This is a genomic window from Mycoplasma anseris ATCC 49234, from assembly GCF_000702805.1.
GTDB classification, from domain to species: domain Bacteria; phylum Bacillota_I; class Bacilli_A; order Mycoplasmatales; family Metamycoplasmataceae; genus Metamycoplasma; species Metamycoplasma anseris.
The window spans coordinates 1-57,671 of sequence record NZ_JNJX01000004.1; the positions used below are offsets into that span (position 1 = coordinate 1).

53 protein-coding genes, 12 tRNA genes and 1 rRNA gene are annotated in these 57,671 nt (G+C 27.0%); 20 read left to right on the forward strand and 46 right to left on the reverse strand.

Annotated elements, in window-relative coordinates:
• Positions 1 to 97, reverse strand: a 5S ribosomal RNA gene (gene rrf / locus T401_RS0101100); the annotation flags it as partial.
• A 107-nt stretch (positions 98 to 204) separates the two neighbouring features.
• Here rrf and T401_RS0101105 point away from each other — a divergent pair.
• Positions 205 to 1,506: an aldehyde dehydrogenase family protein gene (locus tag T401_RS0101105; protein ID WP_033178664.1), complete on the forward strand. Its 1,302-nt coding sequence runs from the start codon at positions 205 to 207 to the stop codon at positions 1,504 to 1,506.
• A 28-nt stretch (positions 1,507 to 1,534) separates the two neighbouring features.
• Here T401_RS0101105 and T401_RS0101110 read toward each other — a convergent pair whose 3' ends face one another.
• The 4 genes from T401_RS0101110 to T401_RS0101125 form a co-directional block, all read right to left on the reverse strand.
• Positions 1,535 to 1,885, reverse strand: a complete 351-nt coding sequence (locus tag T401_RS0101110; RefSeq protein WP_033178665.1) for a hypothetical protein — start codon at positions 1,883 to 1,885, stop codon at positions 1,535 to 1,537.
• Positions 1,886 to 1,994: 109 nt separating this feature from the next.
• Positions 1,995 to 2,070, reverse strand: a tRNA-Val gene (locus T401_RS0101115).
• Between the two features lie 2 nt (positions 2,071 to 2,072).
• Positions 2,073 to 2,148 (reverse strand) — tRNA-Glu (locus T401_RS0101120).
• Positions 2,149 to 2,152: 4 nt separating this feature from the next.
• Positions 2,153 to 2,227 (reverse strand) — tRNA-Asn (locus T401_RS0101125).
• 270 nt (positions 2,228 to 2,497) lie between these two features.
• Here T401_RS0101125 and T401_RS06585 point away from each other — a divergent pair.
• The 3 genes from T401_RS06585 to T401_RS0101140 all read left to right on the forward strand — a co-directional run bounded on the left by T401_RS06585 (position 2,498) and on the right by T401_RS0101140 (position 4,176).
• Positions 2,498 to 2,857, forward strand: coding sequence for a hypothetical protein (locus tag T401_RS06585; protein ID WP_033178666.1), 360 nt, complete (start codon positions 2,498 to 2,500; stop codon positions 2,855 to 2,857).
• Between the two features lie 173 nt (positions 2,858 to 3,030).
• The gene (locus T401_RS06590; protein ID WP_033178667.1) at positions 3,031 to 3,513 is read left to right on the forward strand and encodes a hypothetical protein; all 483 of its coding nucleotides are present in this window, start codon (positions 3,031 to 3,033) and stop codon (positions 3,511 to 3,513) included.
• Positions 3,514 to 3,684: 171 nt separating this feature from the next.
• Positions 3,685 to 4,176 (forward strand): hypothetical protein, encoded by a 492-nt coding sequence (locus T401_RS0101140; RefSeq protein WP_145960546.1) that lies wholly within the window; start codon positions 3,685 to 3,687, stop codon positions 4,174 to 4,176.
• 54 nt (positions 4,177 to 4,230) lie between these two features.
• On the opposite strand, the gene rpmA is transcribed toward T401_RS0101140, so the two are convergent.
• The 4 genes from rpmA to T401_RS0101160 all read right to left on the reverse strand — a co-directional run bounded on the left by rpmA (position 4,231) and on the right by T401_RS0101160 (position 6,748).
• The gene (gene rpmA, locus T401_RS0101145) at positions 4,231 to 4,494 is read right to left on the reverse strand and encodes a 50S ribosomal protein L27 (RefSeq protein ID WP_033178669.1); all 264 of its coding nucleotides are present in this window, start codon (positions 4,492 to 4,494) and stop codon (positions 4,231 to 4,233) included.
• A gap of 3 nt (positions 4,495 to 4,497) precedes the next feature.
• Positions 4,498 to 4,800, reverse strand: a complete 303-nt coding sequence (rplU, locus tag T401_RS0101150; RefSeq protein WP_033178670.1) for a 50S ribosomal protein L21 — start codon at positions 4,798 to 4,800, stop codon at positions 4,498 to 4,500.
• A 284-nt stretch (positions 4,801 to 5,084) separates the two neighbouring features.
• Positions 5,085 to 5,888, reverse strand: a complete 804-nt coding sequence (locus T401_RS06595) for a YcsE-related riboflavin metabolism phosphatase (RefSeq protein ID WP_033178671.1) — start codon at positions 5,886 to 5,888, stop codon at positions 5,085 to 5,087.
• On the reverse strand, positions 5,867 to 6,748 hold the full coding sequence (locus T401_RS0101160) for a pseudouridine synthase family protein (RefSeq protein WP_033178672.1): 882 nt from the start codon (positions 6,746 to 6,748) through the stop codon (positions 5,867 to 5,869). The genes T401_RS06595 and T401_RS0101160 overlap by 22 nt, the downstream gene beginning before the upstream one ends.
• Positions 6,749 to 6,892: 144 nt before the next feature.
• On the opposite strand from T401_RS0101160, the gene T401_RS06600 reads away from it, so the two are divergent.
• Genes T401_RS06600 through T401_RS0101190 form a run of 6 tightly spaced genes read left to right on the forward strand, consistent with a single transcriptional unit; the run spans position 6,893 to position 11,566 of the window.
• Positions 6,893 to 7,864 (forward strand): hypothetical protein, encoded by a 972-nt coding sequence (locus tag T401_RS06600; protein WP_033178673.1) that lies wholly within the window; start codon positions 6,893 to 6,895, stop codon positions 7,862 to 7,864.
• A 39-nt stretch (positions 7,865 to 7,903) separates the two neighbouring features.
• A complete protein-coding gene (locus tag T401_RS06605) occupies positions 7,904 to 8,323 on the forward strand; it encodes a hypothetical protein (protein ID WP_033178674.1) in 420 nt (139 codons plus the stop codon).
• Complete coding sequence (cmk, locus tag T401_RS0101175; RefSeq protein WP_033178675.1) at positions 8,307 to 8,981, forward strand: (d)CMP kinase; 675 nt, start codon at positions 8,307 to 8,309, stop codon at positions 8,979 to 8,981. Before T401_RS06605 ends, cmk begins: the two co-directional genes overlap by 17 nt.
• Positions 8,981 to 10,282, forward strand: coding sequence for a ribosome biogenesis GTPase Der (gene der, locus T401_RS06610; RefSeq protein ID WP_033178676.1), 1,302 nt, complete (start codon positions 8,981 to 8,983; stop codon positions 10,280 to 10,282). The genes cmk and der overlap by 1 nt, the downstream gene beginning before the upstream one ends.
• A 2-nt stretch (positions 10,283 to 10,284) precedes the next feature.
• Complete coding sequence (locus tag T401_RS0101185; protein ID WP_033178677.1) at positions 10,285 to 11,271, forward strand: NAD(P)H-dependent glycerol-3-phosphate dehydrogenase; 987 nt, start codon at positions 10,285 to 10,287, stop codon at positions 11,269 to 11,271.
• A 19-nt stretch (positions 11,272 to 11,290) separates the two neighbouring features.
• Complete coding sequence (locus T401_RS0101190) at positions 11,291 to 11,566, forward strand: HU family DNA-binding protein (protein ID WP_033178678.1); 276 nt, start codon at positions 11,291 to 11,293, stop codon at positions 11,564 to 11,566.
• On the opposite strand, the gene recU is transcribed toward T401_RS0101190, so the two are convergent.
• The 4 genes from recU to T401_RS06620 form a co-directional block, all read right to left on the reverse strand.
• Positions 11,567 to 12,067 (reverse strand): Holliday junction resolvase RecU, encoded by a 501-nt coding sequence (gene recU / locus T401_RS0101195; protein ID WP_033178679.1) that lies wholly within the window; start codon positions 12,065 to 12,067, stop codon positions 11,567 to 11,569.
• A gap of 201 nt (positions 12,068 to 12,268) precedes the next feature.
• On the reverse strand, positions 12,269 to 14,296 hold the full coding sequence (locus tag T401_RS03335) for a UU173 family protein (RefSeq protein WP_052169643.1): 2,028 nt from the start codon (positions 14,294 to 14,296) through the stop codon (positions 12,269 to 12,271).
• Positions 14,289 to 15,125: an MAGa7180 family putative nuclease gene (locus T401_RS06615; RefSeq protein WP_033178680.1), complete on the reverse strand. Its 837-nt coding sequence runs from the start codon at positions 15,123 to 15,125 to the stop codon at positions 14,289 to 14,291. Before T401_RS06615 ends, T401_RS03335 begins: the two co-directional genes overlap by 8 nt.
• Positions 15,115 to 16,212, reverse strand: a complete 1,098-nt coding sequence (locus tag T401_RS06620; RefSeq protein WP_033178681.1) for a helix-turn-helix domain-containing protein — start codon at positions 16,210 to 16,212, stop codon at positions 15,115 to 15,117. Before T401_RS06620 ends, T401_RS06615 begins: the two co-directional genes overlap by 11 nt.
• Positions 16,213 to 16,550: 338 nt before the next feature.
• Here T401_RS06620 and T401_RS06625 point away from each other — a divergent pair, with 338 nt between their 5' ends.
• The 5 genes from T401_RS06625 to T401_RS06635 are packed head-to-tail and all read left to right on the forward strand — an operon-like array spanning position 16,551 to position 22,039.
• The gene (locus T401_RS06625; protein ID WP_033178682.1) at positions 16,551 to 18,368 is read left to right on the forward strand and encodes an ABC transporter permease; all 1,818 of its coding nucleotides are present in this window, start codon (positions 16,551 to 16,553) and stop codon (positions 18,366 to 18,368) included.
• Complete coding sequence (locus T401_RS0101220; RefSeq protein WP_033178683.1) at positions 18,368 to 19,072, forward strand: ABC transporter ATP-binding protein; 705 nt, start codon at positions 18,368 to 18,370, stop codon at positions 19,070 to 19,072. Before T401_RS06625 ends, T401_RS0101220 begins: the two co-directional genes overlap by 1 nt.
• Complete coding sequence (locus T401_RS0101225) at positions 19,050 to 20,039, forward strand: aromatic motif membrane protein (RefSeq protein WP_033178684.1); 990 nt, start codon at positions 19,050 to 19,052, stop codon at positions 20,037 to 20,039. Before T401_RS0101220 ends, T401_RS0101225 begins: the two co-directional genes overlap by 23 nt.
• A complete protein-coding gene (locus tag T401_RS06630; RefSeq protein WP_033178685.1) occupies positions 20,029 to 20,886 on the forward strand; it encodes an aromatic motif membrane protein in 858 nt (285 codons plus the stop codon). Before T401_RS0101225 ends, T401_RS06630 begins: the two co-directional genes overlap by 11 nt.
• Positions 20,879 to 22,039, forward strand: coding sequence for an aromatic motif membrane protein (locus T401_RS06635; protein WP_033178686.1), 1,161 nt, complete (start codon positions 20,879 to 20,881; stop codon positions 22,037 to 22,039). The genes T401_RS06630 and T401_RS06635 overlap by 8 nt, the downstream gene beginning before the upstream one ends.
• A gap of 6 nt (positions 22,040 to 22,045) precedes the next feature.
• On the opposite strand, the gene T401_RS0101240 is transcribed toward T401_RS06635, so the two are convergent.
• The 8 genes from T401_RS0101240 to T401_RS0101275 form a co-directional block, all read right to left on the reverse strand.
• Positions 22,046 to 22,909, reverse strand: a complete 864-nt coding sequence (locus T401_RS0101240) for an FAD synthase (RefSeq protein WP_033178687.1) — start codon at positions 22,907 to 22,909, stop codon at positions 22,046 to 22,048.
• An 81-nt stretch (positions 22,910 to 22,990) separates the two neighbouring features.
• Positions 22,991 to 25,714: a DUF885 family protein gene (locus tag T401_RS0101245; RefSeq protein ID WP_033178688.1), complete on the reverse strand. Its 2,724-nt coding sequence runs from the start codon at positions 25,712 to 25,714 to the stop codon at positions 22,991 to 22,993.
• Between the two features lie 213 nt (positions 25,715 to 25,927).
• Positions 25,928 to 28,036 (reverse strand): elongation factor G, encoded by a 2,109-nt coding sequence (fusA, locus tag T401_RS0101250; protein WP_033178689.1) that lies wholly within the window; start codon positions 28,034 to 28,036, stop codon positions 25,928 to 25,930.
• 18 nt (positions 28,037 to 28,054) lie between these two features.
• Positions 28,055 to 28,525, reverse strand: coding sequence for a 30S ribosomal protein S7 (gene rpsG, locus T401_RS0101255; protein ID WP_033178690.1), 471 nt, complete (start codon positions 28,523 to 28,525; stop codon positions 28,055 to 28,057).
• A gap of 24 nt (positions 28,526 to 28,549) precedes the next feature.
• Positions 28,550 to 28,963: a 30S ribosomal protein S12 gene (gene rpsL, locus T401_RS0101260; RefSeq protein WP_033178691.1), complete on the reverse strand. Its 414-nt coding sequence runs from the start codon at positions 28,961 to 28,963 to the stop codon at positions 28,550 to 28,552.
• 150 nt (positions 28,964 to 29,113) lie between these two features.
• Positions 29,114 to 30,256, reverse strand: coding sequence for a hypothetical protein (locus T401_RS0101265; RefSeq protein ID WP_052169644.1), 1,143 nt, complete (start codon positions 30,254 to 30,256; stop codon positions 29,114 to 29,116).
• 2 nt (positions 30,257 to 30,258) lie between these two features.
• On the reverse strand, positions 30,259 to 31,215 hold the full coding sequence (locus T401_RS06640) for a hypothetical protein (protein WP_033178692.1): 957 nt from the start codon (positions 31,213 to 31,215) through the stop codon (positions 30,259 to 30,261).
• Positions 31,216 to 31,255: 40 nt separating this feature from the next.
• Positions 31,256 to 32,152: an RluA family pseudouridine synthase gene (locus T401_RS0101275; RefSeq protein ID WP_033178693.1), complete on the reverse strand. Its 897-nt coding sequence runs from the start codon at positions 32,150 to 32,152 to the stop codon at positions 31,256 to 31,258.
• Between the two features lie 36 nt (positions 32,153 to 32,188).
• Here T401_RS0101275 and T401_RS0101280 point away from each other — a divergent pair, with 36 nt between their 5' ends.
• On the forward strand, positions 32,189 to 32,539 hold the full coding sequence (locus T401_RS0101280) for a YigZ family protein (RefSeq protein ID WP_084274541.1): 351 nt from the start codon (positions 32,189 to 32,191) through the stop codon (positions 32,537 to 32,539).
• A 33-nt stretch (positions 32,540 to 32,572) separates the two neighbouring features.
• On the opposite strand, the gene T401_RS0101285 is transcribed toward T401_RS0101280, so the two are convergent.
• From T401_RS0101285 to T401_RS0101340, 12 genes are all read right to left on the reverse strand, one after another.
• Positions 32,573 to 33,316 (reverse strand): PQ-loop domain-containing transporter, encoded by a 744-nt coding sequence (locus tag T401_RS0101285; protein WP_052169645.1) that lies wholly within the window; start codon positions 33,314 to 33,316, stop codon positions 32,573 to 32,575.
• Between the two features lie 114 nt (positions 33,317 to 33,430).
• Positions 33,431 to 33,506 (reverse strand) — tRNA-Phe (locus T401_RS0101290).
• Between the two features lie 5 nt (positions 33,507 to 33,511).
• A tRNA-Asp gene (locus T401_RS0101295) sits at positions 33,512 to 33,588 on the reverse strand.
• 1 nt (position 33,589) lies between these two features.
• Positions 33,590 to 33,665 (reverse strand) — tRNA-Met (locus tag T401_RS0101300).
• 3 nt (positions 33,666 to 33,668) lie between these two features.
• A tRNA-Ser gene (locus tag T401_RS0101305) sits at positions 33,669 to 33,759 on the reverse strand.
• Between the two features lie 2 nt (positions 33,760 to 33,761).
• Positions 33,762 to 33,837: transfer RNA gene (locus T401_RS0101310), tRNA-Ile, on the reverse strand.
• A gap of 24 nt (positions 33,838 to 33,861) precedes the next feature.
• Positions 33,862 to 33,938, reverse strand: a tRNA-Met gene (locus tag T401_RS0101315).
• A 4-nt stretch (positions 33,939 to 33,942) separates the two neighbouring features.
• A tRNA-Ala gene (locus T401_RS0101320) sits at positions 33,943 to 34,019 on the reverse strand.
• Positions 34,020 to 34,025: 6 nt separating this feature from the next.
• Positions 34,026 to 34,102: transfer RNA gene (locus tag T401_RS0101325), tRNA-Pro, on the reverse strand.
• A gap of 77 nt (positions 34,103 to 34,179) precedes the next feature.
• Entirely contained in the window at positions 34,180 to 35,445 is a 1,266-nt protein-coding gene (gene obgE, locus T401_RS0101330) for a GTPase ObgE (RefSeq protein WP_084274548.1), read from the reverse strand.
• 78 nt (positions 35,446 to 35,523) lie between these two features.
• Complete coding sequence (metG, locus tag T401_RS06645) at positions 35,524 to 37,074, reverse strand: methionine--tRNA ligase (RefSeq protein ID WP_033178695.1); 1,551 nt, start codon at positions 37,072 to 37,074, stop codon at positions 35,524 to 35,526.
• 2 nt (positions 37,075 to 37,076) lie between these two features.
• Positions 37,077 to 37,865 (reverse strand): tRNA1(Val) (adenine(37)-N6)-methyltransferase, encoded by a 789-nt coding sequence (locus T401_RS0101340; protein ID WP_033178696.1) that lies wholly within the window; start codon positions 37,863 to 37,865, stop codon positions 37,077 to 37,079.
• A gap of 104 nt (positions 37,866 to 37,969) precedes the next feature.
• Here T401_RS0101340 and T401_RS0101345 point away from each other — a divergent pair, with 104 nt between their 5' ends.
• Positions 37,970 to 38,467 carry a redoxin domain-containing protein gene (locus T401_RS0101345; RefSeq protein ID WP_033178697.1) on the forward strand — a complete coding sequence of 166 codons (498 nt, stop codon included), beginning with the start codon at positions 37,970 to 37,972 and terminating at the stop codon, positions 38,465 to 38,467.
• A gap of 50 nt (positions 38,468 to 38,517) precedes the next feature.
• Here the strand turns inward: T401_RS0101345 and rpoC are convergent, their stop codons facing one another.
• The 5 genes from rpoC to T401_RS0101370 form a co-directional block, all read right to left on the reverse strand.
• Positions 38,518 to 42,891 carry a DNA-directed RNA polymerase subunit beta' gene (gene rpoC, locus T401_RS0101350; RefSeq protein ID WP_033178698.1) on the reverse strand — a complete coding sequence of 1,458 codons (4,374 nt, stop codon included), beginning with the start codon at positions 42,889 to 42,891 and terminating at the stop codon, positions 38,518 to 38,520.
• Entirely contained in the window at positions 42,891 to 46,484 is a 3,594-nt protein-coding gene (gene rpoB, locus T401_RS0101355) for a DNA-directed RNA polymerase subunit beta (protein WP_033178699.1), read from the reverse strand. The genes rpoC and rpoB overlap by 1 nt, the downstream gene beginning before the upstream one ends.
• A 164-nt stretch (positions 46,485 to 46,648) precedes the next feature.
• Positions 46,649 to 47,017, reverse strand: a complete 369-nt coding sequence (rplL, locus tag T401_RS0101360; RefSeq protein WP_033178700.1) for a 50S ribosomal protein L7/L12 — start codon at positions 47,015 to 47,017, stop codon at positions 46,649 to 46,651.
• A 26-nt stretch (positions 47,018 to 47,043) separates the two neighbouring features.
• Positions 47,044 to 47,544, reverse strand: a complete 501-nt coding sequence (gene rplJ, locus T401_RS0101365) for a 50S ribosomal protein L10 (RefSeq protein ID WP_033178701.1) — start codon at positions 47,542 to 47,544, stop codon at positions 47,044 to 47,046.
• Between the two features lie 140 nt (positions 47,545 to 47,684).
• Positions 47,685 to 48,572, reverse strand: coding sequence for a DegV family protein (locus T401_RS0101370; RefSeq protein ID WP_033178702.1), 888 nt, complete (start codon positions 48,570 to 48,572; stop codon positions 47,685 to 47,687).
• Between the two features lie 83 nt (positions 48,573 to 48,655).
• On the opposite strand from T401_RS0101370, the gene tyrS reads away from it, so the two are divergent.
• The 3 genes from tyrS to T401_RS06655 all read left to right on the forward strand — a co-directional run bounded on the left by tyrS (position 48,656) and on the right by T401_RS06655 (position 52,089).
• Positions 48,656 to 49,888, forward strand: a complete 1,233-nt coding sequence (gene tyrS / locus T401_RS06650; RefSeq protein ID WP_033178703.1) for a tyrosine--tRNA ligase — start codon at positions 48,656 to 48,658, stop codon at positions 49,886 to 49,888.
• A 5-nt stretch (positions 49,889 to 49,893) separates the two neighbouring features.
• Positions 49,894 to 50,970, forward strand: a complete 1,077-nt coding sequence (locus T401_RS0101380) for an alanine/ornithine racemase family PLP-dependent enzyme (RefSeq protein WP_033178704.1) — start codon at positions 49,894 to 49,896, stop codon at positions 50,968 to 50,970.
• Between the two features lie 603 nt (positions 50,971 to 51,573).
• Positions 51,574 to 52,089 carry a leucine-rich repeat domain-containing protein gene (locus T401_RS06655; protein ID WP_277847026.1) on the forward strand — a complete coding sequence of 172 codons (516 nt, stop codon included), beginning with the start codon at positions 51,574 to 51,576 and terminating at the stop codon, positions 52,087 to 52,089.
• A 148-nt stretch (positions 52,090 to 52,237) separates the two neighbouring features.
• Here the strand turns inward: T401_RS06655 and T401_RS0101395 are convergent.
• The 8 genes from T401_RS0101395 to T401_RS0101430 all read right to left on the reverse strand — a co-directional run bounded on the left by T401_RS0101395 (position 52,238) and on the right by T401_RS0101430 (position 57,651).
• Positions 52,238 to 52,314 (reverse strand) — tRNA-Ile (locus tag T401_RS0101395).
• A gap of 42 nt (positions 52,315 to 52,356) precedes the next feature.
• On the reverse strand, positions 52,357 to 52,755 hold the full coding sequence (gene rpsI, locus T401_RS0101400; RefSeq protein ID WP_033178706.1) for a 30S ribosomal protein S9: 399 nt from the start codon (positions 52,753 to 52,755) through the stop codon (positions 52,357 to 52,359).
• Positions 52,755 to 53,189 carry a 50S ribosomal protein L13 gene (rplM, locus tag T401_RS0101405; RefSeq protein ID WP_033178707.1) on the reverse strand — a complete coding sequence of 145 codons (435 nt, stop codon included), beginning with the start codon at positions 53,187 to 53,189 and terminating at the stop codon, positions 52,755 to 52,757. The genes rpsI and rplM overlap by 1 nt, the downstream gene beginning before the upstream one ends.
• A 75-nt stretch (positions 53,190 to 53,264) precedes the next feature.
• A complete protein-coding gene (locus tag T401_RS0101410) occupies positions 53,265 to 53,930 on the reverse strand; it encodes a 16S rRNA (uracil(1498)-N(3))-methyltransferase (RefSeq protein WP_033178708.1) in 666 nt (221 codons plus the stop codon).
• A gap of 103 nt (positions 53,931 to 54,033) precedes the next feature.
• On the reverse strand, positions 54,034 to 55,188 hold the full coding sequence (gene ftsZ, locus T401_RS0101415; protein ID WP_033178709.1) for a cell division protein FtsZ: 1,155 nt from the start codon (positions 55,186 to 55,188) through the stop codon (positions 54,034 to 54,036).
• 11 nt (positions 55,189 to 55,199) lie between these two features.
• The gene (locus T401_RS0101420; protein ID WP_033178710.1) at positions 55,200 to 56,309 is read right to left on the reverse strand and encodes a hypothetical protein; all 1,110 of its coding nucleotides are present in this window, start codon (positions 56,307 to 56,309) and stop codon (positions 55,200 to 55,202) included.
• A 2-nt stretch (positions 56,310 to 56,311) separates the two neighbouring features.
• Complete coding sequence (gene rsmH / locus T401_RS0101425; protein ID WP_033178711.1) at positions 56,312 to 57,217, reverse strand: 16S rRNA (cytosine(1402)-N(4))-methyltransferase RsmH; 906 nt, start codon at positions 57,215 to 57,217, stop codon at positions 56,312 to 56,314.
• Positions 57,211 to 57,651, reverse strand: coding sequence for a division/cell wall cluster transcriptional repressor MraZ (locus tag T401_RS0101430; RefSeq protein WP_033178712.1), 441 nt, complete (start codon positions 57,649 to 57,651; stop codon positions 57,211 to 57,213). Before T401_RS0101430 ends, rsmH begins: the two co-directional genes overlap by 7 nt.
• Between the last annotated feature and the right edge of the window lie 20 nt (positions 57,652 to 57,671).

Consider the following 57,671-nt stretch of genomic DNA (forward strand, 5'->3'; position numbering starts at 1 on the left):
CGACCTATTTTCCCGTGAAGGTATCGTCGGCACTGAAGAGCTTAACTGCTGAGTTCGGAATGGAATCAGGTGGATCCTCTTCGTTATGGTTGCTATGGTTAATATTATATACATAATTTTTAATTTTTTAATTTTTTTTATTTTTTTAGTCATATAAATTATAAATTTAATAAAATTTTTTTATATATACATTAAAGGAAAATTATGGAAACAATTGACATTAAGACAAGAATTTTTTTCTTAAAAAAATTAAGAGACACAATCATTAAATATGAAGGTCAAATTATTAATGCCTTATTTTTAGATTTAAATAAAAATGAAACTGAAAGTCAAATTACTGAATTAAGATTAGTCATTAAAGAAATCAATTTATATCTAAAAAAAATCAAAAGCTGATCAAAAATTAAGAAGACCAAAAACCCCTTATTTCTATATAATCTAAAAAGTTTTTTAAAACCAACTGCTTTTGGAAAAGTTTTAATTATTAGTCCTTGAAATTACCCAATCAATTTAAGTTTGATCCCATTAATTGATGCTTTTGGAGCTGGTAATCAAGTACTTTTAAAACCTTCAGAATTTTCTATTAATTCAAGTTTGATTTTAAAACAAATTATTGAAGAAGTTTTTCCAAAAGAATTAGTTTCTATTCACTTAGGAGATAAAGAAATTGTATCTCAATTATTAAATCAGGATTTAGATTTTATTTTCTTTACCGGCAATAGTTTTGTTGGTCAAATTATTTATGAACAAGCGGCAAAAAAACTTATTCCTTGTGTTTTAGAATTAGGCGGCAAAAGCCCTGTAATCATTGATAAAGATAAAAAAAATCTAAAAAAAACTTGTCAAGAAATTATTTGAGCTAAATTAGTCAATTTAGGTCAAACTTGTGTTGCTCCTGATTATGTGTTTGTACATCAAGATCAACTAAATGAAGTTATTAAAACTTTAAAAGATGTTGCTAATTCAATGTATAAAGATAATAAAAATAACATTGCCAAAATTATTGACCAGCCTCATTTATTGAATATTGCTAAACTAGATAATGAAATTCAATATAATTTAGCAAAAAATAAGATTGAGTTATTAATTAAACCAGTTTTATTGAATGATAATTTAATGTCTAAGGAATTATTTGGCCCAATTTTACCGATTGTTAGTTATACTAATCTTCAAGAAGTTTTTAATTATATTCAAACAAATAAATGACCTTTATCGATTTATGTTTTTAGCGACGACAAAACCTTTGTAAACGAAATAATAAAAAATACCAATTCTGGTACATTGAGTGTTAATGAGATATTGTCTCAAGTTTCTAATCCTTATTTAGGATTTGGTGGAATAGGAAAAAGTGGGTTTGGCAAATATCATGGTAAAACAGGTTTTGATACTTTTAGCCATTATCGCCCAATTGTTTATAAAAAATCTCTTTTTAGTAATTCTTTAAAGTATAAAAGTTTAAAAAATGATCAAACTTTTTTAAAGTTTGTCAAAAAAATAATAAAATAACACCTAACTTTTTTATTTAGGTGTTATTTTATTTATCATTGTTTTCTTTAATTATCATTCCCAATCCAACTCATGCTAAAATTGGTAACACAAAAAGTCCAACAAGAGTTAGGATCATAGCAGTACTGTTTGTTGTTTTAACTGCTGCAATAATTGATATAACTAGTGAAGTAAAAGACAAAGCACTACCAACAAGAATTGCAACTAAAGTTCCAACTCCAGCTACTAATAATGAAAATCCAGCAACATTTGGATCATTAGTTGAATTAGCTATACCAATGCCAGCTAATATAAGAAAAATAAAACCTACTAAGGCAATAATGAATCCTAATGGGTTTAAAATCAATGCAACAATTGCTAATTTTTTTGATTTGCTCATAATTATTTAACCTCTTTGAAAATTTTACAAATAAAATTATTACAAAAAAAATTTTTATTTTTTTAAAAAAATAAAAATGCCTTTTTAGGCATTGGTATCTTTCGATAAATGGTGGAGAATGAGGGGCTCGAACCCACGACCCTTGCCTTGTAAGGGCAATGCTCTCCCAACTGAGCTAATTCTCCAATGGTGACCCTAGCGGGACTCGAACCCACGCATGTATGGATGAAAACCATATGTGTTAACCACTTCACCATAGGGCCATAATGGCGCCGACTATTGGGATTGAACCAACGACCAACTGGTTAACAGCCAGCTGCTCTACCGCTGAGCTAAGTCGGCACTCCTTTAAAATGCTTAATTATTATAACTAAAAAAAAATAAATATTTTTAAAAAAAATTAATTTTTATTTATTTTAATTACTTAGCTTTGTTCTTCCAATAATTACGCAAAATATTATAATCAAATTTTTTTATTTTTTTAAAATTTATTTATTTAAATTTAAAAGACTTTTAATTTATTTTTTAATTGAGATAAAGGTTTTTAAAAATTCAAATTCATACATAATTTTTAGATTTTTAGTTTATCATTTTGAATAATAAAGGAGAAAGATGAGTTTATCAAAAAAATTATCAATTGCTTCATTGGTTTTTTATAGTTTGTCATGTATTTTTCAAATTATTTTTATTTCATTAATAATTAAAATTACATTAGAACTAATAATTGAATCAAATTCATGACCAGAAGCTAAAGATGGATTATTAAATTCTTTTATTTTGTATTTATGATCTTTCATTTTTCTTTTTCCTTCAATATTATTTTGAATTGTATGTTTTGTTTTAAATATCATTATTTCTTTAAAAACCAAATCAAAAACTAGTGTTATCTTAATCTGAATTGGAACATTTTTATTCTTTATCCTTACTTTTATTGGTTTAGGTTTAGTTTGTAAAGAAAATAAAGATTGGTAAAGTTAAACAAATGATGTGATGAAAATTTCTTTATATTTTTTTGTATTAAAAATTTAACTCTAAAATTAATTTGTTTTTTAAAGCTAATTATGTTTAAAAAAACAAAAATAGCACTCCAAACTTATTTATAAAATGATAAGATTATTATATATGAATAATGAAAGGAGAAAAAGATGAGTAAATCAAAAAAGATGGCTATAATTGGAATTTCATTTTCCGCTATTACTGCTTTTTTTCAAATTATTTTAACTATTATTAAAATAATTAGACTTAATATTGTTCTTAAAGAATCTGATGCATCATCAATAACAAAAGTTCCACAAGTTATTACGATTTTATCAATTATAATTTGATTACTATTATTTGTTGTTTATGTAAATGCTATTATATTTAGTATTTTGGCTGCCATAAAATCTAATAATCAAACGTATATGATTATTACGCTTGTTGGAATATTTACTTTAATTGTTCTTGCAATAATTGGTTTAGGATTGATTATTAAGGAAAATAAAGATAAATGTAAAAGTACTTGTTTGTTAGAACAAACTGATAAACAACCAAATCTAACAACTAAAACAAATGAATTTATTGATCAACCAATTGTTGATGCAAATGAACAAAAAGAAATTAGTGATGATAATCCTGCAAATCTTTAAATTTTTAAAACTTCTTTTTTTACAAAAAAACAAAATTATAGGAAATATTTTCAAACAAAAACTCTTTATGAGTTTTTGTTTTTTATTGGTTTAAAAATGAATAAAAAAGACAAAAAAATGTGGCTTTTTTGTTAGAATGATTATGTAATATATTATAAGGAGTAAAAAAAATTGAAAAACGAAATGAGTTCTTCAAAGAAAATAGCAATTGCTGCTTTATTTTTTCTAATTTTTATCATTATTGCTTGAATTATTTTCTATGCTTTTATTTTTTATAATACTTTTAAAAATGCAAATAGAACAATGGTTGAAAATTATTACTCAATAACAAAATTTAATGACCTAAATATTTTTGTTTTTGGTGGTGTAATTGTATTTTTCAACATAATTGTCTCAATATTAAATATCATTGCGTCAGCTAAAACTAATTACAAAACAGCTAAAATTTTAACCATTCTTGGAACAACATTAATTTTTGTATTTCCAATTATTGCAATTTTAGCGATGGTTGGTTTAATTATGATAATTGTTCATAACAAAGATGTTGTTAAAAATGTGGCTAATGACCCATTTGCTAAACAAGCTAATCAATATGATAATCAACCTAAAATTGAACAACAAAACTTGTTTTTAAATAATGAAAATAATAATCAAGAAAATTAAACAAAAAAACTTCCCAATTTTTTAGGAAGTTTTTTATTATTGTTTTTTAGAAAATTATTTAACAGTTTTTTCAGGATAAACTGATGCAAATTTTCTATTGATTCTGTCTTCAAATTTTACATAACCATCGATTAATGCATATAATGTGTGATCTTTTCCAATTCCAACATTTTGACCTGGGAAAATTTTTGTTCCTCTTTGTCTATAGATAATGCTTCCTGCTAAAATAAATTCACCGTCTGTAGCTTTAACACCTAATCTTCTTCCAGCAGAATCCCTGCTGTTTCTGGTAGTTCCACCAGCTTTTGTATGTGCCATTGACTATTTTTCCTTGATTTCTAAGATTTTAACTCTTGTATATGGTTGGCGGTGTCCTAATTTACGTTTGTGAGTTGATTTTGCATTGTGTCTATAAACAACGATTTTAGCTTTTTTCCCTTGTTTTTCGATAGTTCCTGAAACAGAAGCATTTTTTACATAGGGAGTTCCAACAGTGTTTTCTAAAGCTAAAACTTTATCAAAAACAACTGTGTCTCCTTCATTGCCTTCAATCTTTTCAATAAAGATTGTATCGCCAGCTTTAACAAGAATTTGTTTTCCGCCTGTTTCGATAATAGCAAACATTCTTGCCTCCTTATATTTTGTCACATCCTTAAGGCACTTATTTAAGTATAAGTTTTGCGCTAAAGCCTTTTTAGTATGGTTACTCTATAAGTAACGCACTTATTATAGCAAAAAATCTTAAATAATTATTTGCTTTTATTTTTATTTTTTTTGTAATAACAAATAATGATTTTTGGCTATATTAATTCAATTTTAGAAAAAATAAGAGTTAATAAAATAATACTAATATTAAAATCTAAATATTTTTCTTAATAAAAGCAAATAAAAAAGCAAGAAAATCTTGCTTATTCATAAAATCCTTTATCTCTTAATTTAAAATAAGGTCCATCCTCAGTAACTGGCAAACAAATTTCTTTAGCCACATTTTTAGTTACATCTTCACCATTTCCCATAGCAATTCCTAATCCAACTGCTTCTAGCATTTCAACATCATTTTCACTGTCTCCAAAAGCAACCATTTCTTCTAAAGAATATCCCAATAAATCAGCTAAAATTTTTAATCCAACTGCTTTTGTAATGCCTTTCGCTGAGATAAAAACACCACCATCTCATTCAGCTAAAACTCAAACATTCATATTATTTTCTTCAAAGAATTTTGACAATTTAGCTCCTAAAACATGTGATTCTTTGCTACTTACAGTAATTAAATAATTCTTATCATTTTGTTTTTCAAATTCATCAATTGAAATAAATTTGTCCTTGTATGGTTTATAAAATCAATGATCAACGTTGAATAACTCATTGTAATAACCTCATTTATTTCCAACAAAAGAATAAGGTAGATTATTTTCTTTAGCATATTCTGCAAATTTTTTATAATCTTCATATTCAATTGTTTTTTCAAAAACATATTCATTAGTTTTTAAATCTAAAATGAATGTTCCATTAGCACCAACAAAATAATCAACATAAGGGTTATTAATTTGTTTTCCTACCGTAAAAATATCACGACCAGAACATAAAACATTAATATATCCATTTTGTTTTAATTTTTCAAACATTTCTTTCATTCTTGGTGTTAATTCATCAACCCCAAAAGGTAACAAAGTTCCATCTATATCAAAAACTAAGATTTTATATTTGGTCATAATCCCTCCTTTGGTAATTTATCTTCAATCCGCAAGAAAAAGATTTTAGAAAAAAATATTTTTCCAAATTTACTTTCTCCAAACCCAATAATTAAATTATCAAACATAAAAATAATTTGTCCATTATAATTGCTAAGTTCATTTATAAATAATGATCTATTTTTATAAACTTCTAGCAATTGCGGATTATTTAACATAAATAATTTTACATTAAAAAGTGAACTTAATTCTGTAATTTGTTCATTTTCAAATTCTTGATTTAAAAAAATATTACCAATTTTAGTTCTTTTTAATAAATTTACTAATGCATCAGTTTTTAGTTTAACTCCAATGTCATGAATTAAACTTCGAATATAAGTTCCTTTTGAAACATTGGCAACAATGCTGAAAATTTGATTTTCATAATCAAAATCAACTAATTCTAAGTTGTTAATTTTAATTTTTATAGGTTTTAGGGATATTTCTTTATTTTCTCTGGCTAATTTATAACTTCTTATGCCATTAATTTTTTTGGCTGAAAAAACTGGAGGAATTTGAGAAGTGGTTAATTTTATTTCATTTATTGCTGATAATAACATTTCTTTTGTTATTTTTGGGCGATCCAATTCAAATATTTCTTCACCTTCATCATAACTAGCGCTATATTTATGCAAAGTAGCTTTTACAAAATACTCTTTATTTTCATTTGCAATAAAACTTAGCATTTTAGTGTCATAATCAGTTGCAACAATTAATAAACCTTCAGCTAATGGATCTAATGTACCAGCATGACCAATTTTTTGAATTTGATGCTTTTTAGCAAATAATTTAATTGCTTGAAATGACGATATTCCTCTTTTTTTGTTAATCTTATAAAACATAAAGTCTCCTAAATAACCCGGTTAATATTATCATAAAGTTTTTAAATTGCGTTTAAAAGTATTAAAGTTATAATAAAAAAATAAATTTTTATTCATTTTTTACTTTTTATTATTAAATAATAAATTTTAAGTAAAATAATACATATGAAAAAACAAACTAATAATCTTATTAAAAAATCTAAAAAACAATATGCCTTGCAAATTTGTTTATGAACTTTTATTCCAATAGGAGTTGTAGCTAGTGTTGGGGGGGCTATTTATTTTTTACATAAAAATTCAAGGCCATTAGAAAAGAAGCATCTTTCTCCAGAAGAATTTATAAAATTATGTGAAAAAATTGAATTATCACCAGTTTTAGATATCACTCAAAATGCAAACACAATTTATGACAATTTTCAAAAAGCCAAATCATTTAAAACAATAAAACCTGAATCTAGAAATAATTCTGAATCAGATAATAAAGAAGATGATATTGATAAAAATGATATAAATGCTTTTGATCCACATCGTACTTTATCTATTTATGTTTCTAATAATTTAACTTTTGAAAACCAAAGACAATTAGTGGTGGAATATTTAGATTTAAAAAAAGTTGTTGAAGATGAAAATATGTTGGAAATATTTTTTACTGTTAAATTGAATTATGAATATACTAAAGGTGTTTTTGAATGAAAAAAATATCAAGGTACAGAAAAATCAAAATACTATTATAAAGGTTCACGAAAAATCAAATTTGTTTCATTAAGTGAAGATTGGGATTCTAATCCTGAATTTTTAAGATTGTTAAATGAACGAAGTGAAGAAATTGCTAAGATTATTAGACATCGAGATTCACCTGAAGATGGTACTGGAGAACAATGATTTAATTCAGAAGAATTTAGAAATCAAGTGTTTGAATGATTTAAAAAGTTAGTTTTGGATTCAAATGCTCAGCCAGATTTATATGATAAAGAATCATTTGACATTATTCCTTATTTAAAAAATGATAATTTTGTTGTTTGAATTCCAAATAAAGGATTAAATAATTTGCAAATTGATTATCAATATCGTTCTAAGCAAAATTCTGAAATTCTCTCAGAAGGGAGAAGAAAAATATTTACTATTCAAAATGTTTAGTAATTATTTTTATTTTTAATGCAAAAAGCATTTACAAGAATGAAATATTTTGAAAAATATCGTCAAGAAATGAAAAGCAAACAAAATATTTCCAAAACCATTTTAAAATCTAAAAAAGAGCATTTAAGAAAAATAGACAGAATAAAAAAATATTTTAAAACCGATATTAATGATTCATATTTAATTAGTAAGGAATTCGATGATTATTTTCAAAATGATTTTGAAGATTATTGATTAAATAAAAACCAATTACAAAAAAAATTAAAGAATCATGACCAAATTAATATCAAAAAAACCATTGAATATTTACAAAATTTAAAAAACGAATATTTAAAAAATTATGAGGATGAACTTTTTAAGAAAAATGATCCAGAAATGCAAAATTTTATAAAATTGTTAGAATTAGAAGAATCTAAATATGATGTTATTTTAGGAGGAGAATATGAAAAAGAGAATTAATATTGCTATTGATGGACCAAGTGGAGTTGGAAAAACTGTAATGGCAACCATGCTTGCTAAAAAATTAAATTACAAATTTTTAAGTAGCGGGAGTTTTTATCGCATTATAGCTTTTAATGCATTAAAACAAAATATTGATTTAGCAGATGAAAAAGCAGTAAATAATGCTTGAAATTTTGAGGATATTGAAATTTTTGAAGATGGAACATTATTATTTAAAAATGAAGATGTTACTAAATTAATTAGAGAAGACAAAGTTTCTCAAGGCGCTTCAATTATTGCTAAATATGCTTCAATTAGACATAAAGTCAATCAATTTATTCAATCATATTCTAAAATTAAAAAGGGAATTATAGTAGATGGTCGAGATGCAACTTATCGAATTTTGCCAAATGCTGAAGCAAAATTCTTTTTATGAGCTTCACCTGAAGAAAGAACTCATCGTAGAATGAAACAAAATCAGGAATTAGGGATTGATTCAAATGAAACTTTTGAGGAAATGCTAAATTCTATTAAGCAGCGTGATTATAATGATATGAATAGAGACATCGACCCTTTAAAAGTCAGTGAAGGAAGTATTGAAATTGATACTACCGGCATGAGTATTGAAGAAAATTTCGAAGCAATATATAAATATGTGAAGGAAAAATTAATATAATGAAAAATACTGTAGCCATTATAGGCAAGCCAAATGTTGGTAAATCAACTTTGTTTAACAAAATTATTAACAAAAGAAAATCGATTGTCTATGATACTCCTGGCGTTACTAGAGATCGTCTGTATGACAAAGGAAATTGAGCTGGTAAAGAATTTAATATTATTGATACTGGCGGAATTACTATTGAAAACGAAGCTTTTAAAGAACAAATCAAATTACAAGCCCAAATTGCTATTGAAGAAGCTGATGTAATTATCTTTTTAATTGATGGTAAAGAAAATTTAACTTCTGAAGATTATTATGTTAGTGATTTATTAAGAAAATCAAACAAACCAATTTTAGTTGGAATAAACAAATTGGAAGGAACATTAAACTTTGATCCTTCAATTTATAGCTTAGGGTTTAAACATATTTTTCCAATTAGTGCTATTCATGGTGATGGGATTGGGAATTTATTAGATGAATTATTAAATAATTTAGATTTTTCTAATAATCAAGCAAATCAAACTTTTAAATTAGCATTATTAGGAAAAACAAATGTTGGTAAAAGTACCTTATTGAATACTTTGTCAAATGAAACTCGTTCAATTGTTAGTGATGTAGCTGGAACAACAAGAGATTCAGTATCTTCAATAATCAAAATCAACCAAGAGGAATTTGAAATTGTTGATACAGCTGGCATTAAAAGAAAAAGTAAATTAATTGATAGTATTGAACATTATGCGTTAATGAGAGCTACTGAATCAATTGAAGAAGCGGATTTGTGTTTATTATTACTTGATGCTACTGATGAAGTTAGTCATTTCCATCAAAATATTATTGGTATTGCTTATGAATTGAAAAAACCAATGATTGTTGTTGTAAATAAATGAGATCTAATTGAAAAAGATTCATTGACTATGGATCATTTTAAAAAGAATCTAAAAAAGAAATTGAAATTTGTTGATTGAGCACCGATTGTGTTTATTTCAGCTAAAAACAATAATCGCATTCATAAACTAAAAGAAACCATAATCCAAGTTAAGGAAAACATTTCAAGAGATATAAAAACTAATGAATTAAATAATCTCATTATTTCGGCTCAATTAATGAAACCAGCTAGTTCAATTAATGGAAAAAGATTATCAATTAAATTTGCTAAACAAATTAAGGCAAATATTCCTAGTTTTGTTTTATTCGTTAATAACACAAATTTAGCGCATTTTACATATTTAAGATATATTGAAAATCAAATTCGAGAAAATTTTGATTTTAGTGGAACACCAATTGAATTAATATTAAAAAATAAAAATGGAGATTAATTATGAAAAAAATAACTGTTATTGGTAGCGGAGCAATGGGAACTGCTTGTGCAACTGTTTTAAAAGATAATAAACATAGCGTAATTATTTATGGTGTTGATCAAAATGAATTATGTGATTTGAAAACTGGATGTAATTTAAAATATTTTGAAAAAAATATTTGTATTCCATGTTTTGAAACCACTAATGATATGCAATTTGCTTTAAAAGATGTTGATTATGTGGTTTTAGCAGTGCCTACTAAATTTATTGATCCCGTGATGGAAGCAATATTGGAAGAAATTAATAAACCTGTTGTATTTATAAATGTAAGTAAAGGATTTTGACCATCTTCAACATTATCAATGCATGAAGGGTTAGAATTAAAAACTAAAAACAATCCATTAGTAAGAGGAATTGTTAGTTTAATTGGTCCTTCATTTGCCATTGAATTAGTGCAAAGAAAAATCACTTTAATTGATGCTGTTTCAAATCAATTGGAATTAGCAAAAGAAATCCAAGAACTATTTTCAAATGATTATATGCGGGTATATACCCAAATTGATGTAAAAGGAGCTGAAACTGGAGCAATTTTTAAAAATATGTTGGCAATTGGTTCTGGAATGCTTGAAGCATTGGGATATTCATTAAATACACAATGCGCTTTTTTAACAAGAGGTTTAAAAGAAATGGAAACTTATAATCAATTTGTAAATGGGAACAAGCAAACTTTATATGGTTTAACAGGACTTGGCGATTTAATGTTAACTGCTTTAAGTTCCAAATCAAGAAATTATTCTTTTGGTAAAGAATTTATTAAAAATCGAGACATTAATACAAATATCACAGTTGAAGGTTTAAATTCAGTTAAATTAATTTATGAAGAATTTATTAAAACTAAAAAATTAGATTTACCGATTATTGAAAATTTATATAATATTCTATATAATAAATGTAATATTCAAGAAGCGATTAAATCATTATTAAAAAGACCGCTTAAAAGCGAATAAATCTTTGGAGGTATCAAAAATGAACAAAAAACAATTAATTGCAAAAGCAAGTGAAAGAACAGGTCATTCTCAAGTTCTTATTGAAACTATTTATAACGAATTAGAAAACATTATTGTTGATGAATTATCAAATAAAGGTAAAGTTTCAATTTCTGGATTTGGAACTTTCTCAGTTATTGAAAAAGGTGAAAAAGAACGCTTAAATTACTTTACAAAACAAGCTATTATTGTGCCTGCTAAAATTGAACCTAAATTTAAATTTTCACATGTTTTTAAAGAGCAAGTGAATAAATAATTATTCTAAACAAGAAATATAATCTAAAATCCCTGGAAATTCTAAAATAAGTTCTTTTCCATAACTAAGAACTTCATTGAATTTTAAGGATTTTTTATTTTGACTAATTTTTTTAAAACTTAAATGATCAATAAAAATAAATTTGTTTTGCATTTTAAAATAAAGTATTCAAAAAGCCTTACCTTTAAAAAGTAAAACTAAGTCTAAATATTCAATTTGATGTTTTTTTACATTTTTTAAACTAAAATTACATTCTTCAGTACTTTTAGCTTCAAAAGCAAAATAATTCCCATTATAGATTCCATAATAATCGACAGTAGATTTAGAAATAATTTTTGCTCCATTAGTAATTAATTTATTTTCTTTGAACATAACTGATTTAAATTTAATGTCCAAATTCTTTTTATGAACTAAGGCTTTTTGTTGTTCTAAATAAAATAAATTAGTATGATTTATAATGCTTTCTAAAAGCATTCCACGATTTTTAGTTATTTTTTCCATATCTAAATTTAAACATAAAAATAAGGGTGTCTTTTCCCTTATTTTTCTTATTTTTTTGCATCCTTTATTATAAGGAATCATTATATTAGTTAAGAACTTTTTTTAAGTTATTTATACTTATATTTATAACATAATTAAAAAAAGGTCATATTCAATAAGGTGTGTTGATAAACACTTGTTTTTAAAAACAAGACTAACTTATTAAAAGTGTAAATCTTGTATTTTTGTTGCAAATTCTTGATCAAATTGTTCTTTGTTAGCTAAAATATATTTAACTAAATCAAATGCCATAATCATTGCTAAAACATCGTTGTGGCAATATTTTTTTAATTCTTTAGTTTTGGTTTCTCATTCTTGGTCTTTAATTGCATTAGCCGCTCTTGAAGTAGCCAATGCTAAAGCCATACTACCATTTTTCACTTCCAATTCATTATATGGTTTAATCATGTGTTCTAGTTTTAAATCATGTTTGGTAACATATTTTTCCACCAATTTGATTGAATATTTAGATTTTAATCAAGAAATATGAATGTAAGCTGAACCAACATTAGTTTCCATTGATTTGCTTAAAGGCTTAAAAAAGTCTGCTAAATCAACTATTTTTTGGTTTATTTCATTTCCTTTTTGTCTTGCTTCTGCTAGTTTTAGTGTATCGAATTGATTTCTTTGATTATAGATTTCTAAAATTTCAATGGCTTCATTAATTCTTGCTGATTCATAACCTTTATTAAAGACAATATAATGATCAGCATTTTCATCATAAATATCACAAATAATTTGATATAAAGTTTCTTGATTAAAACTAATTGGATCATAAATATAATCATTTGATTCATAAATTTGATTGCGATTAGTCTTAATAATTGAAGTTTGGCAAGGCAATTGAGTTCAAGGGGTATTAAAATCAATAATTGGATAAGGTAAAGAAACTCCTTCAAAATCAAATCAAACAAAATTTGAATGTTTTTCATCAAATAAAGCGTTTAAAGATTCACTAAAATTAGGATTTATCTTGATTAATTCATTTTCATAAAAAGTTTTATATTTTAAATTTATCTTGTTTTCAAATAATAAGTTTCTTCTTAAATCACTTGAAGCATAAACTAAATCTGGAGCTACTTTATTTAAAACCAAAGCAATAATATCTTTACCATCATCATAATTATTAGTTGATAAAACTGATTTTAATTCGTCTAAATTAGGTTCAAATTCAAAGAATTTTGGATAAGCTTCTAAATTATTAATATAACTAACAAATTGATTAAAAGAACAACTAAATTTAGAATCAGCAACATCAAAGAAATCTAATTCATTTTGATCAATTAATTGGATCATTTTCTTTGGATTTTTTTCTTTTCCATATATTCTATCTTGAATATATTCAGATTCCTTTGATTTTCCACAATTTTTTTTATAACTATAACCGTCTTTTGTGTTTTTTGCATAGGAACTAAAAATAAAATCAAGTTCGCCTTTTTTGTAATTTTTTCTATCCTTTAAACGCGGTAAAAAGATTTGCGCATCATCGATCTTTAAATTGTTTTTTCTTAATATATTTAAAACATAATAAACACTTAAAATGTTTTTTCTTCTTGTTCTTCACGAAAAATTTAAAATAGCAAAACTATTGTTGATTTTATCATACACAATTGGGCTGGCAATTGCCTTTTGATATTCAAAAACTGGGTTAATAATGACTTTAAAGCCTTTATTAATTGCTCTTGTGGTCTCATGGATTAAAAATTCAGTGCTTGCTTTTTTAGATAAAATACAAATTTCATCATTTTCTAATTTGTATGTATTTTTATAATATGTTATTAGAGCATCAATTGCTTTTTGTTGATAAGCATCTAATCCAGTTGCAAATATTTGCAATTCTTTATATTCAGAAATCAAACTTAAAAAATCATCTAATTGATGATTAGCTTTTAGTTGGTTTAAAATTTGTTCATTTTCATTGATATTTTCTTTTAAATATTCGATTTTTTCAATTGTTGTTCATTGTTTATTAACATTAAAATCAATTTCATATCCAGAAATAAAATGCTCAATTTGATTTTCAATATCACTCATTTTATAATTAAGTTCATTATAAACTTCTGATTGATCATCTTCATCTTCTAAAATTTCTTTAATTTCAGAAGTTAATTCATTATTTAGCATGAAATAAGGATGAGTTTTATTTAATTTAAAAAAATGATTAAAACTAAAATATTTAGGCTTATTCATGATTTGGCACAGCCTTTTTAATTGCTATTCAATGATTATATAATTGAGTTCATTCATCTTGATTTTTACATTTCAAATATTCAATTAAATCATTGTCAATCCCATTTTTTCATTTAGGACTTATTCCAGATTTTGTGTATTGATTGTATCATTCTTCACAAAATTTAATATCATCTAACACTTGAGCTTTATTTACTTTGAAATTAAAGTTCTTAATTTTTCTTTTCAAAATATCAACTTGGTTTGGGTCAGTATAGTCTTCATCTTTTAAAAAGATAGCGACAATTGAAAAAGAATCAACTCCCATTAAATAAGCATATAGTTGAGCTTGTTTTTGATAACCAATAGGAACCTCTTTATTTGTTCAAAAATCATAGTTTTTTTCATTAGTGGTTTTAATTTCAATAATGATTTGATTTTGTTTAGCAAAACCATCTGGAAGTCCACCAAATAGTTTGTTTTCTTTAAAATAGTCATATTGATATTCTTTCGCATCAAATCTTTGTAGTTCTTCGCCAATTGCTTGTTCAACTAAACTAAGAATTTTGGGTTCTAAAATAACGCCAGCTCTAATGTATTTTTCATCTAAAACTGGCATAGCTAAACCACATAATCTAGCAAAAGCTGCAAATTGTGATTTAAAATTATCCACTTCTAAAATATCACCTAAGGCAGTTCCAGTTAATTTTCTAAACCCATTAGGATTAGTATAAGGGAATGATAAAAGTCGTTTATGAAATTCAGGATTTAATTTAATTGTTTGAGTTTCTCAATTAATTTGATAATGTTCTTCATTATAAAATCTACGGTATGGCGCTTTATAGATCATTTTGTTTTTTTCCTCATTTATCAATAATATCATCATCAAAAGAAACGTGTGGATATTTATTTTGCATTAATTGTCAAATATAAGAAGTGTCTGTATTTGGGTTTTCTTTTTTTATTAAACTAGCTTGTTCATAAGATAAAATGGCATCATAAATTGCTTTATAAGTAGTATTAGTTTGTGATTCTCAATAACGATATTCTTCAAATACTTTTTGATCGATTTCAACTTCAGAACTTTCTGGGAAATAGCAATGAACAATTTCATGTAATAAAGCAAGGAAAATATAACTTTCAGTGTTATACATATCTGAAAGAAAGATATATCTTTTACCACCTTTTTTTAAAGTGATTCCTCTAATTAAAGATTTTTCAATGAATTGTTTAGTTACCAAAACAATTCCTTTAGTAATTAAATAAGCTTTAATTTCATCAATTTTTTTGTGGAAAGTTAGATCCTTATTACTCATAATGTTTAATAATTTCTTCATAATTGGTGAAAAAAGCCCTTTTCTAAATACACCAATTGGTTGATCATTGAATTTTACTGATAATTCGCAAAAACGAATTCAAGTATATGAATTGGGTTTGTCAAGATATTTAACTTGTTCTGCTAAAACATGTTCTTTTAAATAAGAAGTGTAGTCATTTAAAGAACTTACCCCATAAAATCTTTTTAAATTTAATAATTTTAAATGAGTGGGCATTTTATTAGTAATACAAATATTAAAAGGAAGTGATAATTCAGGATGTTCAATAATAAAATTAATTCCAAAATGTCTTAATTGTTCTTCAACATATCCATGAATCTTAGATGATTTTAAATTTGAATAAATGTGATAAATAGTAGTTAATGTACCAGTTTCCAATTGAAAAGCATATTCTAAACCTTCTAAAACAGAAACTGAGATATCACTAATAGCATCATTCAAAATGCTATTTACATGTTTTATACTTAAACCTAAACGCATTGACAACTCTTTTTGTGTCATTTGATATTTGTTTAGATAATACCTAATTTCTTTAGCAAATGAATCTCCGTGTAATTCTATGTCCTCAAGACTAATAGATTTTTTTAGATTTGAAATCATTTTTAACCCCTTAGTGCAAAAATTGTTATTTAAATTATACAAATAAAACCCATAAAAAAGGAAAAATTTGTGTAATAAAATCCTACATTTTTAACAATATTCTTTTTATAATAAATAAAAAAATTATAAATTACATAAATAATTAACCTATAAGTAAATAAAAAAAGTTGCTTTTTTTGTTTTTATTACACAAAATAAATAATTCAAGTTATATAAAAAAAGTTCCATTTTAGAAACTTAAATCCACTTTTTATATAACATTATGTTAAATTTTTTTGTATAAGTCTTCTAAAAGTAATATAATTTTAAAATGAAAATCTAAAGTAAGGAAGGTGAAAATGAAAAACCCAGTTATAAACTATTCTAATTTTCTTTTTAAGACAACTTTTAAAAAGAAAAACTCATTTATTATTCCAATAATTTTCATTTTAATTAATATTTGCTTAGTAATTAGCTTAAGTATTATTAAAATGGATGTTAAATATCATCCAATTGTTGTTTATAGTTTAATCTTTTTTGATTTACTTTTAACAATTGCTTATGCTAGCTTAAAAGCTTTAAATATTTTTAAAGATATTGAAGCAGAAGGTTTAGAAATTCTTATATTTTCTAAACCAATTACCCGAAAAAATATAATTAGCGCTAAAGTCTTGGCTTTTATTGAATTTGCCTTAATGTGATCAGCTATCACTTTTATATGTAATTTATTATTAGTTTTAATTACAAAAATACATAATTCCATTGTTTTATTTAGTTTCTTTAGTTTTGTAGCAATATTTTTTGCTTTTGTAATCTTTGGTTCAATCACCAGCATTATTGCTTTTAAATTAAATCAAAAAATGGCAATGACTGTTCCTTTAATTATGTTTATGCCTTTAGCATTAGGAGGAAGTTTTATTAGTGCTAATTCAACTTCTACAAATGACAATTTAGCATTTTATTTAAATACTAAATACCCTTATCATCATTCTAATAAAGAAGTCGATGCTGAAATGTTTTATTTGAATAATAATGAGGATAAATTTTATTTAATGCCAAATGGTTTTAATAAAAAAGGCTTTGATCAGAGCCAAGAACTTTATTTAAAAAAGGCATTAGAATTTTCTAAACAATCTTCATATAGTTGACAAGCTTATTCTTGAAGCATATTACCTTATCAAATGATTGATATTTTCAACCAAGATGATACTAATATTTTTTCTTTATTAACTGAACAAAAAGAAAATAATTTAGCAAATTATTTATATTATCCAAAAAAAGAAAGTATCACATATACTTATAAAATTAATAAAACCCCCAAATTTTTAACATCATTTAAAAACCCAAACACTAATGAAGTGGAATATATTGTTCCTTCATTATTAAAAAATCATTCTTTTATTAGTCCTACTCCAATTAATTCAAATGTAATTTATGCCAGAGAAGGAGCTGATGATGAGACAAATAGTTTCCCTGAAGATTATTTCATTTATGCCAACCCTAATAACCTTGTTGGTAATTTAAAATGAGAATTAATTGCTGATGTTTTAAAAAACGAAGATTTTGATCAATTAAGTAATTTATTCTTTAACAAAATAAAAATTGAATTAGCAAAGCAAAATATTAATTCTGATATTGAAGCAAAAAACTATATTATTAATACAATTTCAAAAGAAATAAACAATGAAAATTCTGATTTTTATAAAATTAATGAACCAAACATTGCTTTATTTGATAAAAATGCTGTAAAAAATAAAAACTTAAGTAGTGAGATTGAAAGAAAAATTTATTTAGCAGTGACTTTAATTTATTATTTATATTTCAAACAAACTGCAGACCAAAATATTGATTTGTTAAACAAGATTTTAATTAATGATAATCCTAAATTGGAATACCAACCTAGTCAAATTAAAATCCAAGTAGAAAATTACAATTATTTTATTGGTGGATATGAATATTTTGCTCCTAAACAAATTATTCGAAATGATAAAGTTATTATTAGATATCAATTAAAATCAAATGATAATTATTTATTTTCAACAACAAATCAACTTTATTCAGTAGAAAGAGATAAAAAGATTGTTAATAAGCACTATTATTTAATTATTTGATTAGCCTTTGCTGGATTACTTTTATTCTTAAATGCTTGATTATATGCTAGAAAGGATTATAAATAATGGAAGAAGTTATTTTAAAAGTGTCTAATTTAACCAAAATTTATGATAAAAAAAATCGTGGTGTTTTTGATATTTCTTTTGAGGTTAAAAAAAATGAATTTCATGCTTTTATTGGCGAAAATGGAGCTGGGAAAACCACCACTATAAAAAGTATAATTGGCGCTTATACTAACTTTAAAGGTGAAATTCTAATTGAAAATATCTCTAATTTAGAAGCTAAAAGTAAATTTAAAATTGGTTATGTACCTGAAAACGCAGTTTTCCCCAAAGAACTTAGTGCTTATGAGTATTTAAAATCTTTGGCTTTATTATCTGGAGTAAAAAAACACTTAATAAAAACTAAAATTGAAGCAATGCTAGAAAAATTTAATATTTTAGATTTAAAAAATCAAAAGCCTTATGCATTTTCTTCAGGGCAAAAAAAGAAGATATTGTTAATTCAAGCCTTAATTCATGAACCAGAATTAATCATCTTAGATGAACCAGCAGCTAATTTAGATCCAACTGCTAGATATGAATTATTTGAAACTTTAAAAGAATTAATTAATGAAGGAAAAACAATTTTTATTAGTTCACATATCCTTAGTGAAATTGATCAATACACCAATGCTTTAACAATTATTCATCAAGGAAAAATACTTTATACCGGTAAAAAAACTAAGTCATTGAATGATATTTTTTATGAAAAAGTCATTAAAAATTAATTTAAGTTTAAGTTTAATTAGCTTATGTAGTATTTTTCCTTTAGTTGCTTGTCAAACAACAAAAGCTAAATCATTATCATCGCTAAAATTAAATAAAGATTCACTATATACCAAACACAATTTATCAGAAAATGTTCATATTAAGAAAATCATTGATTTTAAATTTAAAAATGATGAAACATTAATTAAAAATTTCATTAATAATCAAAATAATATTGTTGATTCCAAAATAAACGAATTAGCTTCTGCTTTAACTTGATATCCACCTTTTCGAGGAGACTCCGCTATTGATAACGGCTCTTTATATGCTGAATTTTCTAGGAAATCTAAAAATGTGTTAATTGAAACTATTAAAAACGATTGGTTATGGTTTTTAAATAATTTAAAGAATATGGAATTCGTTTTAAATTCATACGGGGAATTTTATAAAGATATAGATAATAAAAATAAAGAAGAATTAGAAGCAGTTTCTCAATATTTTCCAAATATTACTATTAAATTTAACGAAACTAAAATTATTGATGCTTTTGAATATAAATTACCAAATGTTAATTACAATGCTCAATTTAAAGATTTAAGTGTGATTTTTATCATTTTAGATGCTAATAAAGTAATTAAATTTTATAAATATTTAGATCAAGAAGATCAACCAAATATCTTTTTACAAACAGATGTTTTCTTCTTGCCAAAAATAAGTACTATTGATGGCTTAAAAACCACATTAATTTCATTTGAAAATAAGATTTGTGAAATGTGAAATCAGTATTTAGTTGATGAAATAAATTATTGAAAAAATGTTGATCCTACATATGACTATAATCAAGTGTATACAACATTTAATGATGCTAAATATGTCTTACCTTTTTCTGGATTGAACCGGGAATTAAATTATGAAGCAATTCAAGCTTTAAAAGAAGAAGAAAAGGAAATTTATCGTTTTACCTGGAGGTTTGTTGATGTTAAATAAAAAACGTTTATTATTACTTTCATGCACATCAGTTCCATTGATACCTTTAATGGTTTCTTGTGCAAATATGAGCAATGAAAATAAAAAGAAATTAACAAATTTAATTGATCCTAACAATGATGTTTCCTTAATTCCAATAAATAAGCAAGAGCAACAAACTGAAAACATTTTAGATGATCTTTTAAAAAAGGTTTTTAAAAGCAATAATGTTGCTAAAACTTTGTTTTTAAAAAAACAAAATGATAAACAACATCAACAACAAATAGTTGAAGAAATAAAAGCTCAAAAAGTCAAATATATAGCAAATCCAAATGATGAACATATTAGATACGAAGTGATAAACAAATTAACCAAAATTTATTCTGATAATTGATATTTTGTATTAAAGAATTTCACAAAATTTGAAGGAATTTTTCATGAATGATTTATTTTAGAAGAGCAAAATGGCAACAAATTAAGTGATGAATATTTAAACAATTTAAAAACCCTTGAAAAACCGAAAATATTAACCTTTGAAAATAATTTCATTGATAATTTAGAAGAAGGTGAAGAATCAGCTGAAGATTTAGACAATATTATTTTATATTTATTAAAAAACAACATGGTAATGAGATTTAAAATTGCAAATGAAAGAAGTGAAAGTCCCCAAATGATCCTATCTCCGCTTGTATGATATTTTGAAAAAGCTCAAACTGATAAATTATCATTAAAGTTTATTTCTAATATAATTCATAGCGCAGTGGTCCATGGTTTTGAAGATGGCTATATTAGGTTTGAGCAAGATATGGTAAAGAAGTGAAAATATGGCGAACCATCAGTAATGTTATTAGTAGGTAAAGATGAATAAGAAAAAATGATTATGAATGCCATTATTATCGATAAATGCACTTCCATTAATAGCAATATCATGTAACCAAAGCAAAAACATTAATGAAACAAGAAACATTGAACTAACTTCAATTATTAATACTAAAAATCAAGAAGACTTAAATTGAAAAAATTTCTTAAAAAACAAACATATCCAAGTATTACTTGATTTAGCCTACGATTCTAATCAAGAAAAACAAGATTATATTAATAGTCAAAAGCAATTAGGAAACAAATATATTCAAGATTTAAAAAAATGATTATACTTTGGAAACCCAATTGTTTCAATTTTTAAGGATGACGGCGATTATGATACAAAACCATATGTAATGAAAAAAGGACAAGAAGAAGTTCTTCAAACATTGTTAGAACAAAATTGATTAACTTTTCTTTATCATTTAAAGGATTTTGTTTTCATTTTCGCGCCAGTCTTTGATCAATTTATGTCAAATGTCAATAACACAATTTTAGATGCTCATGAAAAAAACCTAAAATTAGGAGCCTTTTATTTACCTGAAACAAACAATATTATTGATTTTACAATTCAAAAATATGCAGATGATGAGGATGAATTACAATATGAAGTTTATTTATTAACTGAACAAGGTTTTATTTTAAACATCACCATTAGAAGGAATAAAAAAATTTTAAAAGAATTAATTAGTGATTTTAATTATCATTTAGAAGATTTAAAATACTACCAAGAAAACGTGTTTAATGAATTTCCTGAATTAAGTGCAAAATCAAAAGCCTCAATCAATGAAGCAGAAACCAAAAAAGCCCTTTATATGAATGATTTTGATCAAATGTATACATTGTTTAAATGAATAAATAACGAAATCAATGATTTGAAATACGAATACAATAAAATGAAATATCCAGAAGAAACCACCAATAAACCTGAAATAAGTATTACTGAATACAAAAAAGTTGAGATATCAACTTTACCTTATATTTGAACTTTTGATAAATTATATAAAGCTGAAAATAAATTAAACTTTTTTGATATTAAACAATTTGTTGAAACTTCAAAAAGTTTTAAAAACAAACCTAATAACCGAAGTGATGAAGTTTTGTTTAAAGAAAAATATGGTGGCGATCTTCTTAAATACGGTCTAATTCATTTAAAATAAAAAAGCCTAATTAGGCTTTTTTTGAAAAAACATTTTGCAGTTTTCTACATCATCTTCAAAGATTTCATTTTCATTATTATTATCAATATAACGCAATGGCTTTAAAAATTCAAAATATGCTTCTTCATATTTGTTAGGAACCATATCAATATCTAATAAAATAACTTTATGCAATTTGGGAGTTGCTTTATTTGCATCTTTATTAATTAAACAAAGTCCATGGTATTCAATATTCTTAATAACAACATTAACAAAATAAATTCCGCTTCTTAATCTAATTAATTTTTGAGGATATTCAAAATAAAAATGTTCAATATTAGTAATAAAACTATATTTTTCAATCAACAATGTGTTAAGGGCTTCAATATTACCTTCATTAATAAATTCCCTTATTAAAGATGAAGAAATTTTTTTACCATTAATTTTTCGTTCAGAAGCTAAAGCAACATTAAAGTGTTTTTTTAATAAACCAAGATTACCAGTTTTATTAAATCCAAAAGCATAATCAATACCACAAACAACATATTGAACATTCATTTTCTTTAAAATTTCAATAAATTCTTTAGCACTTATATTTCTAAATTTTTCGTTAAAATCAATTATATAAACTTGTTCAAAACCATAATTTGCCAAAGTATATAGACGTGGTTTTAATTGAAAAGCCTTATCTTCTTTAATAATTCCTTTAATATGTGGTTCTTTAAATAAAGAAAAAGCCAAAACTGCATCGGGGTGTTGAATTTTTAAACTATTTGCTTGTTTAATTAATTCTAAATGCCCAATATGCAAGGTTTCAAAAGAACCAAGACATAAAATAACTGGCTTTTCACTACTTTCTATCAATTCAGTGTTAAAGTTCAAAAGTTTCATAAACTAATTTTACTATTAAAATAATTTAACAAATAAAAAATAAAAAAGAAAGAATAGGAAACTTTCCTATTCTTGTTTTGGTTATTCAGTAATGTTGTACACCTTGTAAACAACTGATTTTAAAGTATCCATTGGTAAAGCACTGTTTCTTAATAGAATATCAAAGAATTTCTTGATTTCACCATGTTCAATAGGTTTACCATTTTCAGTTGTTGTAGCTTCAATAAATTGTTTTCTATTGAAACCTAATTTGTTTTGAACTTTCTTGTATAGGTCTAACATAACTTCTTTACCTGAGTTGTAAGCAGTTGCTTGTCCTGGTAATGATAGATATCTTCTTGATTCTGAGTTTATATCACCAATACCTAAAGCTGAATTTGCTTTCATAAATTCTCTTACTTGTTTAATTGAAGCACCAGCAGGCAAATCTGATTTTCCTTGAACACCAATTCCATGGTAGCTAGTGTCTAATGCTAAACGCATATTTCTTAATTGAGCTTCATTTAATGCTCCAAAGTATTGAAGCATGTTTGCTAATTTAACAGCTTTTTTAGCATGTTCTTTTTCATCACTAATTTCATTTACTGATGAAACTTGTTTTCAGTAAACTCCACCATGTAGCTCTTTAATTTGTTTAATCATTTCAGGTGTAATATCTGCATCATTTGTTGAAGTAAAGAAGCTAGTAATACCTTTTGATAAACTAAAGTCTTTTGGCATTGCATAATAATCAGTGCTTTCATAATCAGGAGTTCCATAGAATCCATTTTCAATTCCAAATCATTCCATGAATAATGCTCATCCTTCAACATATGAAGTATAATCAAATACTGAACCTAAGTTTTGTCCATCAATTTTTGCTAAATATAATTCAGCATATTTAATTTGGTTGTGGTGTCCCATCATTGATTCATGGTTAGCAAATGATGTAACTGATCATTTTGGCAATGAGTAATAAGGGTCAGCATTAAAGAAGAAATTCTTAACACTTCCATTATAAGCTCCTACCCCTTCATTAGTTCTATTTGCATATTCATATGTATCAATTCCATAATCTGGAACTGTTTTTCCAAAGAATTTTGCTCCATATGCTTGAGTTGTAGCTTTAAATTGGTTATATCATTTAAATGATTCTAAAGCTCCATAATAGAATTGATCATTTGTAATTCCGTTATATTTAGTTTCATCACCTTTTAAAGGATCATATCCCAATTTAGTTAGACTAGCTCTAGCTGCAACCATACCTGGAGTTTGATCATTTAATAATGATTCTTTTAATTCATTAGTATAGAATGATTTATCTTCTCTACCAAAGAAGAATTCTTCAGAATTTAATCATTTATTAAATTCACCTAAATTGATTGTTCCATCACTTGAACGAATTGTAACTTTTAAATCTTGAACTTCATCTGGACCTGGACCATCAGCATCATATTTAATAGTTGGTGCTCATTCACCTGATTCGCCTTTAATTAATTTAGATACTTCTGTAGCGATTTTCTTCATATTTTCAGCTGCGCCTTTGGCTGAAGAATAACCCTTTTGGTAAACTTCATCAGGAGTTAGTTCTGAAGTTGTAACCATTTTTAGATATTGATTATATACATCTTTTCCTGTTAATTGTCCTTCAGTTCCTGGCATATAACCAATACCGACTTGGTTTTGATTTAAGTCTTTTTCAGTAAATCCTAAACCATAAACCTTTTCATATCTACCATTTTTTAGAACTTCAATGGTTTGTTCTTTTTCATCAAGAGTATTTTGTTTAAATACTTTTAGTTCTGTTAAGTTTTCACCTAGACCATAGGTTGAAGCATTATAATATTCAGTTACATAGTATTTAAAGAAAGCATTTTTTGCCTTTAAATCTTCAGTATTATTTGGAGCTGAATCAATTAGAGCTACTAAGGTTTTTTCAGTTTCTTCTCCATTTAAGAAATCTTGTAATTGTTTATTATAAACTCTCTTCATTATTAAATTAATGTTTGCTTTTAGTCATACTTTAGAAGGAACTAAATGCAAAGTAACAGCTTCTTTTAAAGTACTTAATCATTGATTTCATCTGTTAGCTTTTCAGTTACTTCTACCACTTATTGTTCCATAAAATGAATTTCCAGCATAAGCATTTGATGGACCTCAATTGAATGATGATAGTAAGTAACGTGAACCTTTTGTACGATTTCCTTTATCAATTTCTCAATTGTATTTTAATCCTTTGGCTCATGCCAATGAATCTTCAGTAAGGTTAGCTGAATTGATTAAATCAATTTTCCCAATGTATTTATCAATTGCTTTAACAATTTTAGCTTCTTCTTCCTTAGTTGGAGCAGGGTTATATTGATCGATTGATTCTTTATTTAATTCTTCTTCAAATTTTGAATTTAAGGAAATAATGTAAGCAGCAGTGATAGATTTATCTCTATCTGTTCCTTCACCGCCCTTAGCTATTGTTTCACGTTTTTCAAATAATTCATCACTTAAGGTTTGAATGCTTGCTTCTAAATTAGAAATTTCTGTTGCTTTTGAATCAGCATCAGATGATTTCTTTAATTCTTCTAATTGACTTTCTTTAGTTTTCAATTCTGAAGCTTTTGAAGCAATTTCAATTCTTAATTCTTCAATTTTATTTTTTTCTAACTCTTTGTTAGGATCTGGTTTTGGTTCTGGTTTTGGATCTGGTTTTGGATCTGGTTTTGGTTCTGGTTTTGGTTTATTTTTATCACATGCAGAAGCAATCACAGGCACTGATAAAAGTGGTGTTATTGCCCCTAAAATCCCTAAAATAATTTTTGATTTTTTGGTCATAGAAAACCTCTTTTTATGTTTTGAAAATGTAAATTTATTTTGATGTCGTTTGCTTATAAAGAATTTATAAGCATAATACATTTTAAGTTTTTCTATTTTTTCAAAAAAAAAAAAAAAGAAAAATATGATTTTTGAATTTTTTTTATACTTCTAAGTTATTTTTTTTTGTTTTTATAAATTAATAAGAAAAAACCGGAATTATCCGGTCTTTTTTTAATCTTCATCAATGATAACTTTTCCACCACGTGCTTTAATAATATCATCAGCTAAATTACGAGGTAGTTTTTCATAATGATCGAATCACATTTGGTAAGTTCCTCTACCTGTAGTCATTGATCTTAGTTCTGTTGCATAACCAAACATTTCACTTAAAGGAATGTATGCTTTAATAACATGTGCTCCATCATTTCTTGTTTCGTTATCTCTAACTTGTCCTCTTCTTCTAGAAATATCACCCATAACATCACCAAAGAAATCTTCAGGAGTTACAACAGCGACATCCATAATTGGTTCTAGTAAAACAGTTCCAAGCATTTCTCTACCTTTGGTTAGAGATTTAGAAGCAGCAATTTTATAAGCTAATTCAGAACTATCGACTTCATGGTATGAACCATCAAATAAAGTGGCTTTAACGTCAATCATTGGATATCCAGCAAGAATACCAATATCCATTTTTTCTCTCAATCCTTTTTCGATTGATTTGATGTATTCTTTAGGGATTTTTCCACCAACAATTTTATCGATGAATTCAAATCCACCATCTGGGTTTGGTTCGTATTTAATTCATACGTGTCCGTATTGACCTTTTCCACCAGATTGTTTCTTGTGAATACCTTCAACTTCAGCTGATTTAGTAATAGTTTCACGGTATGAAACTTGAGGTGCTCCAACATTAACTTGAACATTGAATTCTCTTTTTAGTCTATCAACAATGATATCCAAATGTAATTCACCCATACCAGCAATAATGGTTTGACCTGTTTCTTCATCAGTATAGTATTTAAAAGTAGGGTCTTCTGCTGATAATCTTTGTAATGCTAGAGATAGTTTTTCTGAAGCATCTTTTGTAGCTGGTTCAACAGCTTGAGAAATAACTGGTTCTGGGAAGTTCATATTTTCTAAAGTAATATCTTTGTGTTTTTCATCAATCAAAGTATCTCCAGTGGTAGTTGCTTTTAAACCAACTGCAGCAGCAATATCTCCAGCTCTTACTTCATCAATATCAACTCTTGAGTTAGCGTGCATTAATAAAATACGTCCAACTCTTTCTTTTTGGTTTTTAGTAGAGTTCATTACATATGAACCTTTATTTAAAATTCCAGAATAAACTCTAAAGAATGTTAAGTTACCAACATATTGGTCGTTCATAACTTTGAAAGCTAAAGCTGAGAAGAATTCATCATCACTTGCAGGAATTCCGATTTCTTCTTTTTCTTCTTCATTAGAACCTTTATATGCTTTCATTGGAGGGATATCAACTGGGCTAGGTAGATAATCTACAACAGCATCCAACATTAATTTAACCCCTTTGTTCTTAAATGATGTTCCACAAACAACTGGGAAGAATGTAGAAGTTAAGGTAGCTTTTCTAATAGCAGCTTTTAAAATAGTAGCTGAAACTTCTTTTTCTTCTAACATTAAGTTCATAATTTCTTCATCATAATCTGCTAATGATTCAGCTAATGATAAACGCATTAAAATTGCTTCTTCTTTTAAATCGGCAGGAATTTCAATTTCTTTTGCATTTTCTTCTGGGTTTCCATCATATTGATAAGCTTTCATTTCAACCAAATCAATGATTCCATTGAAATTTGATTCAGATCCAATATTTAATTGGATTGCATGAGCATTAGCTCCCAATAATTTCTTTAAAGATTCACATGAAGCTTTAAAATTAGCCCCAGCTTTGTCCATTTTATTTACATAAACAATTCTTGGAACATGATAATTTGAAGCTTGTCTTCAAACAGTTTCTGTTTGGGGTTCAACACCACTTTGAGCATCTAAAACAGCTACAGCACCGTCTAAAACTCTTAATGAACGTTCAACTTCAATAGTAAAGTCAACGTGTCCTGGGGTGTCAATAATATTTAATCTTTTACCTTTTCAATAAGCTGTTGTAGCAGCTGAAGTAATAGTGATTCCTCTTTCTTGTTCTTGAACCATTCAGTCCATTTGGCTAGCACCATCATGAGTTTCACCAATTTTGTGGATTTTTCCAGTGTGGAATAAAACTCTTTCTGTGGTTGTGGTTTTACCAGCATCAATATGCGCCATTATCCCGATATTACGGTAATCTTCAATTTTATATTCTCTAGACATAATCTCAACCAACCTGTATTATCATCTAAAATGAGCAAATGCTTTGTTTGATTCTGCCATTTTGTGAGTATCTTCACGTTTCTTGATTGCTCCACCAACTTTATTTGAAGCATCAATAATTTCATTTGCTAATTTTTCTTCCATGGTTTTTTCATTTCTTAATCTTGCATATTGAATAAGTCATCTTAGAGCTAAAGTTTGTTTTCTTCTAGCACTAACTTCACAAGGAACTTGGTAGTTTGAACCACCAACTCTTCTTGATCTTACTTCTAATTGAGGACTAATGTTTTCTAACGCTACATTAAAAACGTCAATTGCTTCTTTTCCGGTTTTGGTCTTAATAATTTCAAAAGCATTGTATAGGATACTTTCAGCAACTGATTTTTTACCATCAAGCATAATTCCATTAATTAATTTAGTAATAATTTTTGAATTAAAAACTGGATCTGCTAATACATCTCTAACAGGTGTTTTTTGTTTTCTTGACATAATATTTCCTTTCTAATTCTTTAATTAAGCTTTAGGTTTTTTGGTTCCGTAAACAGAACGTCCTTGTTTTCTATTTGAAACACCAGCTGCATCTTGTGTACCTCTAACAATAGTATATCTAACCCCTGGTAAGTCTTTTACTTTACCGCCACGGATTAATACTACTGAGTGTTCTTGTAAGTTGTGACCTTCTCCTGGAATATAAGCTGTTACTTCTTGACCATTTGATAATCTAACACGAGCATATTTACGAATAGCTGAGTTAGGTTTTTTAGGTGTCATTGTAGCAACCCTAGTACATACACCACGTTTGAATGGACTAGGAATTTTATTTTCTTTTTTCTTTAAAGAGTTATACATCATCCCTAAAGCAGGAGCTTTAGATTTTGTTGTTTTATCTTTACGACCTTTAGTAATTAGTTGACTAATTGTAGGCATAATAATTCCTTTCTTAAAAATTTATTAAAATGTTTGGTATTTTTGCTTATTAAAAATACTTGATTATTATACTACAACTTATCCGGTGTTCTATATTTTTTTTAATTTTTTTGTGACAAATAAAAAATAAGCGTCTAAAAACGCCTAATTTTATTTATTTGAATAGAATTTTTGGATTAATTTTTCTTTATAAATTTTTAAAAAGTCTTTTAATTGTAATTCTAAAGAAGTAACACCGTTATCGAATGTGTAATTAATTGCACTATTAGGATTATAAAATAAATCCTCAATATCAACATCTCGATAAGTTAATCATGAATTTTTTTGTACATTTGCATAAATTGGGTCTTGTACACGAATTGTTTCTAAATATTCTTCATAACGTTTATTTAATTCTTTTTGAGACATATTTTTTTCTAATTGGTTGGTCTCTTTAATAATTAATGCTTTATTATCAGCTTTTTCCATTCATCTGATCTCTTTTTCAAGATTGCTTAATTCACGTTCTTGGTTTTCTTGTTGTTTTTGCCTAATAAATTCTTCTTGTTCTAATTTAATTTGTTCTTGGGCCTGTTGTCTTTCAATTGATTCTAAAGTTTCTTCAAATAAATTAATTTTAAAAATTTGATCTAAATAAGTTTTATATTGATTAACAATTGGCTGATTTAATAATTTATTGTATTCATAAACAAATTTAGCAATAACTCTTGTGCCTAATTTGTTGTCTTGTTCATTTTTCTTAATATCAATTTTAATCATATCAACTACATTTGCATAATTTTGGTTTAAAGTTTGTTTAATTGAATGCAATTCTTGTTCAACTTCTTTGGTTGAATGTTTGTATTGAGCATCCTTAAACTCTTTTAAATAAATAATCAAAAGAGATATACCAAAAGCCAATAAAAGTATTACATTAGCTATTAAAACTGCTAAAAAGCCAATAGCATAGGGGTTATTAATTCCATTGACATTATTGGGGTTTTTTAGATTTTTAATTAAAACAATAGGTAAGGCAATGATTTGAGCAACATTTAATAATAATGTTAATAAAAGATTATAAAATGATCCACTTTTAAGATTAAATCCTTGTACATACGGAATAACTAATTCATTTGCTAAAACTTCTTTAGTTTTAATAACACTTCTTTTAAAATTTATTAAAAATTTGGTTACTAAAAATAAAGTTAGTACAAATAAAATGATAAAGACAATAGAAATCGAAGTTTGATTTAAAGTTTTATCTGAATTATTAGCATTAGTTTCTGCTGTTAATTGAATTAAAGAACTATCCATGACTATTCTTTATCCTCTTGATTTTGATCTGCTTTTTCATTTTGTTTTGAAATAACGTTTGCTTCTTCAGTTTTAGCAAAAGATGCAGCAATTTTACTAATTAGTTCTTCTCTTTTTAAATCTTCTGCTCCATAAATATTTAATCTTTTTGCCATTTCTACTAATTTTTCATCACTTAAAACTTTTAATTTTTCCACATAATTAATTTCGTCACTATTTTTTAAATCTTCTTGATTAGCTGCCATTACAACTGGTTCATCTTCAGACTTAGGTTCAGCTGAAGTATTAGTTTCTGAATTATTATTCATTTGTCCGCCACCAAAAAAGGTGTTAAAGATATCATTAATACCAGATTTATTCATTGCAAGTTCATATTCTAATCTTCTGAATTGAGCAACAATTCTTTTGAATAAAACAAACCCCACTAAATAACCAACAACAAAAACTAATGTGCCTAAAATGTTTAAGATATTGTGGGTCCATTTAAAACTTTCAAAAAAAGTAATTGGATTTCATAATAAGTTGAAAAATGACATTAAAACTGGAATGAAAAATAAAATATTCATAAAGAATGCCATAAATCTTGATGATTTAGCATAATTTTTAGCTTTTTGAATTTTGATTATGTCAACTATAAATCAAATAAACATAGTCAAATAAGCTAATACAATAATTGAAAAGATACTTGCAGTTTTTAATATAAATGATTTTCAATTTGCATCAAATTGAGCTTGGTTAAAATTATTATTTTTCACAGCTTCTTGAAAAATAGTTGTTTTAATAACTTCTAATTGTACAACAAAAGTAATTAATGAAGAAAGATATAATAAAATTGATACCGCTAATAAAACTATAAAGATAATTGATCATTTTAAATAATGTTTTTTATTGTTAGCTTCAAACATTTCTTCACATGAAGTATATGCCGGGCTTGTATTTGAATTTAATTCTGGATTCATTTCAACCTCCTTTTAAAAAATTATAAATTAATTTAAAAAATTAATTAGAATTTGAAATCTCATTCAGCATTTCTTTTGGCAAATCGATTTCAAAATGTTGGTTTTTATTATTATTATCAATAAAATCTAATTCTTTAGCATGTAATCGTTGATTAAATTCATCAACTTTTTTATTGTAAATAGGATCTCCATAAACTGGGTGATTAATATATTTTAAATGCACTCTAATTTGATGGGTTCTTCCAGTTTTTAAATAACATTTAATAAGAGTTTTGTCTTGATTTTGAATTTTTAAATATTTAACAACTTCAATAGTTGTAAAGGCGTTTTTAGCATTTTTATCTGTTACAGTGTATTTTTGGCGATTTTTAGGATCTCTTCCAATTGGTAAATCCAAATGCATTATTTTATTTTCAATAATGCCATCTACAATGGCATAATATGTTCTTTTGATTTCATGAGTCTTTAATAAGTTAGCAAAATAATTATGAGTTTTGTTGTTTTTAGCAACAATTAAAAGACCACTAGTATCTTTATCAATCCGGTGTAAAATGCCTAAACGTAATAAACCGTTTACATTACTTAAATTGTTTTTAAAATGATACATTAAAGCATTAACCAAGGTATTTTCTTTATGACCAGGAGCCGGATGAACTACCATTCCTGATGGTTTGTTGATAATTAAATAATCTTCATTTTCAAAAACAATATCTAAATCAATTGCTTGTTCTTGAACTTTTATTTGTTTTTCAATAACTTTTATGACTTCGATTTCATCATTTTCTTTGACAACAAATTTATTTTTATTGATTTTAATCCCATTTACAAAAACAGCTCCTTGTTTAATTAATTCTTGAATATCATTTCTTGAGATTTCTGAATTATTAGCAATGTATTTGTCAATTCTTTCACTATATCTAACTTCTATTTTTAACATAAAGTTAATTATAACAAATTTATATATAATATGAATATGGCAATTTATGAAATTAAAAAATCCAAATTCATCAGTTTTTTATTTGATATCAATAAAAAAGAAGATATCAAAAGCTTATATGAACACCTAAAAAAACAACATCCTAAAGCAAAGCATATAGTTTATGCTTATTTGCTTCATCAAGATAACGTTATTTCTGGTGGGTATTCTGATGATAAAGAACCAAAAGGAGTAGCTGGAATCCCTTTATTTAAATTGCTAGAAAACAAAAATATTCAAAATAAAGCAATTTTTATTGTTAGATATTTTGGTGGTATAGAATTAGGAAAATCAAATCTATTAAGAGCATATTTGCATACTGCTAAATTAGTATTAAATGAAGTATAAAAATGAGGGCAATTTAAAAGCCTCTCATTTTTTTTATTCTTGTAATTGTTTGTTTGCTTGATTTAATTCATTTTCAACAATTTTTTGTTGTTTCTTTTGTTTATTTAATCAAATAATTGTGGCAAAGAATTGAATTCCAAAAATTATACTTGAAATAATTTGTCAAGTTAATCCACCAATTGATGCACTATCATGTGATGAAGCAATTAATAAACTAAAGTTTAAAATTCAATTAGCATTGTTAAATAAATATAACAATGGCATGTATGGGGTTACTCCACTGAAATCATTGTTTTTGAAGTTTTGAATAATTTGTGGTAAGAAAGCCAATGTGGTAAAAGAAGGGGCAATAAAACCAAAGATTTTTGTTCCAGTTTCGCCAAAATCAGCTTTTAATATTACATTAGTTGCTCTTAAAACAAAGACTACAAATAATATTAAAGAAGAAAAAATGACTAATAATATTGGGATTAATATAAGTTTTTTGGTCTTAGTTTGAACTTTTGGATGATAATAATAAACAAAATAAACGGTAGCTGAATAAAACATAATACATACAAAGTTTGCTACAAATATATAAGGTTTAGCAGTAATATCGCCTGATTGAAATGTTCCAAAAATAATTCAAACTAATAATCCTAAATAGAATACTCAAAAAGAAACGAAGTTAACATCACCAGTTTTTTTAACTTTTAATTGGTGAATTAGTTGTGGTAAACCTAATCCGATTGTGCAAATCGCGCCGAGTATTCCAAATACTTGAATTGCTATTTCCATAATGTTGTATATTATACAAAATTACAACCTAAAAAGTTGTTTTTTACTTTAAAAAAAGTAATGATTTAAAAAATAAAATAAAAAAACACCAAAAGGTGTTAGTCATTTCTGAAATGGTGGCTCCGGCAGGAATCGAACCAGCGACACACGGAGCTTCAGTCCGTTGCTCTACCAACTGAGCTACAGAGCCAATAATGGCGGTCCAGACGGGAATTGAACCCGCGATCTCTTCCGTGACAGGGAAGCGTATTAAACCACTTTACCACTGGACCGTGGTTGCGGAGATTGGATTCGAACCAATGACCTTTGGGTTATGAGCCCAACGAGCTGCCGACTGCTCTACTCCGCTATATGGCGGGCAATGAGGGATTTGAACCCCCGCGGGCCGTGAAGCCCCTGGCAGTTTTCAAGACTGCTCCCTTCAGCCACTTGGGTAATTGCCCCTTGGTGGACCCAACAGGACTCGAACCTGTAACCGACCGGTTATGAGCCGGTTGCTCTAACCATTGAGCTATGGGTCCGAAGCCCGTTAGGCTCTAAACATATGGTAGCACCGAAGAGAGTCGAACTCTTGACCTTCCGGGTATGAACCGGACGCTCTAACCAACTGAGCTACAGTGCCATAATGGTGGAGAGGAAGGGACTCGAACCCTCTACCTCCTGCGTGCAAGGCAGGCGCTCTAGCCAGGTGAGCTACCCCCCCATTAAATGGTGAAGAAGACAGGATTTGAACCTGCGACCACTTGGTCCCAAACCAAGCGCTCTACCAAGCTGAGCTACTTCTCCACAGCAACAAATTCAATTGCCTTAATATTATAATAAAAAAAATTAAATTATTTGAAAAAAATAAAAATCTTTTTTGATTAAAAATCCTCTTCATTTCAAGTAAATTCATAATCCTTAATTTTTATTGTATCCCCGTTTGCAACTCCGCTATTTCTTATTAAATCAAAAACCCCTAACCCTTTTAATTTAGCATTCAATCTTCATAAATTGTCTAAAGTTATTACCGGAATTCTTTCATAAACCTTAATTACATCTTCACCAGTTATTTCTCAAGTATCATTATTTAATTTATGAATTTTAATTGGGTCTGATTTGAAAGTAATAGTAACAATGTCTTGTTTTTCTTCAACAAGTGGATTTGTTTTAATTTTTTCTAATTGAGTTCAAATAGCTTTTTTAATTGCATCTAAATTTTCTTCTAATAAAGCTGAATATTTAATTAATTTAATTTTGGGATACGCCTTTTTAAAAGCTTTAACATGATCTTCATAAGCATCTAAATCAGATTTATTAGCAACAATCACTTGAGGTAATTTTTCTAATTTTAAATTATATGATTTCAATTCATTATTAATGATTTCAAAATCTTCAATTGGATTTTTAGTAGATGTTCCAAAATCGATGATGTGAGCAATAACTTTGCATCTTTCAATATGTTTTAAAAATTGAATTCCTAAACCTTTTCCTTCTGAAGCGTTTTCAATTAAACCAGGTAAATCAGCTGCTACAAAAGTTTTATCATAATATTTAACCATTCCCAACTGTGGAACTAGAGTTGTAAAATCATAATCAGCAATTTTGGGCTTAGCATTACTAATTTGTGAAAGAATAGTGCTTTTTCCTGCACTAGGTTTACCAACAAAACCAACATCTGCTAAAACTTTTAAAACTAGATGTAAATCTCTTTTTTCACCAGGCAGACCATTTTCACAAATTCTTGGAGCAGTGTTTCTTGATGATTTAAATTTTAGATTTCCTTTTCCACCTTTTCCACCTTTAGCAATTAAGTATTTTTGTTCATCAACAACATCAGCTAATAATTGATCATTAAAATACACCATTGTTCCTAATGGTACTTTAATAATTAAATCCTCAGCATTTGCACCATAGGCATTTTTGGTTTTTCCGTTTTCACCGTTTTTGGCAATAATTTTATTTTGATAATAAAATGGTAATAAAGTGTTTTGACCAGGATCTCCTTGGAAATAAATACTTCCGCCATCGCCACCATCACCACCATCCGGTCCACCTTTATCAACGTGTGCTTCTCTTCTAAAACTAATAATTCCATCGCCACCTTTACCGGCTTGCACAAAAATCTTTACTTCATCAATAAATTTCATAATTTTTAATTTTATCAAAATATTTAAAAAATTATGTTTTATCAAAATCAAGAATAAAAAAGCCACTTCAAAAGTAGCTTATTTTATTCTTGGGAATAAAATCTCTTTAACATCAATTTGTTTGTGATCAAATTTATGATAATCTTTTAATAAATTTAAATCAAATTCCTTAATTGAAAGAAATTCTAAAATTTTCTTACATTTAGTTGGTAAAACAACTGAAAGCATTAAATTAACAGCATAAATACCATTTAATAAAGTGTTTAAAATCACATTTAGACGATTTAAATCCGCTTTTAAAGTTCAAGGCTTGGTTAAATCAATGTATTCATTTAATTTAGAAGATAAATTAATTGCTTGATTCAAAGCTTTATCAGCGTGATATTGATTAAAATGTTCTTTATAATTACTGAAATATTGATCAATGTAAGTATATATTTCTTTATCAATATCAAGTAAATGACTCTCTTCATAAGTTGTTCCATTTTCGAATGATTGATTAATCATTTTAGCAGTTCGGTTTAATAAATTTCCAAAATTATTGGCTAAATCCGCATTTAAGTAATTAATTAAATTAGTTTTTGAAAATGAATAATCTGAATCAATGTTAACTTGAGAAGCAAAGAAATATTTAATTTCCTCAGCTCCAAATTCGGATAATAAATCCAATGGATCAATAACATTCCCCTTAGATTTTGACATTTTGCCTTCAGGAGTAATAATTCAGCCATGAATTATTTCTTTATCTGGCAATTTAATTCCTAAACTATGAAGAAAAATTGGTCAATAAATAGTGTGAAATCTAGCGATTTCTTTTCCTAATACATGAACTTTTTCATCCCCGTTTAGTCAATATTTTGAATAAAGTTGATCATTTGTTTCTTGATAATTTAAGGCTGATAAATAATTAAACAAAGCATCTAATCAAACATAAATAACATGTTGTCTTTGGGTTGATAAATGTTCTAGTTTAATTCCTCAATTGATTGAAATTCTTGTAATAGAAAGATCTTCTAAACCTTCTTTTAAAAAATTATTAGTTAATTCTTTTAAAACGTTAGGATTTGAAGAAAAAGCAGGATTTTGTTTAAAAAAACTAATAATTCATTGATTGAATTTAGCCATATTAAAGAAATAAGATTCTTCAGATACTTCTTTTAATAAATGATTAGAAGTAGGGTGATAATATTTTCCTTCAACTAATTTTGCTTGGGTTTTGGTAAAAAATTCTTCATCTTCAACTGAATAAAGTCCTTCATAATTACCTTTATATATTAGTCCTTTTGCTAACATTTGATCAAATACTTTAACGATTAAAGATTCATGGTTTTTATTAGTTGTTCTTGAAAAATGATCAAAATCAATAGCCAATTTATTTCATAGTTCTTTAAATTTTTGTGCTTGCAAATCAACATAATCTTGTGGTTTTAGATTTAAAGACTCTGCTTTTTTAGCAATTTTTTCTCCGTGCTCATCAATCCCGGTTACAAAGAATGTATCATAATTCATTAATTTTTTAAAATTTCGGTAGGTTCAGGCTAAAGTTGTGCAAAGCACATGACCAATATGTAAATTACCTGAAGGATAATAAATGGGGGTTGAAATATAAAATGTCTTCTTAGCTTTCATTCTTACTCCTTAACTTTTTTAGGGACATATAATTTTTTGATTTCTTCAGTATATTCATGACGATTTAAGTCATCATAATGTAAATATAAATTAGGTTCAAAAAAAGTTCCTCAACCTGATTTATATCGAGCTTCAACTAAACAAAATTTTGGTAAACCATTTTTTCTCGGGTAAATAATTTGGACTCGCTTGGGTTCAAAATCATATTTTCTTAGTAAACAAATTAAATCAATATATCTTGCCATTGGTAAAACAATTGATAAATAACCTTTTTGCTCAATGATTTTGGCCGAATTAGCTATTAATTGTTCTAAATTCAAGCAAATCTCATGGGTAGCAATTTTTTGAGATTCAGTGGTCTTTGTTCTTTCAACATTAAAATTCTCATTATAATAAGGAGGATTTGCAACAATTAAAGAATATTTCTTGGCTTGTTTATTGCCACATTTAAAAGCGAAATCTTTAGCATATTCATTAAAATCAGCATGAATAACATTAATTTGTGCTTCTAATTGATTTAATTGGACGTTTTTTCTTGCTAGATCCACTGCTGGTTTTTGAATTTCAATGGCATCAATGTTAATCTTTTTAGAACGCGAAGCAATAAAGATTGATAAAGCGCCATTATTAGTTCCAACTTCTAAAATATTACAAACCTTAGAATTGATTGAAACAAAATTACCTAACATAATGGTATCAACTGAATAATTAAACATGGATTTATCTTGATAAACAAATAAATCTCCTGAAAAACCTAAGTTATTTTTTACAATCTTATTTTTTGCTTCCATAATTTATAAATTATAAATTAAATTTGAAATATTCCAATAAAAACAAAACCACAGAATTTTTAATTTTATAAAAAAATAAATATAATTAAATGGAGGTTTTAAATATGCGAATTATAAAAATGAAAAACAATGATCTACACCTTTTAGGAAAAGAAGTTGAATTAAATCAAAAAATTGAATTACAAGGGGCATTTGTTGGTTCTTTTGAACAAAAAACATTCAATAATGAATCAAAATACACTGTTTTAGCAACTTTTCCTTCAATCAATACTCAAGTATGTGATATGCAAATTCTAGAATTATCTAGAATTTCCGCTAAATATCCTGAATTTAATTTTGTTAGCTTTTCAGCTGATTTACCAAGTGCTTTAAATAGTTATATTTCTAGTGGTCATCCTGTTGGAAATATTCAAATGTTTTCTGATTATTATAACCATAATGTTGCAAAACAATTAGGAATTTTAATTGATGAGATTCATTTATTGGCAAGAGCAATGTTTATTTTAGATAAAGAAAACAAAATTATTTATAAACAAATTAATCAAGAATTAACTGACCAAGTTGATTTTGATCAACTTTTAAACAAATTAAATTCATTATAAAATAAAATACAGACCACAATTGCTGATCTGTATTTTATTTTTAATTAGTTTTATTCTTCATCATCGTAGTAATCATCTTCTTGTGATTCATCTTCAACATAAACTTCTTCATTTGCTTCTAATTCTTCAATTTCTTTATTATATGCTTCTAAATCTAATGGAGTGAAATCCATTTCATCTTCATTTTGTTCTTCTTCATCAATAAAGTATTTAATAGCTGGTTTAATATCATATTTTGAATGAGCTTCAAAAGGATATAATGCTGTTCCAGCTGGAATTTTCTTACCAACAATAATGTTTTCTTTTAACCCATTTAAATTGTCATTTCTTGAAGAAATAGCAGCATGAACTAAAATTTTTGAAGTTTCTTGATATGAAGCAGCAGCCAAGAATGAATCTGATAATAAAGGCACTTGTTTTGCTCCTTTAATTACCACATTACCATAAGCTGGTTTGAATCCCTTGGTTAATAATTGTGCATTTTCTTCTTGATAATCGAAAATATCAACAATTGCTCCAGCAAAGAATTTTGAATCACCAGGATCATGAATTACAATTTTTGACATCATTTGACGGATAATAATTTCGATATATTTATCTGAAATTGCAATCCCTTGAATACGATAAATTCTTTGAATTTCTTTTAATAAATAATTTTGAACGGTTAAAGTGTCAGTTAATTCTAATAAGTCTTTTAAAATGATTGGACCTTCTGATAATTTTGCTCCAATTCTAACTTCATCACCAACTTTAACTCTAAGTTTTTTATTAGTTTCCACAAAGACTTTTTTGTGTTGAATTTCATTTTTACTATTCTTGGTTTCAATAGTTACTAAATGGTGGAAGTTATTTTTTTCATCGATTTCAATTTTGGTTACAGTTCCTTTATAAGGTGAAATAGTTGCTGGACGACCTCAAGGTTGTTCATGGGCGTCAATTAATTCGATCAATCTAGTGAAACCACCAGTAATATCTTCTACACCAGCAACCCCTCCAGTATGGAAAGTACGCATGGTTAATTGAGTACCAGGTTCACCAATTGATTGAGCAGCAATGATTCCAACTGCTTCACCAATATTAACAATTCTATTGGTTGCTAAATCTTTACCAAAACACATCTTACATACACCATTTCTGGTGTTGCATCCTAAAATAGATCTAATTTCTACTGAATCAAAACCTTCATCAATGATATTTTGAGCAATTTTTTCAGTAATTAAAGTGTTTCTAGGGATAATTTCTTGCCCATTTTTACTTAAAATAGCTTTATTTGTATATCTTCCAACAATTCTTTCTTTTAATGGAACAATAACTTGTTTTGTTTTAGTATCAACAATATCTCTTGCTACATAACCATAATCTGAACCACAGTTTTCTTGACGAACAACAATGTTTTGGGCAACATCAACTAAACGACGAGTTAAATAACCTGATTTAGCAGTGTTTAAAGCAGTATCGGTTAGACCTTTTCTTGCTCCGTGAGTTGATGAATAGAACTCAAAAGCAGTTAGACCTTCAATGAATGAAGATTTAACCGGAACTTCAACAGTTGATCTAACAATTCTATCGTTTTTAGCATCAGCCTTAGTAGTTTTGGTGTTGTTTGCCATTAATCCCCGCATACCTGCTAATTGAACGAAGTTAGAAATATTACCTCTAGCCCCAGAGTTAATCATGGTAATAACTGGGTTTTGTGGGTTATTTTTAATAATAGTTTGTAATTCTTCTTGAATCTTGTCTTTAATTTCAGTTCATTTCTTAATAGTTAATGAATATCTATCATCATCAGTAATATAACCTTGATTATAATATTCTTTTAATTGATCAATGTATTGATCTCCTTCAGCAAGATATTCTTCTTTCTTTTCAGTTTCTAAAATATCAGAAATTGAAATTGAAATACCTGAAATGGTTGAATATTCAAATCCTAGATCTTTAATTTCATCAAGAATAGAGGCAACAATATTAGTATATCTAAATCATACTTTATCTAAAATTTGGGCTTTTTCTTGAGCAGAGAATGGAATATCAGCTCCATTTACTCTTTCAGGAGTTTTTGATTTTAAATCATTGATTTCTTCTTCAGTGAATGAAGCAAGAATTAAAGCATGTTCTTTATCAAGTTTTTTGTTGTTGTATGTTTGCAATTCTAAGAATTTTAAAACAATGTTTGAAATTGAAATGTCATTAATACATTTAATAACTGAAGCAACATCTTCTAAAGTAATGGTCGCAACATATTTGTCAAAGGCATGACGAATGATTTTAGCAATGTTTTTCTTATTAAATGCTTCTAGAACTGGCAATTCATAAGTAATATATTCAGGAATGTTTGTTCCAGCAGGCACAATGTATTTATTAATTCCATTTGCATATTCTTCTAATGAAGTGGCTTTTGTTACTTTGTTGTCGTATATAAATGGGAATGTTTTTGGAAAGACATTGTTAAAAATGAATTTACCAACAGTTGAAATAATGTATCTTGGTTTGTCTTCCGGGTTAATAAATAATTTAGTACTTTTTACTTCTTCAATTGGTAAAGCAACTCTTGCATGTAATGAAACTTTTTTAGCTTCATAAGCTCTCATCATGTGATCAAAGTTGTCAAATACTCTTCCTTCTCCTAAGGCATTAGCTTCTTCTATGGTTAGATAATAAATACCTAAAATCATATCTTGAGAAGGGTTAATAATTGGTTCTCCATCTTTTGGACCCAAAATGTTTTTATTAGCAAGCATTAATTCACGACTTTCTAATAAAGCTTGTTCTGAAATAGGAACGTGAACAGCCATTTGGTCACCATCGAAGTCAGCATTAAATGGAGTACATACTAATGGATGTAATTTAATAGCTTTGCCCCTAACTAATACAGGTTCAAAGGCTTGAATTGATAAACGGTGTAAGGTCGGTGCACGGTTTAATAATACTAATCTTCCTTTGATTGTTTCAGCAACATGAGGTCAAATAACTGGGTTTTGATCTTCAATCATTTTTTTAGCATTTTTAATTGTTGTTGCCACTTCTTTTTCAATCAATTTAGCAATGATTCATGGCTCAAATAATTTAGCAGCCATTTCTCTAGGAATACCACATTGATGCATTTTTAAATGAGGTCCAACAACAATAACAGAACGTCCAGAATAATCAACTCTTTTTCCTAATAAGTTTTGTCTAAAACGACCTTTTTTACCGGTTAAAGCATCACTAATTGATTTAAATGGACGATTGTCTTTTGATAAAACAGGGTTAGGACTTCTTCTTTGGTTATCAATTAAAGCATCAACTGCTTCTTGAATCATTCTTAATTCGTTTTGAATAACTAAAGTTGGCGCATCTTTTTCTTGTCATTGTTTTAAACGATTATTTCTAATAATTACCCGACGGTATAATTCATTGATATCACTTGTTGAATGACGCCCACCATCTAATTGAATTAAAGGACGCAAGTCAGCTGGGATAACTGGTAGGTTATAAATCAACATACTAGTTGGTTTTTGTTTAGATTCAATAAAAGCATTAATTACTTGTAAACGTTTATAAAGTTTTTCACGGTTTTGTTTTGCTGTTGAAGCAATTTTTGAACCATTTTTAATTTCTTCATCATTAATTTTCTTAATTTCAGCAGTAACAAATTCTTTTTCTTGTTTTAAATCAATATTTTTTAATAAATATTCAATTGCTAAAGCACCAGTTCCGATTTTAGCTTCTGAATAATGTTCAATAACTTCATTTAATTCATAAAAGTCAATTCCATAATCTTGACCAATTTTTGAAGTTGCTTTTTCTACTAAATCATCAAGTGTTTCCTTAATATCATCATAATCTTCAGTTCCTTCTTCGAAACGAGATAATAATTCTTCTAAGGCATTTTTATAAATCATGGCAGCTTCATTAATATCAATAATAGTGTTTTTTGGAAGAGCTTTTAAACCACCTGATTCTAATACAATATGGCTTTTGTAATAAATCAAGTTTTCTAAATCAATTCTTCTAACCGTATCATTGTTTCTTCCAACTCTTAAACCTAATAATTTATAAATAATTGAGTGATCAACTTTAAAATATCAAAAATGAACAACAGGGCTATTTAATTTAATATGACCCATATGATTTCTTCTTGAAATTTTTGGTAAAATCTCTACTTTTTCTTGTTTACATAATTCAGTTTTAGTACAGAAACTTTTTTCATTAATTTTTTTGTATTTATGACCACAAACAGGACAACGATAATCAATCATTGGACCAAAGATAATTTCATCAAATAGCCCATTTCTTTCTGGTTTATAACTTTTGTAGTTAATGGTTTCTGGTTTAGTTACTTCACCATGAGATCAACTTTCAACATCTTCAGGAGTAGCTAATGCAAGTGAAATTTTAGCAATCTTGTCTTCTTCTAAAGAAGCGTATTTTCTAGATTTTTTCATTATTCTGCTCCCCCTTCAAATTCTTGATAATATTTGGTATCAATTCTTTCGTTATCATCGTCATCTTCAAAACCATTTAATCTTTCATGAGCCTCAAGTTTAATTCCCAATCCTCTTAATTCATATGCTAAAACATTAAATGATTCAGGCATACCTGGTTTTGGTAATTTTGATTTTCTTGATAAGGCATTATAAACTTGGTTTCTTCCAACAATGTTATCTGATTTGTATGTCAATAATTCTTGTAATACGTTTGAAGCACCATAAGATTCAATAGCTCAAGTTTCCATTTCCCCAAATCTTTGACCCCCGTTTTGGCTTTTTCCTCCAAGGGGTTGTTGGGTAATTAATGAATAAGGTCCAACAGAACGAGCATGCATCTTGTCATCAACCATATGGTAAAGTTTCAACATATACATAACCCCAACTGAAATTGGGTGATCAAATTTTTCACCAGTTTGACCACTGTATACTGTTGTTTTAGCACTTGGATCAATTTTTGCTTCTTCTAAAATTTCTTTAATTTGATTATGAGTTATTCCATCAAAAACTGGAGTAACAAATTTTGTATTTAATTTTTTAGCTGCTAAACCTAGGTGTAATTCAAGAATTTGTCCAATATTCATCCGAGAAGGAACCCCTTGTGGGTTTAACATCATGTCTAATGGAGTACCATCTTCTAAATATGGCATTTCTTCAACTGGTAAAACGATTGAAACAACCCCTTTGTTACCATGACGACCAGCCATCTTATCACCAACTTTAATTTTCCGTTTTTGGGCAATTGATACTTTAACGATTTTTTCAATTCCATCTTCTAATTGATCGCCAAATTCACGACTTAAAACTTCAATAGCAACAACAGTACCATTATGACCATGTTTAACTTTTAATGATGTATCTTTTCTTGAAGCTGTTTTTTGACCAAAAATAGCAGCCATTAATTTTTCTTCAGGAGTAGGGTTTTCTTCTCCTTTTGGTGATGTTCTACCAACTAAAATATCTCCAGCACTAACTTCTGAACCAATTCTTACAATACCATTTTCATCTAAGAAACGTTTAGAGAAGTTTGAAGCATTAGGAATATCATTAGTTAATCAATCTTCACCAGCTTTTGAATGTCTAAATTGAATGGTTTGTTCTTCAATGTGAATAGAGGTATAAACATCATCTTTTACTAAACGCTCTGAAAGAATAATAGCATCTTCATAGTTATATCCATGTCAAGTACTAAATCCCACTAAAACGTTTTTACCTAAGGCTAATTCTCCATTTTTCATTGAAGGTCCATCAACTAATAAATCGCCATTTTTAATTTCTTGTCCAACTTTAACAATTGGTACTTGGTGAATTAAAGTTCCAGCATTTGATCTCTCAAAAGTTCTTAAATAATAGGTTTGTGCCTTATTTGAATCATGAGGCATAATTTTTACCATATTTGAATCAACATAAGTAACTACCCCATCTTTTTGAGCTCTAATATTTGTTGATGAATATTTTGCAATATCAGCTTCAACACCAGTTGCTACTAAAGGGGCTTCAGGTGTAATAACTGGTACTGCTTGACGTTGCATATTAGATCCCATTAAAGCACGGTTAGCATCGTCATTTTCCAAAAATGGAATAGCACTAGCAGCAATTGAAGTCATTTGGCGGTTTGAAACCCCTAAATAATCAACTTCTTCAGCTTTAACTTGCACATATTCATTATCACGTCTAACCATTACATATTCATCAATAATTTCATCATTTTTAATATGAACGGTTGATTGGGCAAAAGTATATCCAATTTCTTCAATTGCTGTTAAATAAATAGGAGCTGAAAAATCAACTTTTTTATTATTAACCTTAAAATATGGAGTTTGAATAAAACCATATTTATCAATTTGAGCAAAAGAAGCTAGGTTTAAAATCAACCCAATGTTAGGTCCTTCAGGAGTTTCAATTGGACAGATTCTTCCAAAATGAGTTGGGTGAACATCCCGAACCTCAAATTGAGCAGTATCTCTGTTTAATCCTCTTGGTCCTAATGAAGTAATTCTTCTTTTGTTTGAAATCTCAGCTAATGGGTTACATTGATCCATAAATTGAGATAATTTTGAAGTGTTAAAGAAAGATTTAAATTGGTTAAAGATTGGTTTATTATTTGTAACATTTCTTGGACTAATTTTATCAATGTCTTTAGCTGCAATTCTTTCTTTAGTGTTTTTTTCTAATTTAATTAACCCCACTCTAAATTGGTTTTGTAGTAATTCACCAATTGTAACAATTCTTTTATTAATCAATGAGTCTGGATCATCATCTAACCCAACTTTTTGTAATAAATTGAAATAATATGAAATGGTAGCAATTAAATCAGGAATTAATAAAAAGTTTTCAGTAGCTGTTGGATCATTTCCAATAACTTGAACTTTATTATCATTAATCATATCATTTTCAGTAGGATAAATTCAAACACATGGAACATATAAACGAGATGCTAATGTTTCATTGCCTTCTAATTCAATTTGATTTCCATAAGCGGTTTCGTCAATGTCTGGAAGTCTTCACATTGGAATACTTCCTTGTTTAAATTCATCATGGATTTTTTTAGCCATCTTAAAGGTGATAAATGTATTTTTTTCATACATTAGTTCACCATTTGAAGCATAAATATCTTCAGCTAGATATGAATTAGAAATTCTTTCAATCACATTTAATTTACGGTTTAAAGTAAATCTTCCGGTTTCAGTTAGATTGTATCTTTTTTCGTTAAATAATGTTGATGGAATTAAATTTCTTGCACTTTCAGCAGTCATTCTATCACCTTTTCTAATAAGACGATAGATTGCTTCTTGTGCTTCTCTTACTGTATCTTCATGAGATTCATTGAATATTTTATCTTTCTTAAATGTTTCTTTTAATTCTGGAATTCTTCCAAACATTGAATAAATTCCTTCCTTAGTAAAGCCTAATGCCTTTAGAAAGATAGTTAGATAAAATGATTTATTCTTGTCGATATGAATTTTTACTGTATCAATTGCATTTGATGTTACTTTATGATAAATTTCAACTCAAGAACCAACTTGAGGAATTATTTCTACTTTGTTGAATAAGTCGTTAGCTTGTTTATTTCTAACACCAACACCAAAATAAGCTCCTGTTGATCTAATCAATTGAGATACAATAACTTTTTCTGATCCATTAATTACAAAAGAACCACCATATGTCATGATTGGAATTTCAGCAAAAACAACTTCAGCATCTTCAACTTCACCAGTTTCAATGTTTGTTTGTCTTAATTTTGCTTTTAGTTTTCCAACATATGATGAACCTTTTTGTTTAGCTTCTTTAATTGATTCGAATTCTGATTTCTTTGGTCTTTCAAAATGAGCTGTATTTGGTATATAATCAATTCTCACTTTACCATGCGCTTCAATTGGATAAATATTTCTTAATTCTTCTTCAATTCCTGTTGTTAAGAATTTTTCAACTGATACACGTTGCATTTCAAGGAAATCAGGAGTTTCAAATTTCTTTTGACTTAAAGAATAATCACGTCTTTCAGTAATTGGACCAAATTTTCTAATTTCGTATTCAGGGCTCTTTATCATATCTTTTACCTCATTTTGTTAATTATTAATATTTTTATTTTTGGAATTATTTAGTTTGAAGGTGTTCATTTGCTTTTGTTAATATATACACGTGCATGTGTATATGTGTATAAAAAAAGACAAAAAGGGCTTTAAAAAAAGCCTTTTTTTATTTGTTTTTTTTATTATTCAATTACAACTTCAGCTTTAACTTCAGTTAATTTAGCTTTAATTTCTTCAGCTTCTTCTTTCTTAGCATTTTCTTTTAATAATGCAGGTGCTGATTCAACTAATTTTTTAGCATCCATTAAACCTAGACCTAATAAGTCTTTAACAACTTTAATAACTGCTAATTTGTTTCCACCATCTGATTTTAAAGTAACGTTGAAAGAATCTTTTTCTTCAACTGCTTCAGCAGGAGCAGCAGCTGCTGCTACAACAGCGGTTGGGTCAATTCCAAATTCTTCTTTTAGTCCTTGAACTAATTCCATTACTTCTTTAATGTTCATTTCTTTTAATGCTGATAGAAATTCTTCTTTTGTTAATTTTGCCATAATAATTTCTCCTTTAATTGTATATATTATTCAGATTTAACTTTTCCTTGTTCAACTAACATATTAAGTCCAATAGCTAAATTTCTTAATGGGCTTATTAATGAGTTTCCTAGAATCATTAATGATTCTTCATATGAAGGAAGTTTTGCTATTTCTTCTAATGCTTTAGCATCAACAACTTGATTTTCGTAAATACCAGCAACAAATTCTAAAGCTGGGTATTGTTTTTTAAATTTAACTAAAACTTTAGATGCACTTAAATCATCTTCTTTAGCAAAAGCAAAAACGTTTTGTCCAACTAAATAATCATTTAGTTTATCAAAACCTAATTGACTTGCAGCTTGTTTCACTAATCTATTTTTATAAACCTTAAATAAAACTCCACTTGCTTTTAATTCTTCTCTAATATTTTGTAAAGCAACAACATCAAGAGTTTTATATGAAACAACAACAAGTGCCTTAGATTGCTTTAAATTTTCAGAGATTTCAGATACAACCAAACCTTTAGCATCTCTTAAAGCGCTCATGTTTCCTCCTAATTTAATTATGCAATAAAGAAAAAAGTAAACATACTCGGTAACAAATTAAGCTTTTTAGCAGTTACTGTCTTCATATATTGCTTGCTTATTATATCACAATCAAGTTATTTAAAAATTAATTTTAAATTTTATTTTATTTCTGCTTGAGAATGGAATTTTTCTTTTATTGTTTTTTTAACTTTTACAATTGAAAGAGTTAATGCACCAATTCCAGTATGAACAGCAATTACAGTTGGCAAATCAAATACTGAAACTTTATTAAATTTAGTAATTTCTTTAACTTGTTCAACATAATAATCAATTTCTGTATTGTCAGCATTACAAATAACAAATTCATAGTCATCTAATTGGTTTTTATAACTAAATTCATCCCAAAGTTCTTTAATCATTTTAATCACTGTTTTACGGAATACTTTTCCAATGCCATATTTTACTAATTCACCATTTTTAAATTCAATAATTGGAACAATTTTTAACAACTTAGCAATAACGGCTGCTGGTTTTGAAAGACGACCACCTTTTACTAAGGCATCATTAAATTCTGGGATTAATAAAATTTTATTGAATTGATCATCAAAAATTTTTATAGCTTTTTCAAAACTTTCACCATTATTAATTTTTTCTTCGAATAACAATAAATCCTTCACCATTAAAAATGAAATTTTATTACTATCAATAACAAAAACCTTATCATTGTCTTTATACAAAGTTTTAATCATTGAATTTTGACTTGATAAATGTTTTGAAATCGTATAAACGACAATCTTATCATAACCTTGATTAATCAAATTGTCAATTTGCATTTGTGCTTTACCAATAGGAGTTGCTGTTGTTAAGCAATTTATTTTTGGATTTTGGCGATACATTAAGGCAAAGTTTTTTAGATTCATTTCTTTACCAATTTCATAAATTTTATTATCTACCTCTGCTTGCAAAGGCAATAATTCTCAATCTAGGTTTTGAATTGTATTTTCATCTAAACCGCAAGATGAATCAACTAATATTTTTATTTTCATATATAACCTCAATATAATAAATAATTTAATCTAATTGTGTATATAATATTACCATAATAAAAATATTAATTGAAAGGAAAATTATGTCTAAAAATATTTTGGAGGAACTAAAAACAAGAGGGATTCTTAATAATATTTCAAATGAAGAAAAATTTAGCAGTTTAGCAAGTGGTGTAGGAGTATATACTGGTTTTGATCCAACTGCTAAAAGTCTTCATTTGGGAAATTATGTTCAAATTGCTAATTTATTAAGATTCAAGCAATTTGGATATCATCCAATTGCTATTTTAGGTGGCATAACTGGAATGATTGGTGATCCTAGTTTTCGTAATTCTGAAAGAAATTTTTTAGATGAGCAAACTCTTCTTGAAAATAAAAATTCAATTCAAAAACAACTTGAATTTTTTGGCCTAGAAGTGATTGATAATTTTACTTTTTATAAGAATTGAACAATGGTTGATTTTCTAAGAAAAATTGGAAAACATATCAATGTAAATTATTTATTAGAAAAAGACAGTATAGCAACAAGATTAACTCAAGGTTTGTCTTTTACTGAATTTAGTTATCAATTAATCCAAGGGTGAGATTTTAAAACCTTATATGAACAAAATAATGTTAAAATCCAACTTGGTGGAAGCGATCAATGAGGTAATATGACAACTGGTTTAGAGTTAATTAGAAAAACTCATGGTGAAAATGATGCCTTAGTTATTACTGCTAATTTATTGGTTGATGAAAACGGTAAAAAATTTGGCAAAAGCACTGGTGGTGGTGCTTTATGATTGGATAAAGAAATGACTTCTCCTTTTGCAATTTATCAATTTTTATTAAATCAAGCTGATTCAAAAATTGAAGAATATTTATTATGATTAACTTTCTTAGATACAAAAGAAATTCAAGCAATTATGAAACAACATAATGAAAAAAAATATCTAAGAATTGCACAAAAAACTTTAGCTTATGAAATTGTTAAAAATATTCATAGTGAAGTAATTGCTAATCAATGTGTAAAAATAAGTTCAATTTTATTTTCAAAGGATCAAAGCAAATTAGAAATCCAAGATATTGAAATGCTATTAGGTTTTCTTCCGGTTATTGAAATTGAAGAAAATGATGTATTTATTGAAACAATTAAAAAGAATGGCATTTTAAATTCAAACCGTGAAGTCAGAGAATTTATTAGTAAGAAATCTTTTTCAATAGATGATAAAATAATTGAAAATGAAAACCATTTAATTCAATTCTTAAAATACGAACACAAATTTGCCTTATTAAAAAAAGGTAAAAAAGAATTTATCATTTTAAGGAGAAAATAAGTATTATGGCTTATCCGAAAATAATTATTGATGAACAAAAATTCTTACACAATATCAAAGTAGTGCAAGAAATTTGTGCTGAAAAAGGAATTGAAGTTCTAGCTGTAACCAAAGGTTTTTGTGGTAATAGAAGAATGGCAGAATTATATGCTAAAGCTGGAATTAAATTTTTTGGTGATTCAAGATTAGATAATTTTGAAGTATATAAAGATATAAAAGGACATAAACAATTATTAAGATTGCCACAAATTGATGAAATTCCTCGCTTAGTGGAATTATGCGATTCAAGTTTAAATAGTGAATTAGATACTATTAAAGCAATTAGTGATTATTGTTTAGCAAACAATAAAACCCATGAAGTTATTGTTATGGTTGATTTAGGAGATCGTAGAGAAGGCTTTCTTCCTGAAGATACTGTTGAAGCTTGTGGCAAAATTATTAATGAAATGAAAGGTGTTAAATTAGTTGGTTTAGGATGTAATTTTGGCTGCTATGGAGGAAGAATTCCTTCTGATGAAGCAATGAAAATCTTTGCTGATTTAAATAATGAAGTTCAAGCTAAATATAATGTTAAATTTAGCCATATTTCAGGCGGTAACTCATTAAGCTTGCATTTAGTTTGAGAAAACCGCATGCCAAAAGAAGTTAATGTTTTAAGAATGAGTTTTGCAATGATCTTTGGAACTGAAGATAAATATAGAAAAACTATTAGAAACATGCATCGTGATGCTTTCCAATGCCAAGCTAAAGTAATTGAGGTTAAAAGAAAAAGTTCAATGCCTATTGGTGAACCTGGTTTAGATGCCTTTGGCAATATCCCAACCTTTGAAGACATTGGTGATATTGATCGAATTATTTGTGCTATTGGAAAAATTGATACTATGTTTGATGCAATGACCCCTTTAGATAAAGACATGGAAATTCTAGGTGGCTCTTCAGATCATATGATTATTAATGTTGATAAATGCAAAAAACAATATAAAGTCGGAGATATTATTACTTTTAATCTAGATTGAGGAAGTTTATTATATTTATTTAATTCAAATTATGTTGAAAAAGAATTTATTAATAAAATAGATTAAAATAAAAAAATTCATTTAAAAGGAGGTTCTTTCCTCTTTTTAATTTTTTAAAAATAATATGAATTTATAATTAATTTCTAATTTGGTAAAAGTATAAAAATTGATAAATTAAAAAAACATTTTATAAACCTAAAAAACTTTATAACCCGTGTTCTTTTAAAGAATTTAAGTTAATGAAAAACAAAAAATTCATTTTAAAAAGAACAAAAATTGGATTTTTTTGAAAAACTAACAAAACCTAAGCAGTTTTTTTGCAAACAAATAAAATTAGTTTTATAAATATAAAAATGTATTATAAAAGGATAAAAAATGAAAAGCAAAAAAATAAAAAACTTTATTATTTATACTTTCTTTTTGTACAACAGGGGTAATTACCACATTACCTTTAATTAGTTCAAAATGTGAAAAACCAGTTCCGGAACCTGAAATTCCAAAACCAGATCCTGAAGATAAAGAAAACAAACCGACTCTGGGGGCAGGAATAGAAAATACTGATTCAAATAATTACACACCAAATGAATATTACAAAATTGTTGATAATACTTTAGTTTCTGTTAACAAAAACTTTAAAGGTGATTTCAAAATTACATAAAAAATAAAATTATTGGGAACAAAGCATTTGAGGGGTGTACAGGATTAACTTCGATTAATATTCCAGAAAGTGTGACTTTGATTGGAGACAGTGCATTTAAGGGTCGTTCTAGTTTAACTTCGATTAATATTCCAGAAAGTATGTTTTTGATTGGAGATAGAGCATTTGAGGGATGTTCTGGGTTAACTTCAATTAATATTCCAGAAAGTGTGACTTGGATTGGAGACAGTGCATTTTGAGGATGTTCTGGATTAAAAGAAATTACTATTCCTAATAGTGTGACTTCAATTGGAGACAGTGCATTTGAAGGATGTACAGGATTAACTTCGATTAATATTCCAGAAAGTGCGACATCGATTGGAAATTATGCATTCAGTGGATGTTCTAGTTTAGCTTCAATTAATATTCAAAGAAGTGTGACTTCGATTAAGCAAGGAGCATTTAATCACACTCCATTTCTTGAAAACTTGAAAAAAGAATTTGGAGAAAATCCAATTGTTATAAATGGCATTACTTATGTTGAATAATTTAATAATAAATAATTAAAAATTGAAATTTATAATAAAAAGAGAGTTATCTCTTTTTTTAATTTATTTTCAAATGAAAATTAATATATTTAAGATTTATTATTAAAAAAAGAACCAACTTAATGGTTCTTTGGTCAATTGCTTGAAATGGTGCGAACGAATGGACTTGAACCATCGACCTCACGATTATCAGTCGTGTGCTCTAACCAGCTGAGCTACGCTCGCATAAAGCGGTAAAAACCGCAAATATAATTATATAAAATTTTATTAACGTTTTGAGAATTGTCTTGCTCTTCTTGCTTTTCTTAAACCGAATTTCTTACGTTCTTTAACACGAGCATCTCTTGTTAAGAATCCAGCATCTTTTAATTTATTACGGTACTCATTGTTTGAAGCTTCTAATAATGCACGGGCAATTCCTAATCTAATAGCACCTGATTGTCCAGTTAATCCACCACCATTAACATTAGCAATAACATCAAATGTATTGGTTGTTTCAGTAACTGAAAATGGACTTAAAGCATCTTTGATTAAAATGTCAGAATTTAAATATGTTTTAGCTGGTTTATTGTTGATTGTGAATTTTCCATCACCAGGTAAAATATAAACTCTAGCAACAGAAGATTTACGACGTCCTAAACCATAGTATCTAATTTTTTCAGCCATTATTTAACCTCAATTTTAACAGGTTGTTGTGCAACTTGTTTGTGTTCTTCATTAGCATAAACATATAAATTCTTAAATTGTTTTCTACCTAATTTAGTGTGTGGTAGCATTCCTCTAACTGCTTTTTCTACTAATGCTTCTGGATGTTTTGCTCTTAAATCTTTAGCATTAATTTTTTTAAGTCCCCCTGGATAACCAGTGTGGTGGTAATAAATTTTCTTTTCTTCTTTTTTAGCTGTTAAAAGTACATCTTTTGCATTGATAACAACTACATTGTCGCCCATGTCAACATTTGGTGTAAATGTTGGTTTATTTTTTCCCCGTAGGATTGAAGCTACAAGAGTTGAAAGTCTACCCAAAGGTACGTTATTTGCATCGATGATGTATCATTTTTTATCAACTATTTCTTTTCTAATGATTGTTGTTTGACGCATACTTTCTTCCTTTTTTTTAATAAATTTTGTAAATGCTTAAACATTATAACATATAAACAGTTTTTTATAAAAAATTTATATTATTCTACATAACATAAAAATAAGTGCAGTTTCTGCTCTTAAAATGGTATTGGTCAATGAAACTATTTTAACATTTTTTTCAACTGCTTTTTGAATTTCATTCAAACTAAATCCACCTTCAGGGCCAACAATAACTAATGTGGTTTGATTTTGTTTTGTTAATGGCAGGGTTTTGGCTTTTTCATAAGCCAAAATCTTATTATTAATATTTAAATTAAGAATTTCGTCAAAAGAATGAAGTTTCATAAGCTGAGGAACTTTATTTCGGAATGATTGTTGAGCAGCTTGTTTAATAATTTTTAATAACCGTTCTTCTTTATTTAAAATATTTAAATTATTTTTTTCTGTGTATTCAGAATAAAAAGGAATAATTTTATTTACTCCTAATTCAGTTGATTTTTGTAAAGCAATTTCGAAATGATTAGCCTTAATAACCGGGATACAAGCAATAATTTCAAACTCATTTTCATTATTAATGTCTTCTTTTTTTAAGATTTTTGCCTGATTAGGAAATTCAAATAAGCATTGATAAAACTCATCTTGATAATTAATTAAAAAGACTTCATTATCTTTAATACGGATTGTTTTTAAATGGTTAATAGTTTCTTTATCTAAAATAAAATAATCATTTTCTTTTTGATCAGCAAAAAATTTATACATAATAGATATTTTAAAACAAAATAAATAAAAGAGAGAAATTTATTTCTCCCTTTCTTGTGATTTTTTGCTTATTTTTTTTTAAACCAAAGATTTCTTACATCATCTAAACGGTTTTAAAAATATCAGCCATATCATCATTGTATTCGTTTTTATTTTCGTCTTCAACAACAAAATCACTTGGAACATAAGGATTTTTTAATAAAAATTCCTTAGTTGTTTCTAAATCGCATCGTAAGTTTGCATTTAAAATGGCTTTTGAAATTTCTTTTTGGATACCATTAGTTTCTTTTGGAGCATTTTTTCTTAATCCAGTAGCAATTACTGAAACGTATAATTCTCCTAATTTATTACTTTCTTCAGATGCGGTGTTAGTTAATCCAAAAATGATATTAATATCTTGCCCAACTAATTCACGCATAGTCATAATAGCTTTATTAATTTCATTTAAAGTTACTTCATTGCTAGCATTAAAATAAACAATTGCATCAGTAGCGCCAACGATACTTGATTCTAAAATCGGACTACTAATAGCAGAAGTAATGGCTTTAGTAGCTCGGTCTTGACCACTTGCTGTTCCAATCCCAACTACAGCCTCTCCACTGTTTTTAATAATTGTTTCTAAATCAGCAAAATCTAAATTGATAATTCCAGGTAAAGCAATAACATCAATTAATGTTCGAATAGTTTGTTTTAAAATATTATCAGCACATTTAAAAGCATCATTAAAGGCGATATTACCATATTGTAAAAGTAATTTATTATTGGAAATAATAATGTATGAATCAACCTCTTTAACTAATTCTTTAATTCCTTCATTAGCAATTTTAATTCGGCGACTGCCTTCAAAATCAAAGGGAGTAGTAACAATTGCAACCACAATTGCCCCACATTCTTTAGCAATTTTAGCAATTACTGGGGAAGCTCCAGTTCCAGTTCCTCCCCCCATCCCTGCTGTTATGATTACTAAATCAGCACCTTTTAAACGAGCTTTTATATCATCAACACTATCTAAAGCTGCTTTTTTGCCAATTTCCGGTTTGGCACCAGCTCCTAAACCTTTTTTGTCTCCTAATTGTAAAATGAAGCTTTGATCGAATTGTTCTAAAACTTGACGATCAGTATTAGCGATAATAAATTCTAAACCACTTAATTTGGTGTCTAGCAAAGTTTTTATACTATTATTGCCACCACCACCCACACCAACTACTTTTATTTTTGCAACTGGATTATAAATGTCTTGATTATTAGCATTAGACATAATTACCTCACTTAAGCAAATATTTTTCTTCGTATTATTTTAGCCTTATTAGTAATATTATTGATAATGTTAGAATCAATAATAAAGGTTTCGGTAGTAATATTTGCTTTGTTGATAAAATCTTTTGAAGCTAAAAGGTTAATTACTCCTTTTGCTTCATCAGAAATTAAATCTCTAGCAACATATAAAGAATAAATTTGGTTATCTCCGATTTTTGATTGTAAGATAGTTTGAACAAATTCATTATTTGCTAAAAATCCAAATAAATTAATTTGCAAATTTTCTTGGTTAATTTGATTTTTATTAATAATTTCTTTAATTTCTAAGGCCAATTCATTTAAAAAATCATTAATAAATTGAGTATAAACTTCGTTTTTAGCAATCATTGGTTTATTTTTAATTAGGTTTTTGGTGTAAAAGAATAATAATTCCTCATTTAACTTGCTATTAGTTTTGATTTTGTTAATTAACTTGGCTAAACCAAAATTGATCTTGAAAGTTTTAATGATTGTATTATTAAAACTTAAAAAAAGATTAGTATTATTTAAATTCATTTTTACATTTAAAGCAATTTGTTTTTCATTTAATAAAAGGGTTTTTAATTCCATTTCCTCTAAAAAATAACAATTTGCTAGGTTTAAATTAATTTTTTCTAAAGTGTATTTAATTTCTTTTAAAAAGGAATTTGAAATCGTGATTAAAGAATTATATTGTTTAAAATAATTTTGATTAATCGTTTGCTTTTGGGTGTAGTCTAAGAATTTTATCTTTCTGTTAGATAATAAAAATTTGTTATTTTCAGAGCATTTGTTGATAATTAAATCATTTAATTGTTGATTATCCATTGCTACTGAAGATTCAATTTTAATGTTTTTAATATTTAAATTAGCATATTCATTTTCACTTATTAAAAGAATCACTTCTTTTAATTTACCTTGAATAATTTGTTCGATTTTGATTTTTGAATCATAAACGAATTTTTTAAATGAATTTATATTAAATAAAGATGTAGTTTCACTATTTTTAAATATACTAAAGATACCGTGAAGAGTTTCTTCGACTACTTCAATTTCATATTTATCTTGAAATATTTTTAAAATAGTGACTATGGTTCTTTTCATCTTTATTCCAATCTAGTAATTACTCTTAATTTGGCGCTTCTAGAACGCTTGTTTTCTTGGGTTTCTGTTTCACTTGGAAAAATAATTTTTTGTTTTCATTCACGTTTTATCTGAATTGGTAATTTATTTAATTTTGGATCTTGATAAACTAAATTTTGAAAAAACTTTTTAATAATCACATCTTCTTTAGAATGAAAAGTAATAAATAACATTTTGCTTGATGGTTTTAATAATGAGCATGCATCCTCTAAAAAATCTTTAATTGCATTTAATTCATCATTAACAGCAATACGAAGAGCTTGAAAAACAGCTTTGGAAGGATTTTTTTCTCTTAGAATCTTAGCAGGCAACGTTTGTTTTAATAATTCATTTAATTCAAAAGAAGTATTAATTGGCCTGTTTTCACAGATTGCCTTCGCAATTTGGTTAGCAAATTTTACATCAGCATTTTCAATTAAAATTCGTTCAATTTCATTAGATGAATAAGTATTAATAATATCACTTGCTTTTAAATGGTTATCTTGGTCCATTCGCATATCTAAATCACAATCTTGTGAATAAGAAAATCCTCTATTAGCATTATCAAGTTGAGGGCTACTTACTCCAAAATCAGCTAAAATGCCGTCTACTTTTGTAATTCCAATTTCCGCCAATTTTGCTTTAGCAAACCGAAAATCAGATTTTATCAAAATGTAATTGTTATTAATTTGTTTTAAAATTTGATTTGATTCATTAATCGCTTCTTGATCTTTGTCAAAACTAATTAATTTACCGGTAGTAATTTTTTTTAATATTTCTTTACTATGACCTGCTCTACCTAAAGTTAAATCAACATAGATTCCATCTTTTTTTATATCAAGTTCTTCTAAAACTTCATTTAATAAGACGGGAATATGTGAATTTATAATTTAACTCCTTGTTCTAATAGTTTTTCGGTCAAGTCTTCAATATTATTTGAATCTTCAAAGAATTTTTCTTTATCATCGTACACTTCTTTTGCAAAAATCTCACAATAGTTTCCGACGCCGATAAAAACGACTTCCTTGGTGATAGCGGTTTTGTCAATGAAATGTTTTGGTAGGGTTATTCTTCCTGACTTATCTGGGCAAACTTCTTCAGTGTTTCCAAAAATAAATCTAGTTAAATCTCTTAAACCTTTATTTAAAAGGTTATTTGATTCTAAATTCATTTTTAGTTTTTCGAATTCTTTTTCAGTTCTTAATACTAAAGATTTGTCAAAACCCAATGTGATATAGAATTGTTCACCTAACTCTTTTAATATTTTAGTAGGTATTACAATTCTATTTTTATCATCTAATTGCCGGTTAAATTTCCCAAACATTCCCATTTCCTCCCACTATC